Raw genomic sequence first — 55,081 nt, 5'->3', positions numbered from 1 at the left:
ACGTCCGCAGTCCGTCGAGCGGCTTGATCGTGCCGACCCGGTAGAGGGTGAAGGCGGTGGGCCCGACGACGGCGCGCCCGGGCTCGACGGAGATGCGGGGGGTCCGCAGCCCGGCGGCCTCGCACTCCCTGCCCACGATCTCGTTCAGGGCCTTGGCGATCTCGTGCGGCTCGCGCGGGTCGTCGTCGGAGGTGTACGCGATGCCGAGGCCGCCGCCGAGGTCGATCTCGGGCAGTTCGACGCCGTGCTCGTCGCGCACCTCGGCGAGGAGCTGGACGACGCGGCGGGCGGAGACCTCGAAGCCGGCCATGTCGAAGATCTGCGAGCCGATGTGCGAGTGGATGCCGACGAGTTCGAGCCCGTCGAGCTTGAGCGCCCGGCGTACGGCCTCGGCGGCCTGCCCGCCGGCGAGCGCGATGCCGAACTTCTGGTCCTCGTGGGCGGTGGCGATGAACTCGTGCGTGTGGGCCTCGACGCCGACGGTCACGCGGATCTGCACGCGCTGGCGCCTGCCGAGGGACTGGGCGACGTGGGCGACGCGGACGATCTCCTGGAAGGAGTCGAGCACGATCCGCCCGACGCCGGCGCCGACGGCCTTCTCGATCTCCTCCTCGCTCTTGTTGTTGCCGTGGAAGGCGATGCGCTCGGCGGGCATGCCGGCGGAGAGGGCGGTGGTGAGCTCGCCGCCGGAGCACACGTCGAGGTGGAGCCCCTCCTCCCGGAGCCAGCGCACGACGGCCCGGGAGAGGAAGGCCTTCCCGGCGTAGAAGACGTCGGCGTCCGGCCCGAAGGCCTCGGCCCAGGCTCGGCAGCGGGCGCGGAAGTCGTCCTCGTCGAGGAAGTAGGCGGGGGTGCCGAACTCCTCGGCGAGGTCGGTCACGGCGATCCCGCCGACGGTGGCGACCCCGCGCTCGTCCCGCGCGACGGTCCGGGACCACACCTTGGGGTCGAGGGCGTTGAGGTCGCTGGGCGGGGCGGAGTAGTGGCCCTCGGGGAGGACGTCGGCGTGGCGGGGCCCTGCGGGGTGGGCGGAACGGCTCATGTCTGCGTCTGCTCTTTCAGATCCGATCGGGTGCGCTGATGCCGAGCACGGAGAGGCCACCGGCGAGCACCGTCCCGGCGGCTTCGGCGAGCGCGAGCCGGGAGCGGTGGGCGGCCGAGGGTTTCTCGTCGCCGAGGGGCAGGACGGTGTGCTGGAACGCGAGCAAGGCGTCGGCGACGGCTTCGAGGTGCCGGGCGACCCGGTCGGGGGCGCGGTGGCGGGCGGCGGAGAGGAGCGCGAGGGGGTGGTCGCGGAGGAGTCCGGGGAGTACGGGGTCGTCGCACTCCCCCTGTTCGGGGGAGAACCCGAGCTGCCGGGCGTTGACGAGCAGCCGGCGGGTGCGGGAGTACGCGTACTGGACGCGGAAGAGCGGGTTGCGCTCGTGGGGGACGAGGAGGGGGGCGGGGTCGAGGGGCCGGTCGTGGGGGGCGGCCCGCAGGAGGGCCCACCGGACGACGTCGCTCCCGAGGTCGTACGTCCCGGGATGCACGTGGACCCGCTCGCCACCGTCCACTCCGACCTCGACATCGGCGCCCTGGGAACGCAACAGCCGGCCGAGGGTCTCGACCACGAGGACGGCACGGGCCTCACCGACCCCGGCGAAGCGGACGACGTTCCCGGCGAGGGCGGCGCCGTGCCCGTACGACGTCCCGGCGGCCAGGACCTCCCGTACGAGATCGGCGTCGGCGTCACTCCGCAGGGTGAAGTTCAGGAACCCGGGCCCGGTGATCTCGACGGCCCGGAGCCCGGGAACGCCGCGGAGCCGCTCTTCGAGGATCCCGGCGACGTCGAGGGGGCTGCGCCCGGCGGGCCGGGCGAGGGCGAGCGCGATGTTGCTGGCGTACTCCCCCGCTCCCCCGGGCCGGGCCCGCTCGATCTTCGCCCGGGAGGGCACGTCGACCCGCAGAGCACCGTCGTCGACCGCGCGGCGCACGGCGTGCAGCACGGTGAGGGAGAGGTCCGCGGGGGTCACGGGACAAGCGTAGGGGAGGAGGGGGGTACCGACGCGAACCGGTTTCGCCATACGGGCAACGGGGTGGGGACGCGGGCCGCGCCCCGGGGAGGGGATCAGTCGGAGCGGGACTCGCCGAACCCTTCGACGGCGCCGTCGAGAAGACCGTCACGGACGCCGTCGCGGGCACCGTCATGGCCTCCGTCCCGGCCCCCTTCCCGAAGCCCGTCGTGGACGCCGTCGTGGCCGCCGTCCCGGAGGCCGTCCTGGGGCGCATCGCCCGCGGCGGCCGACCTGGCTCCGCGGACCACGGCCGGTTCCTCTCCGGCGTCCGGCCCGGCCGCGTCGGGACGCTCCCGCCGCTCGCGGCGCATCAGCTGCCGCACGAGACGGACGAGCTCGGCGGGCTCGAAGGGCTTGGCGAGGAAGGCGTCGACACCGGGGGCGGCCCCGTCGGCGACCTCGCCGCAGGCGCTGATGATGGCGACCGGCAGGTCCCGGGTCCGGGGATCGGCCCGCAGCCGCTCGGCCGTCCTGATCCCGTCGAGACGGGGCATGACGACGTCGAGGGTGACGACATCGGGCCGAACCCGATGCACGACATCCAGACACTCGGCACCATCGGCCGCGGTCACGACCTCGAACCCCTCGAGTTCGAGATTGACCCTGATCAACTGCCGGATCACCTTGTTGTCGTCGACAACGAGCACCCGGCCGGACGCGCCTGACACACGAACGAGAGTAGGCCGCCCCCGACGACCGCGTCCGGCTTTTTCCCACTTCTGACCCGTGCGGGGGACACGGCCCCCGGTGACACCCCGGAAATACCTGTTCACAGGCACGCCCCGGGAGCTGGTAGGGTTCTACCCGTCGCCGCCGAACGCGGCGGACGCCCCCGTAGCTCAGGGGATAGAGCAACGGCCTCCGGAGCCGTGTGCGCAGGTTCGAATCCTGCCGGGGGCACTTCGTAGGAAGTGCCGAAAGACCCCGTGACCAGCGGAAACGCTGAGCGCGGGGTCTTGTTGCATGTGCAGGCGTGTGCCGCACTGAGCCGCCGTATGTCGGGGCCCGTGGACTATTCGTGGACAGATTCTTGGGGCATCGGCGCAGGTCAACCCCGGGAGCGACGAGGGCTCATGGGGACGAGCGTCAGCGCCGGCAGATAGCGTCTCTCGCGAACCTCGGGTGGGGAGTGCCATGAGCTGGGATGTTCTACTGCTGCCGCTACCTGCGGGCCTCGCATCGATCGAGGATCTCCCCGCCGATCACGAGCCACCTCCCATCGGCAGCCGGTCCAGCGTTCACAAGGCATTCAGGTCAGCCGCTGGCGACGTCGATCTCACCGATCCCACCTGGGGCGAGTTGCTCGGCCCTACCTGGGTGATCGAAATCGGCATCGGCGAAGGCGACCCCGTCGAGTCGGTCATGCTCCATGTCCGGGGCGGGGAGAACGACGTGCTCCCCGTGATCTTCCACATCTCCCGAACCCTCGGCTGTCGCCCCTTCGACTGCTCGACCGGCGAACTGCTCAAGGACGACGCCTCCGCCAGCTGGGCAGACTTCCAGGCCTTTCGAGACAGGGCGATCGCGTCTGACCCACTGGACAGACCCCAGCCAGGTATCGACCTCAGCAACACGGTCTTCAGGCAACCGCATTGAACGACGAAGGCCCCTGGACAGGTCCAGGGGCCACAAAGCCTAGCGATCAGGGACTCTCACTCGTACTCGCGCAGCAGGTCCTCGATGCGCCGGTTCGCCACTTCCTGACGGCCGTCGAGGCACTTCGCGTACCGGCTCAACAGCACCTCCACACTGTTGCCCGCTCGCTCGGCGACCTCAGTGGCATCCACGCCCGCGTTCAGCCATGTCGAGAGTGCAGAGTGCCGCAGGTCGTAAGGACGCCGGGCAAGCGGTGAGGCGACCACAGCCGGCGGGAGCGCAAGCTCTCGGGCCTCCTGCCATGCCCGGTAGTACGTCGAGGAGGAGACCACTCCTCCGTTCTCGCTGAAGAACAGGCGCCCGTCCTCGGCCGTCCCGAACGTCTCGATGTGCTCCCGGAAGACAGCCACGAGCTGAGGCGGGATCGGCACCCGGCGGACGTCCTCGGTCGGGCGATTCTTCAAGCCGCGGTCGTCATGGCTCTCCCCTGTGTCGGTCCACTGCTTCCCGACGCTCGGGCGAGTCCGGTGTAGCAGTGCGGAGCCCCACCCGGAGTCGGGCAGTGAGAGATCCGGCTCCGCCAGGCCCACAGCTTCGGCAGGCCGGAACCCTCCGAAGTACATGCCGGCGAACAGGCCGACCAGGCGTCGGCCCCGGGCACGTCGGTATCCGCCGATGTACGAGACCGCGTGGAGGAGGGACCGAGCCTGCTCAGGGTTGGCGACGACCCTCGGGTCCACCTCGCTGGACACCTTGGGCTTCTGCCAGCGAACCGCGGCGAGCGGGTTCTCGGGGAACTCCCCCAGGTCAACGGCGTAGTGCACAGCGTTGACGAGGGTCCGGCGCTTTCGGCGTACCGTCTCAGCAGCGGCCGCCGTGCCGTCCAACTTGAGCTTGATCGAGTCGAGGACCGCGCGCCCGATCACCGGGTCGGCAAGGTCGGAGAGCGGGCGAGAAGCCTTCGCCACCCAGTGGAGCGCATTGCCAATCTCGGTCGGCAGTTCGCGGTCGTCGGGCCCCGGGAGGACGAATGCCCAGTTCCTCAGCGCCCTACGGAGCAGCTCATCAGACGGGCGCCCTGGACGATCATCGAGAAGAGCCGTCGTAACCGAGGTCAGCGATTCGTTGATCCCGTCGCGCGTGTTCGGCGCTGCATGCGGCCACTTCATCGCCAGATACTTCAGTGCGAAGGCATACCAGCTCAGAGCAGATTTCTTCTCCTCCATGGAGCCCGGAAGGCCGGACTCGGTGTCGAATTCCTCTCCATCGCGAGCTGCCCGCATCAGCTTGGAGCGGTAGTTGTCCGCGAGGGCTTTCGTCCGAAAGGACTGAGGGAAGACCTTGCCGGCCACCGCCCAGCGCACGTCATAGGACGGCTTCTTGGTGTTCCGCTTACGAACACTCCAGATCTTGACGTCAAGCGACTTCACGCGGCAGCCCCTTCCAGCGCCCGGAGCCAGGCAGAGAAGTCCGAGCGCCACACCCGCAGCTCGCCATTCGGCAGCTTGAATGCCGCCGGTCCCTGCCCCAGCTCACGCCAGCGGTAGAAGGTCCGGCGCGACACTCCGCCCAGCTCGGTAAGGATCTGCGGCACGGTCATCAACTCGTCCTTCACAGCAGCTCATCCCCCTGGGCTTCGAGTTCGGTGCGGATCTCGCGGGCGTGTTCGCGGTTGTGCTGGAGGTCGCGGCGGATGTTGGCGGCGAGCCAGGATTCGCCGGGGGTGTGGCCGTGTCCGGCGTAGGTCCAGTGGGCGACGGTGAGGACGGTCGCTTCCGGGTGTTCGTCGGGGTCGGGGAGGCCGAGGGTGGTGCGTTGCTGTTGGGCGCGGTAGTCGGCGCGGACCTGTCGGAGGGCGCCGAGGGTGGTGGAGTAGCGGCGGGATTTGGTGGAGAAGTGGCCGCGGAAGCCGAGCATGTGGGCCCAGTTGCGTAAGCGGCGGTCGGGGTAGGCGGCGTGGAGGTCGAGGCAGGCCTCCATCAGCCGCCGGGGGTGCTCAGGGACGTCGAGGAGCAGCAGGGCTTCTTTGTTGCCGACGGGGTGGTCGGTGGTGCCGGTGGTCTCGGCGGCTTTGGTGGCGTACTTGGCGACGTAGGCGGCGACGGCCTGTTCGGTGAGGTCCTCGCCCTGGCCGAAGGCGGCGATGGGCTGGATGTCGAGCTGGGTGCCCCAGGTGAGGGTGAGGTCCTGGCCGACGCCATGGGCGGGTGCGGCGGGGACGACGACGCGGACGCGGGTGGCGGCGGCGCGGATGGCGTCCTCGAGGAGGCTGAGGGTGGCCCAGGCCGGGGGCGGGGTGTCGGGTCCTTTGGGGCCGTCGAAGCGGATGACGGCGTGGAAGTGCACGGCGCCGCGTTTCTGGTACTCGGCGACCTTGCCGAAGGAGACGCGGGACTGTTCGCGGGCGGCTTTCTGCGTGAGGCCGGCGCGGGCGGCGATCTCGCGTCGGAGGTAGATCGTGAAGTAGCGCCACAGGTCGGAGGCGTGGTTGTTCCACAACACCGCCCCCGCGTAGTCGTAGCTGTCAGGGTCGAGCGGGGTGCCCAGCTCCGGGGCGTCCTCCGGGTGGCGGGTGCCGCAGCGGCAGGGCCGGTTACCGGGCCGGTTGTGCACCGGGCCGAAGGACGGCGCGGTCAGGGTGGCGAAGACCCGGGGGTGGTCCCGGATCGTCTCCGGGGTGCCCTTGTCGGGGGCGCCGGTGAGTCCGGCGCGGATGAGGTGGTAGGTGTCCCCCGCATAGGTCCAGGCGCAGGCCGGGCAGCGGGAGGCCCGCCGGTTGCCGCACGCGACCCGCAGCACCCCGCCAGGTTCGGCGTCGGTGGTGTAGGCGTGCAGCACGGTGCGGGTGGCGGGGTCGAGGAGTTTGGTGCCGCCGGTCAGACGGATGGGGTTGGTGCAGCCGCCGGTGCGGCGGAGTTGTTCGGTGAGGCGGTCGAAGCCGGGAGACCCGGCCACCTTGAGCAGGTCGCTCAGGGTGGCCGGGTCCAGGCCCGCCGCAAGGGCGGAATCGTTCACCAGCGCCGCCCCTTCTTCGGGGTGCTGGCGGAGGCGGCGACGGGCCCCGTGAGGTCCTTGGAGGGTCGGCCCCATGAGCCCTTGCGGGGCTGCTTGTCCTCGGGGCGATGGGCGTCGTGTTCGTTGTGCGCGGCGGTCAGCTGTCCGACCGGGTCCCAGTCATCGAGGGGAGTGCGCCGAAAGGGAATCCTCATGCCGACACCTCCGCCGGGGAGACGCGGAACGTGACGCGGGTGCTGGTGCCCTTGCAGGTGGGGCAGGTGGCGGCCAGGGTGCGGCGCTGCCCGTCGGGGGTGCGGGTGCCGGTGGTGATGTGGACGACGGGGAAGCCGTCGCAGTGGGAGCAGACGCGCGGGGGCAGGCTGGTCTGGGACATGATGGGTTTTCCCTTTCGGGTCTGGTGGATCTGGAGGGGGTTGAAGGCGCCCGGGGCGGCGGTTCTTTGGCGAGAGAGCCGTCCCGGGGGCCGCTCAGTGTGTGTTGCGCCTGCCGTGGCCCTTGGCCGCGTACATCGCCTTGTCGGCGGCGGACAGGGCGTCGGTGAGGGTGGGGACCGGCAGTTGTCCGGGGTAGGCGCAGCCGACCGAGGCGGAGACCGGCAGGACGTGCCCGTGGTGGGTGACCGGGCTATCCAGCGCGGACCAGAGGGCGAGAAGGCCGGCGGTGCGGTCGGGGTGGGCGACGATGGCGGCGAACTCATCCCCACCGAGCCGGGCCGCGATCCCGGACCGCCCGCACCAGTCGCTCAGCCGCTGGGCCGTGGCGGTGAGAACGGTGTCTCCGGCGGCGTGGCCGTGGGTGTCGTTGACGGCCTTGAAGTCGTCCAGGTCGACCAGGAGCACCAGCGCGCCGGGGTGCTGGGCGATGAGGCGTTCGGCGCGGGCGGTCCATCCGGCCCGGGTGTGCAGCCCGGTCAGCGGGTCGCGGCGAGCGGTGGCCAGACGGCGCGCAAGCAGCCCGCCGTGCAGGGCCCAGCCCAGGGCCGGTAAGCCCGCAGCCGCCATGGTGTAGGTATCCATGGGAGTGTCACCGGCCCTTCTGCATGTCGCGGACCAGCAGCCGCAGCACGACCGCGATCAGTGCGACGGAGACGCCGGTGATGGCGACCGCCAGGAGCATCGAGACCAGGACCGTGCCGACGACCAGGACGACCGCGCCGCCGCCGGCCGCGAGGGCGAGCGCACTGCCCGGGGTGAGCTGAACCGTCGTACGAGCCGGAACAAGCGGGGCGGGGGCGGCCGGGGCGGGTGCCGGGTGGTTGAGGGAGTTGGGGGTGCCGGTCGGGAGCGGGTTGACCGGGATGCGGGGCTGGAGCATGGCGGGTCTCCCTACTTGATGGTGGTGTCGATGACGGGGGCGAGGAGGCTGTCGGCCAGGAGGTAGCCGCCGAGGAGGATTACGGCGACGAGCCACCAGGGCGGGCGGATGAGCTTGATGCCGAGTCCGCCGACGACGAGCAGGGCGAGCCAGAGCGGAACAGTCATGGCACGGGTCTCCTTGTCAGCGGGCGGTACAGCGGTGGGTGCGGGCGGCGAGTTCGGCGGCGGCGCGGGTGTTGTAGTCGGCGGAGAAGTCGCAGCGCGGGGCGGTGCACACGGCCGTGTGCTTGGTGCGGCCCCGGCCGTCGCGGTGGGTGCCGACCTGGACCGGGCCGATGCGGGTGACGTCGTAGAAGCGATTCGGACGCACGGGAGGAATTTCCTTTCTGTTCAGGCGAGTTGGAGGGCGATGGAGTCCGCGAAGGCGGGCGGGAGGCCGTGGCGGGTGCGGAGGGTTTCCGCGTCGATCGGCTCACCGGTCTGGGCCCGGTGGGCGTCCGCGATCTTCTGCGCGTGCGCGAGGAGCGCGGGCGGCACCGGGACGGCGGGTGCCGAGGGGACAGGCTCCGGCTGGGCTTCGACGGGGGCGGGTTCGGCCGACGGGAGCTCCGGTACCGGTTGCTGAGCAGGTTCCGGAGCGCGTTCTACGACCAGCTCGGTCACGGGCTCTTCCGGCGCGGCGGGTTCGGGCTCCGGGACGGGAGCGGGTTCGGGTTCTGGTTCGGGGTGGGGTGCGTGGGCGAGGAGGGTGCCGCCGAGGAAGGCCAGGGCGGGCCATCCGGCGACGAGGATGCGCAGCCAGGCCGGGACGTCGGTCATATCGAGCAGTCCGGCAGTGGCGACGTTGGCGCCCAGCGAGGCGACCAGGGCGATGGCGAACCACAGCCAGGCGTCACGGTTGCCGCCGTCCTTGCGCATCCGGCGCCACGCGGCGACCAGCAGCAGGTCGACGGAGACCGGGTAGGCCCAGGCCTTCCAACCGTCCTGTCCGGCAGCGGCCGCCAGGTCGTGCAGGTGGGCGAAGGACAGGGCCCCGGCGATGACGGCCTGGACCAGCACGGCGTCGAAGCGGAGAGTGCGGAACATGAGGGGGTCCACCTCCTTTCGGGCATGGATCGGGTAGGGACCTGGCGTGAGACGGTCACGCCACCGAGGTAGAGAGAGGAGCCGCTAGGGGGTTGCCGGGGACGGCTTGATCAGCGGGACAGACACCGGGGCGCCAACGTGGACCGGGACGGCGGGCCGGTAGGGGGTGAGGGCGGGCAAGTCCGGGGTGAGGTGGGCGTGCGTGGCGCAGATCGCGGCCGCTTCGGCGGCGGTGAGCTGGGGGGTGCGGATGCGGGACCAGCCGCCGGAGGTGTCCCCGGCGACCGCGATGCCGGGCCGGTCCGGGGGGGATCGTGAGCACGGTGACGACGGCGTCGGGGGCGATGTCGCCGACGCCCATTTCGGCGGTCTGCTTGTCGTTGACCCGGTGCACGGTCCGGCCGGTGAGCTGGGCCCGCAGGGCGGTGGCGCCCTTGCCGAGGTCGGAGCCGAAGCGCTGCCCGCACACCTCCAGGAAGATGCCGGCCGCACGGGCCATCTGGCCCAGGCGGATGAGCTGGGTGACCATGCGGTCCCGACGTTCCTCGTCCTTCTTCGTGGCGACGAGGAACAGTTCCGCGACCTCGTCGACCAGGACCACCACCGGGGCGGGGCGGACGTCTTTGGGCAGGGCCCAGATGTCACCGGCCCCGTAGGCGCTGAGGAGGTCGAAGCGCTCTTCCATCTCCCCCACCAGCACCTCCAGGAGGCGGTCGGCCTCTTCGGGGATGGTGGCCAAGGCGGACAGCCGGGCTGCATAGCCGCGGTGCTCGACGCCGCGCTTGCAGTCGATCCCGACCAGGGCGACCGGCAGGCGGGCGAGACCGGCGATGAGGTTGCGCTGATACATCGACTTGCCCGACTGATTCGCCCCCAGCGTCAGCGCGTGGGGAACCTTGAGGTAGTCGCGGACGAAGGCGGTGCCGTCCTCCCGTAGCGCGACCGGAACCGACATCGGTCCGGGAAGACTCTGGCGCGGCATCCGCACCCGGCGAAGGACGTCGTAGCCAGTCATCCGCAGCTCCACGAAGCCGGGCTTGACCGTCACCACGGTGACCGCGTGGACACCCCAGGCGTGCCGCAGCCGCTCGGAGGCCGCCATCACATCGGCGGGCTCCAGACCGGCCGGAAGGCGCAGCGTGACCCGCAGGCCGGTCAGGCTGCCCCGGATCCGGCGGACCTTCGGCGGAACCGGCTGGACATCGGCACGGCGGGCGACGTTGCGAACGAGGAAGGCGCGGAAGCGGGACGGCTGCACCGTCAGCCCGCACACGTCCATCGTGGACCGGTAGGTGACCGCGAACCGCGTGGTCGCCACCGGCAGACCCACCAGCGACCAGAACACCCGCGGCGCCCGGGCCTTGGCGTATCCGAGAGCGCCGGCGGTTCCGGCGAGCGGGAGACCGACCTCCCATAACGTCGACAGGTCCGTCATGGTCAGGCGCCCATCGGGGTGACCGCGACGGCGCGGAACGAGATGCCGTGGCGGGCCTGGCCGTTGATCGTGTTCTCCCAGTCCCGGGCCTTGAGCCCGATCACCGACACCGGCATACCCGGCATCAGGCCGTCGGGGAGACCGGTCTCCGGGACCGCCACCTGGTAGAGGTTGCCCTCTCCCTCGTCCGAGATCAGCAGGCCCACGACCGAGAGCCCGGCACCGGTCTCGTGGTCCATGGCACGCTCACCGGTCTGCTTGTTCTTGAGCTTCGGCGTGGGAGCCGTGGCCACGAACACCACGGCGGTCGACGTGTCCACCTTGAACGACGGCATGGTCTCTCCTTCAGAGAAGACAGCAGGAAGCTGGATGACCAACTTGGCTAACCCGGTTGGTCACATCTCGAAGGTAGAAGAGATGGCTAGCCATGTCAACGACATGACTGCCATGACTGTCCTGACCTAGGCCGCTCGCCTACCATCAGCTCATGACCTTTGTCCCCGAGCCCCTTGACCCAGACGACGACCGAGCGCCCTACGAGCAGGTCGCCAGCAGCCTCGGAGCCGCCATCCGCACACGTCGATTGGGCCCCGGCGAGAAGCTCCCGTCCCACAAGGAACTGACGGAGCTGTACGGGTTCGCGCGGGCGACGATCCAGCGCGCGTTGCGTGACCTCGAGGACGAAGGGCTCGTCGTCTCCCGCAAGGGCAGCGGCGTCTACGTGCGCAACCGAACAGAAAGGCCGGCGGGGCTACGGCCGTACGTTGAGCAGGCCTTCGCCAAGGACCACGTCACCATCGACTTCGCGGGGTTCTCTAGCGAGACCCTGCACGGTGCCCTTCAGGAGCCGCTCGACAAGATCCGGATCGGCAGGCTCACGCCGTCGAGCATCACCATGCGGATACTCGTCCCAGACATGTCGGTGCCGCAGGCCGCACCCGTACGCATGGAAGACGGAGCCGACGACAAGCGGCTTCGCGACCGCATGCACGACATCATGGTTGGCTACACCCGCAGCATCCGGGACGCCATCACCGAGCTCGGGCACCTCGGCCTGGTCGCCGAGACCAGGATCAGCGTCCGCGTCCACAGCGGCACGCAGTTCTTCAAGCTCTACGTGATCAACAACGAAGACGCGTTCTTCGGGTACTACCCGATCCGCCCGAATAAGGTCGTCGCCCAAGGCGAGACGATCGAGATCTACGACCTCGTGGGCAAGGACACCGTCCTCTTCCACCACTCGATCAACGACGGTGAAACGTCCGGCGGAGCCCAGCAGGTCCAGCAAGCCCAGATGTGGTTCGACAGCGTCTGGGAGACCATCGGAAGGGACTTCGACCTTGACGCACGCTGACCTGCTTATCGAGACCCTGGCGAATGCTCGTGTTGTCCTCTTCGACTTCGACGGCCCCGTGTGCGACGTGTTCGCGGGACTGCCGGCACCCGGGGTTGCACGAGATCTGACCGCGCTCCTCTCCGCCCGGGATGAAGCCGCGGGCGCGAAGGCCGCCCAGACCGACGATCCGATCGAGGTCCTCCGCATCGCGCACGAAGCCGACACCGAACTGGGCCAGCGGATCGAGCAGGCTCTGACGGCCGCCGAGGTACGAGCCGTCGCGGTGGCCGGACAGCCGATTCCTGGAGCGACGGAAGCCCTCCAGGCAGCACGCGTGGCCGGTCGAGGAGTGGCGGTGGTGAGCAACAACTCCGCCGAGTGCGTACAGGCCTTCCTCGAGCTCCACGGTCTGGAGGAGTACGTCACGGAGATCGTGGGCCGTCCCTCTGAACAGCCCCACCTCATGAAGCCGAACCCGTTCCCGCTCATCACAGCGGCCGAGCGGATGCACATCGACGTCACAAGCTGCACCCTGATTGGCGACTCACTCACCGATATCCAGGCGGCTCATGCGGCTGGCGCAACGGTCATCGGCTACGCCAACAAGCCCCACAAGGCAGACCTCTTCAATGAGGCCCAAGCCGACGTCGTCACCGAGCGCATGCAGGACATTGCCGAGGCCCTCACAGCGGAGTAGCCAGGGAGCGGCAGGGAGCTGTTACAAGTTTCTCTACCTCATCAAGGCACCCGGCTGCGCTCCGCTCCGCCGGGCGCGCTTCCCGGCTCTGGCTGCGCCCGCGCTCCTGCCTTCGGCCCGCTCGTCGCTGCCGCCGCCGACGCGCGCCCGCAGTGGATAGGCCCGAGGGCATGAGACGAGAACCAAGCCCACGGCTTCAAGATGATGCCTCCGGCGGGGGCGCTCAGACTCCGGGATGGGAGGAGCGCCGTTCGCGAGTGCCGGCCGGAGCGTGGCGAGCGTCGTGGGGTTCCCATCCCGACCACCTTCGACCCAGGCAAAGCCGAGCAGCCGCGGCCCAGGGCGTCAAGGTCGTTCGTACAGTGGCGCGCTCCACCTTGACGCCCTGAACCACGCCCGCTCCACGGTGTGTGGGTCGAAGGCGGACGGGATGGGAACCGGGGTGAGTGGCGGGTGCAGATTGCGGTGTCTATGAAGGCTTAGGCTTGGCTGCCACTGGCAACAGCCCAACCTCTTCAAGATCGAGAACAGAGAGAAGTGGGGCTGCGATGCCCACCTTCACAGCAGACTGGTGGATCGCTTCCCGCAGGTAGGGGCGCGCTACCGGAGTCGCGATGACTGAGGCGAACCGCTTAGCAACGGTTGCTGGAATGCTGACGGGCTCCGGCGTCCTGAAGACCGCGGCCACGTCTGCGACCATCCGGCCCTCCGAGGTCACGACCACGGCCCGCATGCGGACAGCAAGCTGATTCCCCTCCACCCGCTGCATGAGCTGGATCTCTGCCTTGTCGTCGCTTCGTTCCTCATCGGAGTCGTCACGAAGCCCGTCGAACCCATCGATCCTGCGTGCACTCACCTCGTAGTAGACGATGTCAACAAGCTTGGCGAGTTGCTGCAGTTCCTCTAGCGATGACACCTCTCGCAACGACGACTCAGCGCTCACGCAGCACCACGTCGGCCACCAGCCACCGGGACTGTCTCAGCGCTCTGTGCCAGCGGCTCCCAGCTGTCTGTGCTTACTGCCGGTTCGTCGACAACGTGTGGCCTGATAGCCACAGCCATCCCTACCGCTCGGGCGTACCGCAACAGAGTGGACAGCCGAGGGTCTCCCCCAAGCCGCTCCAGATCGGAGACAGCAGACTGAGTCGTCTCCATGGTCTGCGCTACCTGCTTCTGGGTGATGCGGCACGCTTTACGATGCTTCACCAGGGTCTCCACGAGCATCATGACCGCGTCAACGTCACTGGCGGCAGCGCTCGTCTGCGCGTCGTCGAGGTCAAGACCAAGCAGCCCTGCAAGGTGCTCGTCCATAGCACTCCTTCCCTGACTGCCGAGTATCGCTCAGGACCGATATCACTTCAACGGCTACGTCGCGCCTCCGTCACTGCTTGGCCTGTTTTGCCACTCGGATAGCCGTTTGCGTGCCGTGTCGATATCGACCGGGTCCGTCTTCGCCCCCTGCGTGGACTTTTTGTTTACGAACCTGAGCGCGAGGAGCACCGGGCTCTCGCCGTCGACCAAGCTGTAGAAGAGCCTGAAGATCCGCTCCCCGCAGTTCAGCCTCAGCTCCCACAACCCCTCCCCGAGGAACTTGCGATCTTTAGGTAGCAGCTCCTCGTTGGCTGCGCGCTCCATGATCTTGCCCAGGCGTAGGCGTTCATGCTGTTTGAGCTGGCACTTAGCCATCTCCTTCTGGACGACATCGGCGTCCAGCGCTGACCGGTAGAACTGCCATATCTTGGCCATCCACCCCCGCCTCCCGCACCTCACGCGGCGTTGACCTTACCGCGCGAACCTCGGTCGTAACAGAGGGTAAACCGACGCCTTGTGTTCGCCGCTGACTGTTGCTTGGAGTGGACAGGCACAACGTGAACACTCGCGTGCGTTGCTTGGGGCGGAAGGATCGTCCGCCACTCCGGTGCGTCCTTGGAGCCGAAGGCGGTGTCAGAGCTGGGTTCTACGATCCCTCCTATGCGAAGAGGAGCGATCACGCGAGAGTCTGTGCTCAAGGCCCTGGCGGAGCACGATGAGTTGGGGCGTGACGCCTTCCTGGCGAAGTACGGTTTCGGGGAGGCGCGGTCCTACGTCTTGGTTCACGGCGGTCAGGAGTATGACTCCAAGGCCGTCGCCGGGGTGGCCCACAAGTGGGATCAGGGGCGGACCCTCACTCGGGACGAGTTCAGCGGCGGCAAGGATCACGCCGCGGCATGGCTCAAGCGGGTGGGCTTCCAGGTCAAGGCGATCAAGAATCCGGATTGGGCTCGCGACGAGATCATCCTTGCCTGTCAGCTGGTGATGGAGAACGGCTGGAAGGGTCTGGACGCCGGAGACAGCCGGGTAGTGGAGCTGTCCGCCCTGCTTCAGCTGCTTCCCATCCACGCTGAGGCGGACCGCAACGAGAAGTTCCGCAATCCCAACGGCGTCGCTCGTAAGACGTTCGACATTGCTACTCGGCACCCGGAGTACCAGGGGAAGCCCACCAACGGCGGCGCACTGGATGTTGCAGTGTTGCGCGAGTTCCTTGCCCGGCCGCAGGAGATGACCGAGGCCGCGGGGCTGATCCGGCAGGGCATCGCGACCGGTGACTTGCAGTCCTTCGTGCCGGCCGAGGAAGAGGAGTTCGGCGACGACTTCAGCGCGCCCGAGGGGCGGCTGCTCATGCGCTGGCACAGGGCGCGCGAACGAGACAGGGGCCTGCGCAAGAAGAAGATCGCTTCTGTTCTTCAGCGTGGCGGGCAGCTCGCTTGCGAGGCTTGCGGCTTCGACTTCGAGAAGGTCTACGGGGACCGCGGAGCCGGGTACATCGAGTGCCATCACGTCCTGCCCCTGCACGTAGCTGGGGAGAGCCGCACCAAGCTCAGCGATCTCGCCCTCATCTGCGCCAACTGTCACCGCATGATCCACCGGCAGGCACCATGGCCGACTCCTGAGGAGCTGCGTGCCTCGATTGAGCAGAAGCATGCAAACGACAGGCGTGCTGCCGCGGCTTTGTCGCGACCGCGCAGGGCGGCCGACGAGCAGATGCCGAACCCGTGAGCTGACATCCACTCCTGACATCAACGTCGTTGCACAACGGCAGACCTGGAGAGCCCTGGACGGCAACCGCGGACGAGCCCGCCAGGGCGCGTAGGCGGCTCCGGCCGAACTCCTAAAGCGGGAGTCAGGCCTGAGCTAAGAGATGTGGTGGCCCGCCGTCAGCTCTGGGTCAGCCGAGCAGCGCGAGCCAAGGCCTCTACGAACCGGAGATCTCTTGCGGTGGAGAAGGTAGTGAGCCCCAGACAGTAGGTCGTTCCCTCTGACGTCTTCAGCGTGATCTCCTTCCCATCCAGCTCTGCGGAGACGAGGTGCACCAGGGGGATGCGGACGTCGTCGAGCCCGCTCCGATGTACGACAACACCACGCTCGTCAGCTGCTAGCCAACCTTCTGCAATCTTCCGACGCGGTGCGATTAGTGGGCCGAGTGGGGCTCTCTCAGTAAGAGTTGCGGGTGTGCCGGCGGCAGCGCGGCTCAGCTTCGGACGTGTCCCCGTGGAAGAGGAGTAGGAGACGCCGCGGGCGAGGCGCACCGTCGTGGTACGGCGGCCGCGACTGTTAAGGGTGACTCGTCCGGCCCTGCCTCCGACACTCAGGCTGCTCGACTTATTGCCGAGACGGATTCGGACGCCAGGTGCGATCTTGAACGACTTGTTGATGCGTAGTCCCATACAACCCCCCCAGACCGTGGGGTATCAGGCTAGCCTGGCTGCCGACGATTCGGGCCTCTTGGTTGAGATCGGCAAGGACCAGGGCCGGCGCTGGGCCGTGTAAGGGTGCCCCGGCCGACCGATGGCGACCGACAGTGACAGACGGCCTTCAGCCCACAGCGGTGAAACCCCAGGTCAAAGGCCGTCGACCTAATGAGTTTCTGCCCGGGGCTGGCGGTGCGGCAAGATGGGGTATTTGTTGCCGATCTTTACGGCATGCTCGGGCCATGGATCTGGAAGGGATTGGCGCCATCTCGGCTGCAGCTGTAGCGGCCCTAGGAGTGTCAGCTGCTGTACTCGTGGGGCGCTGGCAGATGCGAGGTGCATTGCGAGCGGCCGAGGAGACTGGCCGTGCCGGCGTAGCTCAAGCGCAGTCGACCTACAGAGCCGCACTCGATGCGGTTCATACCGAGGCCGACGCGGCACATCTGCAGTGGCGGCGCAGCATTCGGCGCGACGCGTACGCAGGGTTCCTTCTGGCGATGACGCGCTGTGTACAGGCCGCCGAGGCGCTGCCCCGAGGGCGGCTAGCAGACACTTCAGAGGATCTCAGTGCCGCTAAGGGTGAGCTTGCCCGGGCGAGAAATGATCTCAACTCGGCACTTTGGGTCGTGAAGCTCGAAGGTCCACCTGCTGTTGCCAACGGTGCTGAGGGTGTCTCCTTGCTGACCTTCGAACTCGCTGACGCGCTGGCGCGGAAGGCCGAGTTCCACCGCGCTGCAAGCAGTCTCCATCATCTCAGCTCATCCAATCCCGTAGCCGCAGAGCTGGATGCTGCGTTGATGGGCCTCGCGGTGACAGTGGACGAGATGGGATATAACGCACAGCCCGGTTCTGGGGAAACACCGCCTCGCGAAGTCACCGATGGGGTTGAGCGGGTAAGGGTGCTCTACGGTCGGCTGTCGGATGATATAGACACAGCTGAATGGGTTGCGCTACTCAATGAAGCACTCAACTACCTCACGAACCCACAAGAGTTGCAGAATCAGTTGTCTTCGACAGTGGAACAGCTGCTCCCCGTTTGTAGGCAGGCCCTTGACGACCAATCCAGATCAGGCCACGACTCCCCACCGAGCGAGTAGGTCAGCGGCTGGTGAGAATCTGCGGCCTATTTGTGGACGGGGCGGGGCTCGCCCGGTGCTCTTAGGGTGCTGACCAGCTGAAACGCCCACGGTACACAGGGCCTCCGGAGCCGTGTGCGCAGGTTCGAATCCTGCCGGGGGCACTTCGCAGGAAGTGCCGCAAAGACCCCGTGATCAGCGGAAACGCTGGACGCGGGGTCTTGTTGCGTGCCGGGGGGAGGCAGGCGTGCAACAAGGGGCGCGGCTCATAGGCGGTCTGGGCCGCCGGGTATCGCCCCAGGGTCTCAACGGTGCTTCGCGCCTGCAGGGGGGCGCGCAGCTCTTCGTGCTGTACGTGATCGTCGACGAGGTCGTGTTCTTCGGGTGCTGCCCGATTCGCTCGCATAAGGTCGTCGCCCGGGGCGAGACGATCGAGGACTACGACCTCGTGGGCAAGGGCGGTGAGACGTCCGGCGGAGCCCGGCAGGTTCAGTAAGCCCGGATGTGGTTCGACGGCGTCCGGGAGGCCACCGGAAGGGACTTCGACCGTGACGCACACCGACCCGCTCACCGAAACCCTGGCGAACGCCCGCGTCGTCCTCTTCGACTTCGACGGGCCCGTGTGCGACGTGTTCGCGGGACTGCCGGCACCCGAAGTCGCACGGGAGCTGACCGCACTCCTCGCCGCCCAGGACGAAGCCGCGGGTGCGAAGGCCGCCCGGGCGGACGATCCGATCGAGGTCCTGCGCATCGCGCACGAGGCCGGCTCCGGGCTCGGCCAGAGGGTCGAGCAGGCTCTGACGGCCGCCGAGGTGCGAGCCGTCGCGTTGGCCGGACAGCCGACGCCTGGAGCGGCGGAAGCTCTTCGGGCGACACGCGCGGCCGGTCGGGGGGTGGCGGTGGTGAGCGACAACTCCGCCGAGTGCGTGCAGGCCTTTCTGGAACTCCACGGCCTGCGGGAGTACGTCACGGAGATCGTGGGGCGCCCCTCCGAGCAACCTCACCTGATGAGGCCGAACCCGTTTCCCCTCATCACGGCAGCCGAACAGATGCACATCGACGTCACGAGCTGCACCCTGATCGGCGACTCCCTCACCGACGTCCAGGCCGCCCACGCGGCCGGCGCCACCGTCATCGGCTACGCCGACGAGCCCCACAAGGCAGATCTCTTCGGTGAGGCACAAGCCGACGCCGTCACCGAGCACATGCAGGACATCGCCGATGTCCTCACGGCGGCATAGCCGAGAGGCGGCTGCCGCCTTCCGGGACCAGACCAACTGGTCCAACGGTTACTACGAGCCGGCCATCGAGGTCGGGTCGAATGATGACGCCCGGATTCAGGCCGTCCTGAGTGCTCTGTGGTCCGCCGCAGACGTCCGTGGGTGCTTCGGGTCGAGGGACAGGGAGCCCGAGGAGCAGGATCCCGTGCCGTGCACGGTGGGATCACTGACCGGGTTCGGGCACCTGCACGGTCAGGTCAGGTCAGCTCGTCCGGCCTCGGGTCCGTTTCAGTTCGCGGTCGACTGCCCAGGCGTCGGCGACCGGGCCGAGGTGGGTGAGTTTGTCGGGGTTGATGATGGAGCGGATGGTCTGGATCCGGCCGGCGTGTGTCTCCAGGGCCAGGGTGTGGAGCACCCTGCCCTCGCGGTCGTGGAAGACCGCGCCGGGCTGGCCGTTGATCTCGTGGGGCTCGAAGGTCACGTCGATGCGGGCCATCAGGGGGTAGACGGAGGCGAGCAGGCGGGACACGTTCTCGGGGCCGTGGACGGTCCTGGCGAGTCGGGGGGCCTTGCCGCCGCTGTCACCGACCAGGTGGACGTCGGCGGCCAGCAGGTTCCGCAGGCCGTCCACGTCGCCGTCCTTCAGCGCGTCGAAGAACCGCGTCGCCAGTTCCTGCCGCTCCCGGCGGTCCGCTTCGAACCGCGGGCGGCCAGCCCGCATGTGCCGCCGGGCCCGTACCAGCAGCTGCCGGCACGCCGCCTCCGACCGTCCCACCGACGCGGCGACCTCGTCGAACCCGAAGCCGAACACCTCGCGCAGGACGAACACCGACCGTTCCAGCGGGCTGAGCCGCTCCAGGAGCAGCAGCGCCGCCATCGACACCGAGTCGGCCAGCTCCGCCGAACGTGCCGGGTCCTGGTACGGGTCGCCGAGCAGCGGTTCGGGGAGCCACGGGCCCACGTACTCCTCCCGCCGCACCCGCGCGGAACGCAGTACGTCGATCGAGATCCGCGTCACCGTGGCCGACAGGAACGCCTTGGCCGACGCGACCCGGGTCTCCGAGCCGTCGAAGCGCAGCCACGCCTCCTGCACCGCGTCCTCGGCCTCGCCCACGCTGCCCAGGATCCGGTAGGCGATCGAGAACAGCAGCGGCCGCAGCTCCTCGAACTCCTCGATCTTTTTCACGGGGAGACCCCTTCCCGTTCCCGTTCAGTGGAACCGGCCCGGCTCGTAGTCGCCGGCCGGCTGCCGGGTGAGGACGTTCAGCCGGTTCACCGCGTTCATGAAGGAGACCAGGATCACCAGGGCGGTGAGCTGTTCCTCGTCGTAGTGCTCGGCGGCGTACGCCCACACCGCGTCGCTGACGCCCCTGCCCGCGTCCGCGACCCGGGTCCCCTCCTCCGCCAGTTCCAGCGCGGCGCGCTCGGCCTCGGTGAAGACCGTGGCCTCCCGCCAGGCCGCGACCAGGTTCAGCCGCACCGGGGTCTCGCCTGCGGCGGTGGCCTCCTTGGTGTGCATGTCGATGCAGGCGGCGCAGCCGTTGATCTGACTCACGCGCAGCGCCACCAGCTCCTGCGTCGCGGCCGGCAACGGCGAGTCCTTGAGCGCCTTGCCCGCCGACATGAAGTGCTTCAGGGCCTTGGCGGCGGTCGGGGTCGCGGAGTAGTTCAGTCGCGCGTCCATGGGGTGCTCCTCCGTGGTCGTCAGTGGCTACAACCCCTGGGACGAGATGGACCGGCACCCTGTGACACGGACCGGTGCGACACGGACCGATGCGACCCGCGTCCCGCCGCTCGCCGGGCCGGCGCGGGCAGCCGTACGTCAGGGGTGGGCGCTCACGGCCACAGGTCCAGTACGGCGTACAGGGTGAGCCGCCACATCGGTTCGGCGCCCGTGCCGAAGGCGGCGGCCAGGGCGTGGCCCAGGGACGCGTCGTGCGGTTCCGGAGCGTGGGCGGAGGCGCCCGGCGTCTCCCAGTCGGCCGTCACGTGCCCGTCGCCGGACGACGTGAAGACGCCGAGCTGTCGCCCGTCCCGCAGGAACCTGCTGGTGTCGAGGGAGTCCGGTACCAGGAGATACGTGTGCCCCCGCGTCGTGGAAGCGGCCTCCACGCGGTACGACCTCCGGGTCAGGAACCCCTTGGCGGGGCGCAGGGTCTCCTCGGTGCCGTCGACGGTCAGGGTGAGCCGCTCGGGGTCGCGGGTGCCGATCGGCACGTGGCTCTCCGGGGGCGTTCCGGAAGCGCGGCGCACCTCGACCGTCGGCAGTCCGGCGCCGCTCACCGCCAACGTCCCGGCGGAGTGGTCGAGTTCTATGACGACCGCACCGAAGTGCGGGTCGTCGGCGGGCACGTACGCGAGCGGTTCCATCGGAACGCCCTCCCCCTGTTCAGCCGGACGGTCGTCCTCGACCCTCGCACACGGGGGCCTCGTCCCCGTCGTCGAGTTCCAGCTCGTGGGGGATCCCGAACCGGTCGAGGAGCCGTCCCAACGCGTCGACGCGGCCGGGGTCGACGACGCCGTTGAGCAGGACTTCCGGCCCGTCGGCCGGCTCCACCTCGATCCGGCACCAGTCGGTCTCCAGCTCGTAGCCGTGCCAGGACGAGGAGCGGGAACTCCACCCCGCGCCGACGAAGCGGGCGGCCACGGCGGAGGCGTCGCGGCAGCCGTGGAGCACGCCGCACACGTTGTTGCCGAGGTCGGCCCACCGTCGATCGAGCTCCGGGCCCCCGTCCGATGTGTCCATGCCCGGAGTATGCGGCTCCGGTCGGTTCGGCGGGCGCCCCGGGGCGGGGTGCTCTTACGATGCCTTGCAGTGCCCGGGGTGGCCGGGAGTTCTCGGAGTTCGGTGAGGCGGGGCGGGGCGGAATGAGTCGATCGCGCGATGTCTGGTTGCGGCGGTTCCAGGCGGTGGGGACGGAGGCCGGAGGCGGTGCGGGACGCGAGTTGGTGTGCTTTCCGCACGCCGGTGGTTCCGCCTCCTACTGGCGGCCCCTCGCCCTGGCGCTCTCCCCCGCCGTCGACGTGGCGGCCGTGCAGTACCCGGGACGCCTCGACCGGCTGCGCGAGGCGCCGGTGGAGGACCTCCACCGCCTCGCCGATCTGATCGCGGAGGCGCTGGGTCCGTCGGACGGCCGGCCCCGGGCGCTGCTCGGGCACAGCATGGGGGCCTCGCTGGCGTACGAGGTCGCCGTGCGGCTCGCCCGGCTGCCCGGCGGCGGGCCGGACCTCCTGGTCGTGTCGGGGCGCCGCGCTCCCGCCGCCGCCCGGCGACGGGAGCGGTACGTGCCGCTCGGCGACGCCGAACTCGTGGAGCGGGTCAAGGGGTTGGGCGGGACGGACAGCGCGGTGCTCGACGACCCCGAACTGCTGGAGCTGGTCCTGCCCGCGCTGCGCGGGGACTACCGCGCCCTCGCCTCGTACGAGGACACCCCGGGCCGGCCGCTGACCTGCCCCGTCGTCGCCCTGGCCGGCGACCGGGACCCCCAGGCGACCGTCGAGGAGGTCGGGTTCTGGGGCGAGCACACCTCCGGGGACTTCCGGACGCGCGTCTTCGCGGGCGGCCACTTCTTCCTCAACGACCACACCGGGGAAGTCGCCGGGCTGGTCCGCGACCTGCTGTCCACTCGCGCCGGCTGAGCACGGACGCGCCCGGCGCCAGCCCCGGACGGACAGCCGGGCGGACGGACGGACGGCCGGGCAGACGGACGGCCGGCATCCGGGCGGCCGGGCATCCGGGCATCCGGGCATCCGGGCATCCGGGCATCCGGGCATCCGGGCATCCGGGCATCCGGGGCTCACGAGAGCCCGTTCCCCTCAGGGGCGACATCGCGCCACGTATGGAGCGGTACGGGGGGTGCCCGGCGCCGTCCCGCGGGCCGGAGGGGGCGCGGGGCGCGTCGCGGGTCATGGATACCGGCCGCTCGCAGGGGTGACGGCGGTCCGGCCGGGGAGGTGGGAGGGAGCCGCGGACGAGCGGGGGGCGACGGGGCCGCGGGGGCGGGTACGCAGGGCAACTGCCTTGCTCCGCAGCGTACATGGCGCAAAGAGAGCGGAAGGCGGTGCTCCCGCGGGGTGGGTATCGGCGGTACGGCCTTGTTGTCCGTCCTGTGGTGCACACTTGCTGCCTGGTACAGCGCTCACGGGGAAGGCGGCGGCGATGCTGACGGGGATCGAGGAGGTCGACTGGGCCTCGCTGGGGCATGCGTACGGCCCCGCGGACGACGTGCCGGAGCTGCTCCGCGGACTCGCCTCCGCCGACCCCGCCGAGCGGGAGACGGCGCTCGACGGCATGTACGGGGCGGTGCACCACCAGGGCGACGTCTACGACTCGACGCTCGCCTGCATCCCCTTCCTCCTCGAACTCGTCGCCGACCCCGGGGTCGAGGACCGGGGCTGCATCGTCGAACTCCTCACCAGCATCGGCGGGATCGAGCTCGACGACGAGGAGGAGCTGGGGGAACACCCCGGTGACGACGGGGAGTTCATCCCCGCCGCCAACTACGCCATGGCCGCCGCCGCCATCGCCGCCGGGGCCGACGTCTTCCTCGGGCTCGTCTCGGACCCCGACCCCGAGGTGCGGCTCGCCGCGCCGTGCGCGCTCGCCTCGCTGCACCCCGAGCCCGCCCGGGTGCTGACCCTGCTGCGGGAGCGGCTCACCGTCGAGCGGGACACCGAGGTGCGGCTCGCCCTCGTGGCGGCCGTCGGGCAGCTCGCCCTGCGGCACGCGTCGCTGCGCGCCGAGACCGTCGAGTGGCTCGGCTGGCTGGCCCGGGCCGCCCAGGACCCGGGGCTCCGGCTCGCGGCCCTCGCCCAGCGGGCGCGCTGCGCGCCGGGCGAGATCCCCGACGACGTCGTGCCGTGGGTGGCGGGGCTGTTGGAGGAGATCAGGACCGCGTCCGCCGCCGGGGCGGGGTCCGGCACCCCCCGGCTCGCGGCTCCGACGCTCATCGGGCAGGTGCGCGAACTCCTGGAGGAGCACGCGGCCGGACGGCCCGCCCCCTGGACCGAGGAGCTGCTGCGGACGCTGCACGCCGCGCTCGACGACCGCGTCGACGACCGGATCGCGCTGGTCCTCGCCCAGCTCCGCAGCCCCGACCGGTGGCAGCGCTCGGACGCGATCTGGCTGTGCGGAAGCCTGATACGGGTCTGGCGCGGGCGGTACGAGGAGGTCGTCCGGCTCGTCGGAGAGCAGCTCGACGATCCCGAGCCCCGGCTCCGGGAGGCCGCCACCTCCTTCCTGGAGCGGCTCTTCGAGCTGGGCGCGCCCGCCGCCGACGCGCTCGCGGCGCGCCTGGCCTCCGCTCCCCCGGGGCCGGCCGGCGGGTACGGCGCCGCCGGGCGGGCCGGCCGCGAGGGGGCGCTGATCGCCCTCGCCCGCGCCGGGGACATCCGCGCGGTGCCGCTGCTCGCCCGTGCCCTGGAGGAGGACGAGGTGCGGCGGGAGCTGCTGTACGCCACGGACGACCTCGGTCCCTCGGCGGCGATGCTCGCCCCCGCGCTCCGGCGCCGGCTCGCCCGGGTCGAGCTGGACGAGCGGCTGTACGACCGGGCGGCCCCGCTGCTGCACGCCCTGGCCGCCGTGCGGGGTGCCCAGGCCCTTCCCGAGGTGCTGCGGGTGCTGCGCGGCGCGCCCGCCAACCGGCGCGACCGGGTGCGGGAGGCCGCCCTGCGGACCCTCGCGGCCTTCGGGCCCGCCGCCCGGGAGGCCGTACCGGAGCTGCGGGAGCTCCTGGCCGACGGGTCGGCCGCCGTCTCCACGGCGGCGGCGCGCGCCCTGTGGGCGGCCGAGGAGGACACGGCGGAGGTGCTGCCGGTCCTGGAGCGGTGGCTGCGGCCGGGCCTGCCGGACGCGGACCGGTGCGCCGCCGCCCGGGTCCTCGGCGGGATCGGCCCCGCGGCGGCCCCCGCGGCCCCGGCCCTGCGGCCCGTCCTCGCCTCGCGGGACCCGTGGGCGCGGGTCCGCGCCGCCGCGGCCCTGTGGCGGGTGACCGGCGAGACGGAGGAGGCCCTTCCGGTGCTGCTCGCCGTCTGGGAGGAGAACCGGCACGCGCGCGTGGACATCGCGGAGTGCCTGGCGGAGATGGGCCCCGCCGCCTCGGCGGCCCGGCTCGTCGTCCTCACCGAGCTGACCCGCAGACGCCGCCACAACGCCCGCGAGGGCGGTTCGGGCACGCACGACGTCCACCTCGACGAGAAGCTCCTCACCCTGTGCCGGGCCGCCCTCGCCCGGATGGAGCGGGGCGCGTACTGAGCGGTGCGGGGCGCGTACCGAGGTGCGCCCGCGAGGCCCTGCCCGCCGCGGGGGCGCGTCCGCCGAAGGCGGCGCGTCCACCGCAGGGTCGCGTCCGCCATGGAGGCGCATCCACCACGGGGACGCATCCGCCGCGGGCGCAAAAGGGACTCCGGCCCCCATAAGGTCTTCCGCATAAGGTCTACGGGGAGAAGAGCAGCCCGTCGACGACCGGGGAGCAGGTGGCCACGTGGGACCGCGCGGAGTGCACGTCGCCGTCGGCGCCCTGTGCGCCCTGGGCGTCCTCGCGCTCGCCGGGTGCGGCAGCGCCGGTACGGGCGGCCTGGAGAGCGCCGGGCCCACGAGCCCCGCCGTGGGACCCGTACGGCTCTGGCCCGATCTGCCGCCCGCCACGAATCCGCCGATCGACTACGGCGAGTCCGACATCCAGCGCGTCCCCGGGATCACGGTCACCGGCGGCGACGTCCGCTCCGTCGACGCGGTGGCGGTCGTCCGCGCCGAGGTGCGTGCCCACCCCGACGCGCGCAGCGGTGCGGACGGGCTGTACGAGGAGACCGCCCGCGCGGTCGAGGCCTGCGTGAGCGAGCCCGCCGGCTGTCCGGTCATGCGGCCGTACCACCGCGACCTCACCGGCGACGGCCGGGACGAGTTGATCGTCGGGATCCGGATGCCCGAGCAGCAGGTCGCCGTGCGGGTCTACCGCGCCGAGAAGGGCGGGCTCACCCGGATCATGTCCACCGTCGACCAGGTCATCACCGTGGAGCTGGCCGGCCGGGACCTGATCATGCGGGTCGGGTCGGCCGGCATCCCGGGGTACGAGTACCGCACCGCCTGGTCCTGGGACGAGCAGCAGGGCAGCATGCTGCCCACCCGGGACGAGATCGTCCGGGCGAGGCCGCCCGGGGGGCCGCCGGCGGGCGGGCGGCCTGGTGGCGGACGGGCTCCCGGCGACCGGCCTTCCGGGGGGCCGTCCTCCGGTGACCGGCCTTCCGGGGGGCCGTCCTCCGGCGACCGGTCGTCCGGTGCCCGACCCTCCGGCGACCGCCCTTCCGGCGCAGGACCCGCCCCCTCCCCCGTGCCCCCTCCGGAGGAGACCCCGTGAGGGCGTTCCGGCGACCCGCCTGGACCGCGACGCTCACCTGGAAGGCCGCCCTGTTCATCGCGGTGATGTGCTGCGCCCTCGCCGCGCTGCTCGGCGCCCTCGTCCACGTGTCCGTGACCCGGCAGACCGTGGACGACGCCCGGGAGAAGGCGCTGGTCCGGCTCGGCGAGGTCACCGACCTGTACGAGGCGGGCGAGCCGCTCCCCCGGTTCGCGGGCGTCGACCCGCCCGACCTCCCGGCCCCGCTGCGGGCGCTCGCCCTGCGCGGCGAGCGCGGCACGGTGGTCGCCGACCGCGGGGGCCGGCCGGCGATGTGGGCGGCGGGCCCCGCCGACGGCCGGGCCCTCGCCGTGCGCCTCGACCACTCGCAGAGCGCCGAGACGATCGACGCGCTCGGCCGTTCGCTGCTCGGCTCCTCCCTCCTGGCGATCGGGGCGACCCTGGTCGTGGGCGTCTTCGCCGTCACCCGGGTGACGCGCCGGCTGCACCTCACCGCGCGCGTGGCCCGCCGGATCAGCGCCGGCGACCTCGACGCGCGCGTGGACGACCCGAGGACGAAGGACCCCACCCGCCCCCAGGACGAGGTGGCGACCGTCTCCGGCGCGCTCGACACCATGGCCTCCTCCCTCCAGCGGAAGCTGCAGAGCGAGCAGCGGTTCACCGCCGACGTGGCGCACGAGCTGCGCACCCCCCTGACCGGGCTGACGGCCGCGGCCGAACTGCTGCCGGAGGGGCGCCCCTCGGAGCTCGTACGGGACCGGGTGCGGGCGATGCGCGGGCTCACCGAAGACCTCCTGGAGATCTCGCGGCTCGACGCCCGCAACGAGACCGTGGACCTGGCGGTGCACGAACTGGGCCCGCTGGCCGCACGGGTGGTCCGCGCCTCGGGCACGGAGACGGAGGTGCGGATCGTGCGGGACGCCCCCGTCGAGACGGACCGGCGGCGCCTGGAGCGGGTCCTGGGCAACCTGGTGGCCAACGCGCACAAGCACGGGGCGCCCCCGGTGGTGGTCACGGTGGACGGGCCCGTGGTGACCGTGCGGGACCACGGGCCGGGGTATCCGGCGTACCTGCTGGAGTCCGGGCCCCAGCGGTTCCGCACCGAGAGCGGGAGCAAGGGGCACGGCCTGGGGCTGACGATCGCGGCGGGACAGGCGGAGGTGATCGGCGCCGAGCTGGTCTTCGCCGCGGCGCCCGGCGGGGGCGCCGAGGCCCGGCTGCGGCTCCCCGCGTACGTGCCCCCGCCCGATCCCCCGCCCGGCCCCTCGCCCGGCGGAAACGAGTGAGGGTGGCGGGAGACCGCGAGAGGACCACGACGGCACACCGCCGCACGGCACACCGTCACACAAAAGGGACATAGCGCATACCGCTTGCTACGTTGCGCCCATGACCGCACCGCGAACGGACGCGCCCCCGCCCGGCGTACGCGTCCCGAAGCGCCGCGGCGTGGAACTCTCCCTCCTCGTCTGCGCCGTCCTCATCTCCGTCTACGGCTACGCCGCGGTCGGTCTCGCCCGCGGCGGCGCCGTGCCGCCGGACGCCGCCCGCTACGGGGCCGGGCTCGGCCTTCTCGCGCTCGTCGCCCACCTCGCGGTCCGCTTCGGCGCCCCGTACGCCGATCCGCTGCTGCTCCCGATCGCGGTCCTGCTCAACGGCCTGGGCCTGGCCCTGATCCACCGGCTCGACCTGGAGACGCCGTACGACCGGGCCGCGACCACCCAGCTCGTCTGGTCGGCGCTCGGGGTGACGCTCTTCATCCTGGTGGTGCTGCTGCTGCGCGACCACCGCACCCTCCAGGGGTACGCGTACGTCTGCGTCGCCGCCGCCCTCGGCCTGATGCTGCTTCCGATCTTCTTCCCCGCCGTGAACGGCGCCAGGATCTGGATCAGGATCGGCGGGCTCTCCTTCCAGCCGGGCGAGTTCGCCAAGATCCTGCTCGCGGTCTTCTTCGCCGCGTACCTCGCCGCCAACCGCAACGCGCTCGCGTACACCGGCCGCCGGATCTGGCGGATCCAGTTCCCCTCGGGGCGGGTCCTCGGGCCCGTCGTGGCGATCTGGCTGCTGAGCGTCGGCGTCCTCGTCCTGGAGCGGGACCTCGGCACCTCGCTGCTCTTCTTCGGCCTCTTCGTGATCATGCTGTACGTGGCGACCGGCCGGACCGGCTGGGTCGCGGTCGGCCTGGTGCTCGCCTCCGCCGGCGCCTTCCTGGTCGGCTCGCTCGAACCGCACGTCCACGGCCGGGTGCAGGACTGGCTCGACCCCTTCGCCTCGATCCGGGCGGGCGAGGGACCGGGGCAGCTCGCCCAGTCCCTGTTCGCCTTCGCGGCCGGCGGGATGCTCGGCACGGGCCTCGGCCTCGGCCACTCCGTGCTCATCGGCTTCGCCGCCAAGTCCGACTTCATCCTGGCGACGGCCGGCGAGGAGCTGGGGCTCGTCGGCCTGACCGCGCTCTTCCTGCTGTACGCGCTGTTCGTCGGCCGCGGCTGCCACGCCGGGCTCCTGCTGCGCGACCCGTTCGGACGGCTCCTCGCGATCGGGCTCGCCTCGATCGTGGCGCTCCAGGTCTTCGTGATCGCGGGCGGGGTGATGGGGCTCATCCCGCTGACCGGCATGGCGATGCCGTTCCTGGCGCAGGGAGGCTCGTCCGTGGTGACCAACTGGGTGATCGTCGCCCTCCTCGTCCGGGTCAGCGACTCGGCGCGCGCACCGCGGCCGGAACCGGCCGACACGGGGGAGCTCGCGCGGGTCAAGGAGGGCGCCGCGTGATCGCGTGCATGCCGGGGAGCACGGCCCCGTACGTCCCCGAGGGGGTCCGGTGACCCGCTACATCCGGCGCGCCGCCGCGCTCTGTCTCCTGCTCCTGGCCGCGCTGCTCGTGAACGCGGGCCGCGTGATGATCGTCGAGGCCGGGTCGCTGAACGACGACCCGGCCAACCGGCGGATCGCGATCGGCCGGTACGCGCAGCCGCGCGGCGAGATCGTCGTCGACGGGAGGCCGGTGACGGGCTCCCGGGACAGCGGACAGCAGTTGCGCTGGGAACGGACCTACCGCCAGGGTCCGTTGTACGCGCCGCTGACCGGCTACGCCTCCCAGACGTACGGCACGACGCTCGTCGAGGACGCCGAGGACGCGGTCCTGGCGGGGACGGAGCCGATGCTGGCGCCGCTGCCGCTCCTGAACGGCCTGACCCGGGGCCGGGAGCCCGGCGGCGACGTGCTCACCACGATCCGGGCGCCGATGCAGGAGCTCGCCTTCCGGGGGCTGGCCGGCAAGCGGGGCGCAGTGGTGGCGGTCGAGCCGGCCACCGGCCGGATCCTGGCGCTCGTCAGCTCGCCCTCGTACGACCCGGGGGTGCTCTCGGGGACGGGCCCGGGGGTCGCGGAGGCCTGGCGGCGGCTGAACTCCTCGCCGAGCCGGCCGATGCTGAACCGGGCGCTGCGGCAGACGTACCCGCCGGGTTCGACGTTCAAGATCGTGACGGCCGCGGCGGCCCTGGACGCGGGCGTGGTGCGGGACGTGGACGCGCCGACGGACACCCCGGACCCGTTCGTGCTGCCGGGCACCCGGCAGGTGCTGCCGAACGAGGCGAAGGGCTGCGGCGACGCCTCCCTCGCGTACGCCCTCCAGTGGTCGTGCAACACGGTGATGGCCGGGCTCGGGGTGGAGGTGGGCCTGACGGGGATGGTCGACGCGGTGGAGCGGTTCGGCTTCAACGACACGGCCCTCCGGGTGCCGTCGTGGGTGGCGAAGTCCACCTTCGACCGGGAGATGAGCACGGACCAGCTCGCGCTGTCGTCGATCGGGCAGTTCGACACGACGGCGACCCCGCTCCAGATGGCGATGGTGGCGGCAGCGGTTGCCAACAACGGCGAGATCGTCCGTCCGCACCTCGTCGACCGCACGACGACCTCCGGCGGCGCGACCGTGGAGCGGACCGCCCGCCGGAGCTACCGGCAGGCGATGAACCCCTCGACGGCGCTCCGGCTCCAGGAGCTGATGGTGCGGGCGGTGGAGGAGGGGACGGGGACGAACGCGGCGATCCCGGGGGCCCGGGTCGGCGGCAAGACCGGCACGGCCCAGCACGGCTTCGGCAACACCGGCACTCCCTATGCCTGGTTCATCGCCTGGGCGCAGGGCGAGGACGCCGCCCGGCCGGCGGTGGCGGTGGCGGTGGTCGTCGAGGACGCGGAGGCCTCCCGTACGGACATCAGCGGGGGCGGCAGCGCGGCGCCGATCGCGCGGGCGGTGATGGAGGAGGCGCTGCGGCTGGAGACGGAGGGGAGGGGGTAGGCGGCCGGGGCCTTACGCGATCGTCCCCCGCCCCGCATTCAAAGGCCCCCGCCCCACCTTCAAAGGCCCCTGCTCCGCCCCCGGAGGCCCCTGCCCCGCCCCCGCCTCGATCGCCTCCGAGACCTCGGCCCCCGCCTCGATCGCCTCCGAGACCTCCGCCACCCGGTCCCGCTCCTCCCGTGCGAAGCGCTCCGCGTCGAGCCGTTCCGCGACCTCCTCGTCCTGGGTCATCAGCAGGTCCAGGTCGGAGTCGCCGAGGTCGAAAACGCCCATGTCCAGGTAGGCCTTCTGGAGGCGCGGCCCCCACAGGCCGATGTCCTTGACGCAGGGGACGATCCGGCTGAAGAGGAGCTTGCGGAAGAGCCGGAGGAACTCACTGCGCTCGGTCAGCTCCGCGGCCTCCTTGCGCGGGACGCCGAAGTTCACCAGGACGTCGGTGGCGCGCAGCCGGTCGCGCATGAGGTGGCAGCCCTCGATGACGAACTCCTCGCGCTCGCGGAGCTCGGCGTCCGAGAGCTGCCGGTAGTGGTCGCGCAGGGCCATCCGGCCGAAGGCCACGTGCCGGGCCTCGTCCTGCATGACGTACGCGAGGATCTGCTTCGGCAGCGGCTTGTCGGTGGTGTCGCGGATCATGCCGAAGGCGGCGAGGGCGAGGCCCTCGATGAGGACCTGCATGCCGAGGTAGGGCATGTCCCAGCGGGAGTCGCGCAGGGTGTCGTCGAGGAGGCCCTTGAGGTTGTCGTCGATCGGGTAGAGCATCCCGACCTTCTCGTGGAGGAAGCGGCCGTAGATCTCGGCGTGCCGGGCCTCGTCCATGGTCTGGGTGGCCGAGTAGAACTTGGCGTCGAGGTCGGGGACGGACTCGACGATCCGGGCGGCGCAGATCATGGCGCCCTGCTCGCCGTGGAGGAACTGGCTGAACTGCCAGGAGGAGTAGTGGCGGCGCAGCTCGCCCCGGTCCTTCTCGTCCATCCGGTCCCAGTACCGGGTGCCGTGCAGGTCCAGGGCCTCGTCCGGGGTGCCGAGCGGGTCGTACGGGTCGACCTCCAGGTCCCAGTCGATGCGGGTGGCGCCGTCCCACTGCTTGTCCTTGCCCTTCCGGTAGAGGGCGAGGAGGCGGTCGCGGCCGTCGTCGTAGTCCCAGGAGAAGCGGGCGGCGCCGGCGGCCGGCACGTCCCAGGCGGCTCCGTCGGGGGCGTTCGCGTAGAGGTCGTGCGTCGACATGGACGACTCCTTCTTCCGGCCGGCTTCGGTCCGCCTCAAGCAGGCTCACACGCTGTTGACGAACCGTCAACAAGTCGCACGGGCTCACGCGCGAAGGATTGACGGTTCTGCTGACGAGCAGTCCAATAACCCGTGTCCCCGGCAACGCGCCGGCGAGCACTGCGAGGTGTCTCCGCATGAGCCCTTTCCACGAGCCCGACCTCACCCTCGCCCGGGACGCGCTGGGGCCCCTGCGCGACCGCGAGCAGGTCGCCGAACGCCTCCTGGAGTCCTCGCGCAGGCACTCCTACGACCCCGACACCGAGCTGGACTGGGACGCGCCCTTCGAGGAGGGGAAGTGGTTCTGGCCGCCGGAGCTGGTCTCCCTCCACGGCACCCCGCTGTGGCGGCGGATGTCCGAGGAGCAGCGGCTCGACCTCTCGCGCCACGAGGCGGCCTCGCTGGCCTCCCTCGGCATCTGGTTCGAGGTCATCCTCATGCAGCTCCTGACCCGGCACATCTACGACAAGCCGCTGACCAGCCACCACGTGCGGTACGCGCTGACCGAGATCGCCGACGAGTGCCGGCACTCGATGATGTTCGCCCGGCTGATCCGGCGCGGCGGGACGCCCGAGTACCCGGTGCCGCGGGTCCACCACAACCTCGCGCGGGTCCTGAAGACCGTCTCCACCACCCCGGGCTCCTTCGCCGCCACGCTGCTCGGCGAGGAGGTCCTGGACTGGATGCAGCGCCTGACGTTCCCGGACGAGCGGGTGCAGCCCCTCGTGCGCGGGGTGACGCGGATCCACGTGGTGGAGGAGGCCCGCCACGTGCGGTACGCCCGCGAGGAGCTGCGCCGCCAGATGGTGACCGCCCCGCGCTGGGAGCGGGAGCTCACCCGGCTGAGCTGCGGCGAGGCCGCCCGGGTCTTCTCGGTCTGCTTCGTCAACCCGGGGGTGTACGAGGCCGTGGGCCTGGACCGGCACGAGGCCGTCGCCCAGGTGCGGGCGAGCGGGCACCGGCGGGAGGTCATGCAGGCGGGCGCCAAGCGGCTGACGGACTTCCTCGACGACGTGGGCCTCCTGCGGGGGCCGGGGCGGCGACTGTGGAAGGCGTCGGGACTGCTGGCGTGAGGGGGGCCCGTCGGCGCGGGGCCGGATCCATCGCCCCGGGAACCGGACCGCGCGCCCGGCCGGAAGGGCGCGCGGTTACGCTGCGGAGCATGACGAGTCCCGCCACGCCCGCCTACCGCAGGCTCAGCGTCGAGGAACGGCGCGGCCAGCTCCTCGAAGCGGCCCTGGGGCTCTTCGCCCACCGGACGCCGGAGGACGTCTCGCTCGACGACGTCGCCGAGGCGGCCGGCGTCTCGCGGCCCCTCGTCTACCGCTACTTCCCCGGCGGCAAGCAGCAGCTGTACGAGGCCGCCCTGCGCTCCTCCGCCGACACCCTGCACCGCTGCTTCGCCGAGCCGCTCGACGGACCGCCCACGGAACGGCTCGGCCGGGTGCTCGACCGCTACCTGACCTTCGTCGACGAGTACGACGCGGGATTCAGCGCCCTGCTGCGCGGCGGCAGCGTCGTCGAGACCCCGCAGACCACCGCGATCGTGGACGAGGTGCGGCGGGCCGCCGCCGAGCAGATCCTCCTCCACCTGGGGGTGGAGCGGCCGGGCCTGCGCCTCGGGATGCTGGTGCGGACGTGGATCGCCGCCGTGGAGGCCGCCTCGCTCATCTGGCTGGGCGAGGAGAAGCAGCCCCCGGCGGCGGAGCTGCGCGACTGGATGGTGGACCACCTGGTCGCCCTGCTCACCGCGACGGCGGCGGGCGACGCGGAGACGAGGGAGGTCGTCCGGCGGCTGCTCGCCCAGGAGACGCCCGAGGGGCCGGTGGCGGACCTGGCCCGCCGGGCGATCCCGGTGGTGAGCGAGGCCGCACACCTGCTGTGAGCCGTACGCGGGGACGGTGACCCGTCGCGGGCGCGGCGGGAGAGACTGGAGGGGTGAGAAGCGAGAACACCCCCTTCCGCGGCGGGCCCCTGGACGGCCGGGTCCTGCCGATCCTGCTCGGCCCGACCGGCCACCCGCCGAAGTGGTACGAGGTCCCGGTCCCGGCGCACGACGGGAAGCCGCCGACGGTGTACGCCTACCGGCGCGAGCCCGCCGGGTACACGAAGCGGCTCGGCCTCCAGCGCGGCTGGGTGTACGAGTACGCGCCTGGGGGCCGGGAGCGGCGCGAGCCGAGGTGGCCGTGGTCGAAGCCGGGCGGGAGGTCCGGGAACCCTGGTCCGACCGGGTGAGGACACCGGACGCGCCCCCATTCATACGGTAATCGGATGAAGTGAACCGTCATCATCCCCGTGGAGGTGGTGACGTGTCACGAGGACTGCTGCGCACGGTCTGCACGGCAGCGCTCGCCGCGCTGACGGCGCTCACGGGCCCGGCCACGGCGGGCGCCGACCCGGCGGACCCGCCGACGGAATCTCCGGCGGAGGCCCCGATCGCCCGGCCGGACCCGGAACGGGAACCGGTGGGCCCGGTGGACCCCACACCGACCACCCCGACCACCCCGACCGCCCCCGGGGACACGGAATCCGACGACGACGCGGCCGCACTCGCACCCCCCGGCGGAACCTCGGTCACCGGCCTGCTCACCCGCCTGCGCACGCTCTACCGGCAGGCCGAGGAGGCCACCGAGCGCTACAACGCCGCCGAGGAGGCCCTGAAGCTCCGGACCGCCGACGCGAAGGGGCTCGCGGCCCGGCTCACGACCGCGCGGGCGGCCCTCGACCGGGAGCGCGCCGAGGCCGGGCGGATCGCCCGGGAGCAGTACCAGGGGAGGTCGGAGCTCTCCTCGTACCTGGACGTGCTCTTCGCCCCGGACCCGCGGGCGGCGATGGACCGGGAGCGGCTGGCGGCCCGGGAGGGACGGGACCGGGCCGGCGCCGTCGCCCGGCTCGAAACGGCCGCCCGCAAGGCCGACGCCCTGGCGGGCGCCTCCCGCAAGGCCCTGGACCGGCAGCGAAGCCTGGCGGCCGAACAGCGCACCCGACGCGACGAGGTCCGGACGAAACTGAAAGAGGTCGAGAAACTCCTCGCCGGCCTCTCCCCGACCCAGCTGACCCGGCTCACGGAACTGGAACGGACACAGACCGCGGGCGCACAGCGCGAACTGCTGGGCTCCGGGGTCCTGGACGGCCCGCGCACCCCGTCCCGGGCGGGCGCGGAGGCCCTGCGGTTCGCGGTGGAACAGCTCGGCAAGCCGTACGAGTGGGGGGCGGAGGGCCCGGAGGCGTACGACTGCTCGGGGCTTACGCAGCGGGCGTGGGCGGCGGCGGGCCGGGAGATCCCCCGCACCAGCCAGGAACAGTGGGCGACCCTCCCCCGGGTGTCCCTCTCCGAACTACGCCCCGGAGACCTGGTGGTCTACTTCCCGGGCGCCACGCACGTGGCGGTCTACCTCGGCGAGGGCTTGGTGGTCCAGGCCCCGCGCCCCGGCGCGAAGGTCAAGGTCTCCCCCGTCGCGGCGAACCCGCTGCTCGGAGCCGTACGCCCGGACCCGGACGGCACGGCCCTGGCCTCGTACACGCCACCGGACCTCCCGGAGGGCGCGGGGGACGGCGGGGACGAGGGCTTCGACCACGCCTGAACGCCCGGTCGGACGCTCAGTCCACGAGCGTGAGGAGCCCGATCACCCAGATCGCGACGTTGAGAAGAACCCCCACCGCACAGCCACCACCCACGAGCACACCCATGAACGTCCAGCCCCGTTCGTCCGGCCGAGGCCCTTCGTCCCAGCGCTCCTCGTACGAGGCGGGATCGTCCCAGTCGACCGGCCGCCCCAACTCCCCGGCCCGGGCGCCCCGCACCGCCGCCAACCGCCCCTCGGCGAACGCGGTGGCGGCCAGCGCCTCGGGCCCACGCCAGGCGAGGGCCTTCATCCGCCGCGCGGCAGACCCGTACCGCGCCTCGAACGCGGCCGTCTCGTCCTCCCGCCGGTCCTCTTCGAGGTACATCCAGCGCCCGGCCTCCGCCGCGTCCCCGTACAGCCGGTACACCTCGGCGAGCCGCCGCCGCAGCGTCAGGTCCCACGGAAAGGACGAGACGAGCCCACGCAGCCGCTGCCGCGCCACGGGCACACGCCCGGCGGCCAGGTCCGCGTCCACGCGGGCGAGGGTGTTCGAAAGGGACATGCCCACATGATCGAACACCCTGCCCCCGGATCTCGACCCTATTTCGACCGGACTCGGCGACCTCCCCGGCCGAACAACGCGATCGAGCATGTCGCCCGCATTTCAGCGCCGTCGACATGGTCGGCCTCCTCAGCTTCGGAGGGGATCACCTTCCGGGTTTCTTCGGGCTTGCGGCTCCCCTCGCCTCCCTCTCGAAAACTACCCAACTCCATTCGCGCCCTTTGATGCGGTTGGTCATCTCTGCGGCGATGCGCCATCCGGCCATCCAGCGCCCTCCGCCGTGATTGCGGGCCAGGCACGAGCAGGTACATTTGTGCAATCGCGCAGTGACACAACGATGGTTGCACTTCTCGGAACTGTTGTATTCACGCCCAAGCAGTATTCGGCCGTGCGCGCCGACGAGAGATCTGGAAAGTTCGATGAAGTGATCCGAGGAAACTCCCCACGACTCACTCTCGGAATTCCAGTCGGGAAGCACTCTTCCGCTGACATACCGGTGCACAAACCGTTCGTGCCCGCTCGGGCCGTGCTCAGGGATCCAGTAACCAACTCTGCCACGTGCGGGAAGAGTGATCGCAGGTGCATCGACGTCACCCCAGGACGGAACCCAGGACGGTCGGGGCACAGGCACTTCACGAACGATGGTACGAGGCGCGCGCTTTTTCCCTTTGGCGGCGACAGGGGCGACAGGAGGCTTCGCCGGACCGACGCGATGACCTTTCGTCCCGGATCCTGGACACGACTGGGAAATATTTACGGCGTCGGGATGAGTCCGGGCCCGTCCACTGCCCTCATCTATTCGAATGCGAAAACCGCAGATCCGGCAGTCCCCCCATGCCGTGTCATGAAAGTAAGGCACGAACCCCCTTCAACCGACTCGACTGCTCAGGAGCCGGATTTCAGCTGTCAGAGCGAGTGCTCACCAAGCCGGTCCCCCGTGCGGACACGTGCAGCACGGTACTGCAACAGCGGCAGCCGCCGCAGGCTCTCTGCTGCACCAAAGCAATGGCTACGGCTACCTATGGCACCTATGACCAGAGCTTCGAATCAGACTGACAGGCGCAGGCGAACCCGACGAAGGGGTGTCGCCGGCGGTCGGCGACCACCAAGCGACACCCCTTCAGCAGCAGGTCAGAGGCCCGTCAGTCCTCCGTCAGCGACGCCAGGTACGCGCCCGTCTTCTCCGGTTCGTAGAAGAAGTTCTCGAAGTCGGACGGGTCGTTGAAGCCGTTGGCGAAGCGGTCGGCGGCGGGCTGGAGTCGGCCGGCGGCGCCGAGGAGGCCGAGGACGTGCTCCGGGGGCGGGGCCAGCATCGCGTTCGTCCACTTGGTGATGTGCCGGGCCGTCTGCCAGTAGCGGTCGAAGGTGGCGCGCATCCAGGCCTCGTCGAAGGGCGCCTCGCCGTGTTCGACGATCGAGGAGAGGTACGCCGCCGCGCACTTGGAGGCCGAGTTGGAGCCCTGGCCCGTGATCGGGTCGTTGGCGACGACGACGTCCGCGACGCCGAGGACCAGGCCGCCGCCGGGGAGCCGGCCGATCGGGTTGCGGACGGTCGGGGCGTAACGGCCGGCGAGGGTGCCGCCCGCGTCGGTCAGTTCGACCTTGGTGGCCCGCGCGTACTCCCACGGCGTGAACCGCTCCATCAGCTCCAGCGTAAGAGCCAGGTGCTCGGAGGGGTCCTTGACGCCCTTGAAGACGTCGAGCGGGCCGCCGGGGATCCCCTCCCAGAAGAGGATGTCGGCGCGGCCGCCGGTGGTGAGGGTCGGCATGACGAAGAGCTCGCCGACGCCCGGGACGACGTTGCAGCGGACCGCGTCGAAGTCCGGGTGCTCGGGACGCGGGCCGAGGCCGTGGACGTACGCGACGGCGAGCGCCCGCTGCGGCTCGGCGTACGGGGAGCGGGAGGCGTCCCGCTCGAACATGGAGACCAGCTCGCCCTTGCCGGCCGCGACGAGCACCAGGTCGTAGTTGCGGGAGAAGTAGTCGAGGTCCCCGACGGCCGCGCCGTGGATGACGAGCTGGCCGCCGCGCTGGGCGAAGGTCTCCATCCAGCCGGCCATCTTCACCCGCTGGTCGACGGACTGGGCGTACCCGTCGAGCCTGCCGACCCAGTCGATGAGGCGGGAGGAGTCGGGGCCCGCGACCGAGACGCCGAGGCCCTCGATCCGGGGGGCCTGGGACTCCCAGAAGTTGAGCCCGAGGTCCCGCTCGTGCTGGAGGGCGGTGTCGAACATGCACTGGGTGGACATGACCCGGCCGGCACGGATCTCGTCCGCCGTCCGGTTCGACATGAGGGTGACCTCGTACCCCCGCGACTGCAGTCCGAGGGCGAGCTGGAGGCCGGACTGTCCGGCCCCGACTATGAGTATCTTCCGCATGGGTGGTGCTCCTGGCGTGACGTGCGTGAGGGGGAGGCGGGCTATTCGGGGGTGGCGTCCAGGGCGTGCGCGACCATGGCCAGCAGGGTCTCGACGACGCTGTAGCGCTTGCGCGCGTCCATGATCACCACGGGGACGTGCGGGGGCACGGTCAGCGCCTCCCTGACGTCCTCCGCCTCGAACGACTCGCTGCCCTCGAAGTGGTTGACCGCCACGATGTACGGGAGTCCGCAGCTCTCGAAGTAGTCGAGGGCCGGGAAGCAGTCGGTGAGGCGCCGGGTGTCGGCGAGCACGATCGCCCCGATCGCGCCGCGCACCAGGTCGTCCCACATGAACCAGAAGCGCTGCTGCCCCGGCGTGCCGAAGACGTAGAGCACCAGGTCGTTGTCGAGCGTGATCCGGCCGAAGTCCATCGCCACCGTGGTGGTGAGCTTGTCCGGCGTGGCGGTGAGGTCGTCGGTCTCCTCGCTCGCCCGGGTCATCAGCGCCTCGGTCTGGAGCGGGGTGATCTCCGAGACCGCGCGGACGAAGGTGGTCTTGCCGACGCCGAACCCGCCCGCGACGACGATCTTCGTCGCCGTCGGGGCGCGGGTGTGGTCGAGCTGCCAGTCCTGGGCGCCCTCCTCGGCATCCGGTTCGAGCGGATCGGGGTGGGGCTGGGCGGGGATGCCGACGGCCACCGGGGTGGCGGGGTCGGCTTCGGCGACGCTTCCGGGGACGGGAACGGTCCCGGAGACGGCGGAGGCGTCAGAGACGACGGAGTCCACTCAGCACCCTTTCGAGGAGCGCGCGGTCGGGCTGGCCGGTGCCGTGACCGGTCCCGTACACACGGATCTTTCCCTGGTCGGCCAGGTCGCTGAGCAGCACCCGGACGACCCCCAACGGCATCTTCAGGAGCGCCGAGATCTCCGCCACCGTCCGCATCCGGCGGCAGATCTCGACGATGGCCCGCATCTCCGGCATCAGGCCGCGGGCGCCGGACCCGCCGTCCGTCAGGACCTTGCGCGCGGCGGGCGCTTCGAGCGCCGCCACGAAGGTCTCGACGAGCAGGACGTGGCCGAAGCGGGTCCGGCCGCCGGTGAGCGAGTAGGGGCGCACGCGCGCGGGGCGGCGCCCCTCCCCGCGTACCGGCAGCTTGAAGGCGTGCGGAACCGGGGCCGCGGAGGACATCGCCGTCACCGGGGGCCCTCCAGCGATTTGCGCAGCTCGCTGCGGACCTCGGGGGTGAGGACGTGACCGGCGCGGCCCACGAAGAGGGCCATGTGGTACGCCACGACGCTCATGTCGCAGTCGGGCGTGGCGTGCACGCCGAGCAGCGAGCCGTCGCTGATCGACATGACGAAGACGCTGCCCTCGTCCATCGCGACCATGGTCTGCTTGACCCCGCCGCCGTCCATCAGGCGCGCGGCGCCGACGGTCAGGCTGCCGATGCCGGAGACGATGGTGGCCAGGTCGGCGCTGGAGCCGCGCGGCCCCCTGGCCCGAGCGGCCCCGTCGGCCTCACCGGCGGCCGGGGCGTCCTGCTGCGTCTCCGGGTCGGAGGACAGCAGCATCAGGCCGTCCGAGGACACGACGGCCACCGAGCGGACCCCCGGCACCTCCTCGACCAGATTCCCCAGCAGCCATTGCAGGTTGCGGGCTTCCGTACTCAGTCCGAACGTTCCCGTCGCGGTCAACTGCGTGCCTCCTCGACTGTGTCCCCCGTCTTCTCCTCTGTACGTGCAGTCCTTGCGTTCGCTATCCCCGCCGCGCCCGTCCCCGTCGCGTTCGTTCCCGGCGCGTTCGTCCCCGTCGTGCCGATCTCCGCCTCCACGTCCCGGCGGCCGGCCTCGGCGCCCCGGTGGAAGCCGCCGAGACGGCGGCGCAGGGCCTCGGCGTCCACGCCGCCCGTGCGGGGCGCGGCGGCGGGTCCGGCCTGGCGCACCACCTGGGGGGTGCGCTTGGGCAGGCCCTTGTCGGTGACCCGCTCCCACTGCGCGGGGCGCGGCCCGGGAACCGGCGGCTGGTCGACGGCCGGTTCGGGGGCGGCGGACTCGGCCGGGGCGGGATGGACGGCGTCGGGACCGGTGGTGACGCCGGTGCCGGCCTCCTCGTCGGCGGCGCGCTCGTGGACGTCCGGCTCGGGCGGCGGGGCGGGCAGCCGGACCTGGAGCGTGGTCTCGGAGACGGACTCCGGGGCGCGGTCCCCTTCGCTTCCGTACGACTCCGGGGCGTGGGCCCCCTCGCTCTCGTACGACTCCGAGGGCGCGGGCTCCGGCTCGGGGGCGTGCGTCTCCTCCACCGTCCGGCGGGGTTCCTGGGCGTACGCCTCCCCGGAGACGGCCTCCGGCCCGTACGGCTCCTCCGGCCGCCCCCCGGAGGGCTCCGCCTCCGCGAGCGCGCGTTCCGCCGCCTCCACCAGGGGGTCGCGGGTGCGGGACGGCAGGGTGTTGGAGTTGGCCTCCGCGACCGAGCCGGGGAGCTGGATCACGGGGGCCGTGCCCGCGACCCGTACGGGCTCCGTCACGGCCGCCGGCGGGGCGGCGGGCAGCAGGGGCAGCGGCAGGACCACGACGGCCGCCGTGCCGCCCGGCTGCTGCTCGCGCAGCTCGACGCGGACGCCGTGGCGGGCGGCGAGCAGGGCGACGACCCGCATGCCGAGCCCCTCGCCCTCGAAGGCGTCGGGGTCGGCCTCGGCCAGGCGGGCGTTCAGCTCGGCGAAGCGGGCGGGGGTCATGCCGATGCCCGTGTCCTGCACGGAGAGCATCACCTCGCCGCTCTCCAGGAGCCAGCCGGAGAGCTGGACCCCGGCGTCGGGCGGCGAGAAGGAGGTGGCGTTCTCCAGGAGCTCCGCGACCAGGTGGCTCAGGTCGTCCGCGGCGAAGCCGGCGACCTGGGCGTGCGGCGGCAGGGACTGGATGGTGACCCGCTCGTACCGCTCGATCTCGCTGACGGCGGCCCGCAGCACGTCGACGAGCGGGACGGCCCCGGCGTGGCCGTGGACGTGCTCGTGGCCGGCGAGGACGAGGAGGTTCTCGCTGTGGCGGCGCATGACGGTCGCCATGTGGTCGAGCTTGAAGAGGGTGCCGAGGCGGTCCGGGTCCTGCTCGCGCTCCTCCAGCTTCTCGATGACGCCGAGCTGGCGCTCGACGAGCCCGAGGTTGCGCAGGGAGAGGTTGACGAAGGTGTGCCGGACGGTGCCGCGGAGCTTCTCGAGCTCGGCGGTGAGGAGGGCGACCTGACCCTGGAGCTCGGCGCGCTGGGCGGCCAGTTCGGCGGCGAGGGCCTCCTTGTCGGCGGCCAGGTCGGTCCGCTCGGCGGTGAGGTGCCCGGTGCGCGCGGCGAGCCCGGCGAGCTTGCCGTGCAGGGTGTTGAGGGAGCGGACGGCCTGCGCGAACTCGTCGTTGCGGCCGGTGAAGCGGACCGGCTCCTCGGCGGCCGGGTCGGGGGCGGCGGCGAGCCGGGCGGCGCCGATGCGGAGCGCGGCGAGCGGCCGGGTGAGGCTGCGGGCGACGTAGGTGGAGACGCCGACGGCGAGGAGGAGGCAGCCGCCGAGGTAGGCGAGGCGCAGTTCGAGCGCGGTGACGTCGTCGTCGCGGAGCGCGGAGAGGCGGTCGACGCGCTGGGCGGCGAGGGTGGACTCGACGCCGCGCATCTGCTCGACGCGGGCGGAGAGGGCGGCCTCCAGGGCGGCCGGGTCGGTCGCGCGCTCGGCCTCGGTCAGCCGGGGCTGGTCGGTGAGGGAGGCGAGGGAGCGCTCGGCGCTCTTGACGTCGGGTCCGGTGACGGTGCCGGCGAGGGAGTCGCGGGCGGTGGAGCCGGCGGCCTGGTCGAAGTCGCCGAGGGCGGCGAGTTCGCGGACGCGGGCCTGCTGGGCGGCGGCGGTGAGGCGGTCGCGGGTCCGGTCGGCCTCCGCCGCGCCCTTCGGCTCCTCGGGGACGTAGGTGCCGGTCGTGGCGTCGTAGCGGAACTCGCCGGTGGGCTCGGGCTGCGGCACGGCGAGCGCGGCGAGGAGCAGGCCGCGGGTGGCGGAGGCCTGTTCGACGGCGCGGCCGAGGGCGGCGGGGGCGCGGGTGGCCTCGGTGAGCGAGGTGTCGGCGGCGCGGGCCGGGGTCCGGTCGGCGAGCTCGTCGGCGAGGGCCTGGAGCTTGTCGATGACGTCGGAGTACGCCTTGTGGGCCTCCAGGGCCGTGCCCTTGCCGGTGAGGGCGGCGCGGCGGACGGAGGGGACGCCGGCGAGGTCGCGGCGGAGCTCGGGGGAGGCGGCGGGGCGGATCTCGTCGATCTGCCGGTCGACGCGGGTGGAGCGCACGGTGGTGACCCGGCGCTTCTTCTCGGCGTCGCCGGTCTGGGCGTCGCGGCCCGCGGCGATGTACGCGACGACCTCGTCGCGCTCGTCGGCGAGGGAGTGCGCGAGGGTGACGGCCTGCCGGTCGAGTTCGGCGAGGGTGACCAGGCGCTGGGAGTCGGTCAGCTCGGCGGAGGCCGCGAGGATCGCGGGGGCTCCGGCGGCGAGGACGGTGACGCCCACGAGGGCGACGCCGACGACGAGGCGGTTGCGGACGCGCTTGGCACGGCCGGCCGGGGCGGTGGGTTGCGTCGGCGCGGTGGGTTGCGCGGGAGCGGTGGGTTGCGCGGGGACGGTCGGCTGCGTCGGGGCGGACGACGGGGTCCGGGCGGACGAGGGCGCTTGGGCGGACGACTGGCCCCGGGCCGGGTCGGCGGCCTTGCCTCCGGCGGGAGCCGCGGCGGTGCCGTCCTGGGCCGGCGGGACACCGGGGCCCTGGCTCCGCGTGCCGTTCTTGCTCCGAGGCCGCTTCATCTGCACCGGTGCTCGCATTCTTGACTCGTCCAGCCACAAAGCAGAGGTGACGGCCGATCACATGGAGCGCCCCCACCCCCGATACGGCTTCCGACCATTCCAGCGCTTCCGGGAAGGGGACGGGCATCGGCCGCTCCGCCACCCGAACGAGTGAACAACACTCCGGAGTTGGCGAACAACTTCCCCGGGCGGGGTCCCGGGGCCCCGGAGCGGCCCCGGTTGGATCTTCCGCGCGGGCTTTGGCAGGATGCCCGCCCGCAGCTCCGCGGCGGCGGCCGTTCCGCCCCTCCCGCCACGTCCGCCGCGTTGGTACAGGCCTTTTCGCGTCATTCGCGGGTCCGGTGAAGGGTCCGGTGGGGGCGGGTGCGGGGCCGGGCACACTGGGCTCCATGCGCAGCGACGTCGTCTCCCTTCCCGGCAGCCCCGAACGCCCCAATGAGGACTGGGTGACGACCGTCCTGTCCGCGACGGAGGACAGGGGGACGCTGGTCCTCCTCGACGGGGTCACGCCGCCCGTGGGTGACGACGGCTGTGTGCACGGGGTGCCGTGGTTCACCGCCCGCCTCGGCGGGACTTTGACCGAACTGTCCGCTTCCCGTCCGGACGTGCCCCTGGCCGAGATCCTCTCCGCGGCAATCCGGCGCACCGCGGAAGCCCATCGGGGGACCTGTGACCTTTCTCACGTCAGGACGCCTCAGGCAACCGTGGTGCTCGCCCGCTGGGACGGGGCGGTGGTCGAGCACCTCGTGCTCTCCGACTCGGTCCTCCTCCTGGAGGGGCCGGACGGGGCGGTGCGGGCGGTCCTCGACGACCGGCTCGACCGGGTGCCGGTCGAGGTGCTGCGGTCCGTGGCGGCGACGGACCGGCTGCGGAACCGGGAGGGCGGCTTCTTCACGACGGCGGCCGATCCGGCGGTCGCGGGGCTCGCGGTGACCGGGACGGTCCCGCGCGCGGAGGTCCGGTCCCTGGCGGCGCTCACGGACGGGGCGAGCCGCTGGGTGGACCTGTTCGGCGCGGGCGACTGGGCGGACTGCCTCGGCGTCCTGCGCGCGGAGGGCGCGCTCGGCCTGCTCCGGCGGGTGCGGGAGCGGGAGCTCGCGGACGCGGCGGCGGGGGGCGTACGGCGCTGGAAGCTGCACGACGACGCGACGGCGGCGTACGTGGAGCCGGGGCCGTAGGGGGTACGGGGGTCCCGGACCGCCGGGCCTCGGGGCCTCCCCTGTGCGGAACCCTCAGCCCTCCGACCGTACGTTGAAGTGGTTCAGGAGCCGGGCCAGCTCGGCGACCTCGGCGCGGTCCCAGTCGGCGAGCTTGCGGACGTAGCGCTCGCGCCGGGCGTCGCGGACGCGGCGGAAGCGGTTCCGGCCCTCCTCGGTGAGGCGGACGAGGGAGGCGCGGCCGTCGGCGGGGTCGGGGTCGCGGGCGACGAGCCCGAGGTCTTCGAGGGCCCGGAGCTGGCGGCTCATGGTCGCCTTGCCGACGCCGAAGTACCCGGCGAGTTCGGTGGCCCGCTGGGGCCCGGCGTCGTCGAGGCGCACGAAGAGGCCGTAGGCGGCGGGCTCCAGCTCGGGATGGACCTCGCGGGCCATCTCGCCGGACTGGGCGCGGGCACGACGCAGGAAGACCGCCAGCTCGCGTTCGAGGGCGAGGAACTCCCGGTCGACGGGGACGACCGGAACGCCTCCGGCTCCGCAGGGGGCCGACGGGGCCAGCCCGTCCTCACTTCCCGTACCGCTTCCGTGCACGTCAGCGCCTCCCACGCGTTCCCGGTGGCGCACCTCCGCCACACCGGCGGCCTTTCGGCCGCTGAAAGTTTCTTCCCGTCGCGGCCGTTTCCGCAGCTCTTCCAGTATTTCGCAGGCATAGACCAACGGCGGCGGCCGGGCCCCCTTCCACGGGCGGGTCTACGTGCGTAGCGTCGTTCCCCTCACCCCCTGATGACATGTCCACACCAGGATCTGTCGTCCCCTCTCCCCACGAGCCTTTCGGAGGCACGCGATGCGTGTGCACAGATCCGGAACGACCCTCGCCGGCGCCGCCCTGGCGGCCCTGGCCCTCCTCCTGCCCCTCGCCGGATCCGCCGGCGCCCGGCAGGTGCCCGCCCGTGGCACCGCCAGCATGGGCATGGGCGTCCTCGCGCACGACGGGCGCGGCGACGCGTCCGGCGGCACGTCGGTCCAGGCCGTCCAGACGGAGGGCGTGGACGTCTCCAGCCACCAGGGGAACGTCGCCTGGTCCACGCTGTGGAACAGCGGCGTCCGGTGGGCCTACGTCAAGGCCACGGAGGGCACCTACTACAAGAACACCTCGTTCACGCAGCAGTACACCGGCTCGTACAACGTCGGCATGATCCGGGGCTCGTACCACTTCGCCACCCCGGACACGACGACCGGCGCGGCCCAGGCGGACTACTTCGTCGACAACGGGGGCGGCTGGTCGAGGGACGGCAGGACCCTGCCGGGCGTGCTCGACATCGAGTGGAACCCGTACGGCGCGACCTGCTACGGCAAGACCCAGGCCGGGATGGTGTCCTGGATCCGCGACTTCCTGAACCGGTACAAGGCCCGGACCGGGCGGGACGCCGTCGTCTACACGGCGACGAGCTGGTGGACCCAGTGCACCGGCAATTACTCCGGCTTCGGCGCCACCAACCCGCTGTGGGTCGCGCGGTACGCCTCCGCGGTGGGCGAACTCCCGGCCGGCTGGGCGTACCACACGATGTGGCAGTACACCTCCTCCGGCCCGACGGTCGGCGACCACAACCACTTCAACGGGGACCTCTCGCGCGTGCAGGCGCTCGCGAACGGCTGACGCCTCCCCGTCACCCCCCTTCCCGGCGGCTCCCGGCAGCGCACCGCGCGCTCCCGGGGGCCGCTCCGGCTTTTTCCCTCCACCCCCTTGCTCATTGGTATGGACCAATGCGAGGCTCTACGGCGGTCGCCCGGGTTTCAACTTCCGTGCGTCCCGCGCGCGTTGCTCGTTCCGTACTCCCCCACGCACGAGAGAGAGCCCCCGCATGCCCTCCCTGCCCTCCGTCCGGCCCTCCGCCCGCCGCACCGCCGCCGCCGCGGCCCTGTCCGCCGCCGCGCTCGTCGGTCTCACCCCCACGGCGGCCAGTGCCCACGGAGCCGTCTTCAACCCCGTGAGCAGGCTGGCCGCCTGTTACGCCGAGGGCCCCGAGACGCCCAGGTCGCAGGTGTGCAAGGACCTCGTCGCCGACTCCGGCACCCAGCCGCTCTACGACTGGAACGAGGTCAACATCGCCAACGCGGACGGACGGCACCGGGCCCTCATCCCGGACGGCAAGCTCTGCTCGGCGAACCGCGAGAAGTACCGGGCCCTGGACTGGGCGCGCACCGACTGGCCGGCGACGGCGGTCGCCGCCGGGTCGTTCGACTTCAAGGTCCGGGCGACGGCGGCCCACTCGGGCACCATGACGGTCTACATCACCAAGGCCGGCTTCGACCCGACCAAGCCCCTGAAGTGGTCGGACCTGGACGAGACCCCGGTCGCGGTGTACAACACCACCCGCACCGCCACCGACGGCTACTACACCTTCACGGGCACCCTGCCGGCCCGCACCGGCCGCCACGTCGTCTACAAGGTGTGGCAGCGCAGCGACAGCCCCGAGGCCTTCTACAGCTGCTCGGACGTCACCTTCGGCGGTACGGCCCGGGCCGGTGCCGCCCGGGCGACCGGCGCGAAGGCGCAGGCCCCCACCGAGGCGGAGATCGCGGCGGGCGCCGCCCTGTCCACCGTGAGCCACGCGGGCCACGGCGGCGACGAGCGGCCCCCGGCGCTCTCCGCCGAGGCCGCGGGGACCTCCTCCCCCCTGACGCCGGCCCTCGCGGGCGCGGGCGCCCTCGCCGCCTTCGCGGCGGGCAGCCTGCTCCTGGGCCGCCGCCGGAACACGTCCGGCTCCTGACGCGCCCCCACGCGTCACCGGCGGCGCGGCCCGGCCCGACGGGGCCGGGCGGCGCCCAAGGGCTGTTCGGCCCTGATCCGCCGGACAGCCCCTAAGAGCCGGACGGCCCGGGCGGGAAGAGGGCGGCGAGCCGGGGCAGGGCCCACCCCTCCGGCCCGGACGCCCCGCGCTCCTCGTCCTCTTCCCCCTCCTCGTCCGCTTCCTCGGCCTCCTCCGCCTCCTCGACCGCGTCGAGGAACTCCTCCCCGTCGTCGTCCTCCTGGCCGGTCAGCTCGTCGTACGCGTCCTGGGCGACGTAGTCGAGCTCCTCCCACTCGGGCCACTCGTCGTCGTCCCAGTCGTCGTGGTGCCGTCCCACGAGCGCCCGCACCTCGGGCAGGTCGGCCAGCTCGTCCGGGTCGGCGAGCACCGCCTCGTACGCCTTCCGCCCCTGGCCCACCAGCCAGAGCGTGAAGCAGTGGAAGCCGTCGTCCGTGCAGCGGCCGCCCTCGATCCGGTCCGCCGCCCTCCACAGCGCGTGCGTGTCGGCCTTGCCGCACGCCTTCTCCAGGCGCACCTGGAACGCCACGCTCTCCTCGGCCGGGCGCCGCAGCAGCTCCCCCTCCAGCCACTCCAGCCGCTCGTCCCGGGTGCCGGGACGGCTGCTCAACTCGTCGATGAGAGCCCAGAAGGCGTCTTCGTTCATGCGTACGATCATGACAGCCGGGACTGACATCGCGGACCCGGCCCCGGACCGGCCCCGGACCCGCTCCTCACCCCGTCCCCGGACGCGCCGGAGCGGGGCGTCCCCGAGGGAACGCCCCGCTCCTGACCGGGGGTTACGCCGCCGCGCCCACCGGCACCTCCGCCGGGGCGAGGGCGATCTCCAGGACCTGCCGGACGTCCGTCACCGGGTGGACCTCCAGCTTCTCCAGGATCTCGGCCGGGACGTCGTCCAGGTCGGCCTCGTTCCGCTTGGGGATCACGACCGTCGTGATGCCCGCCCGGTGCGCGGCGAGCAGCTTCTGCTTCACGCCGCCGATCGGCAGGACCCGGCCGGTGAGGGAGACCTCGCCGGTCATGGCCACGTCCGTGCGGACGAGCCGGCCGCTCAGCAGGGAGGCGAGGGCGGTCGTCATGGTGATGCCCGCGCTCGGCCCGTCCTTGGGGACCGCGCCCGCCGGGAAGTGGATGTGCACGCCCCGGTCCTTGAGGCCGGTGACGGGCAGCTCCAGCTCCGCGCCGTGCGAGCGGAGGAAGGAGAGCGCGATCTGCGCCGACTCCTTCATCACGTCGCCCAGCTGTCCGGTGAGGGTCAGGCCCGCGGCGCCGGTCTCCGGGTCGGCCAGGGAGGCCTCCACGAAGAGGACGTCGCCGCCCGCGCCGGTCACGGCGAGGCCGGTGGCGACGCCCGGCACGGACGTCCGGCGCTCGGCCGGGTCCTGCGCCGACTCGGGCACGTGGTGCGGACGCCCGATCAGCTCCCGCAGGTCCTCCGGGCGGACCGCGAACGGCAGCTCGCGGTCACCCAGTTCGTGCTGGGCCGCGACCTTCCGCAGCAGCCGGGAGATCGACCGCTCCAGGGTGCGGACGCCCGCCTCGCGGGTGTACTCGCCGGCCAGCTTCCGCAGCGACGCCTCCTCCAGGACGACCTCGCCGGGCTCCAGGCCCGCCCGCTCCAGCTGCCGGGGCAGCAGGTGGTCGCGGGCGATGACGACCTTCTCGTCCTCGGTGTAGCCGTCGAGCCGCACCAGTTCCATGCGGTCGAGGAGGGCCTCCGGGATGGACTCCAGGACGTTCGCGGTGGCCAGGAAGACCACGTCGGAGAGGTCGAGCTCGACCTCCAGGTAGTGGTCGCGGAAGGTGTGGTTCTGCGCCGGGTCGAGGACTTCGAGGAGGGCCGCCGCGGGGTCGCCGCGGAAGTCGGAGCCGACCTTGTCGATCTCGTCGAGCAGGACCACCGGGTTCATGGACCCGGCCTCCTTGATCGCGCGGACGATCCGGCCGGGCAGGGCGCCGACGTAGGTGCGGCGGTGGCCGCGGATCTCCGCCTCGTCCCGGACGCCGCCGAGGGCGACCCGGACGAACGCGCGGCCCATCGCGTGGGCGACGGACTCGCCGAGGGAGGTCTTGCCGACGCCGGGCGGGCCGACGAGGGCGAGGACGGCTCCGCCCCGGCGCCCGCCGACCACGCCGAGGCCGCGGTCGGCGCGCCGCTTGCGCACCGCCAGGTACTCGGTGATCCGCTCCTTCACGTCGTCCAGGCCCGCGTGCTCGGCGTCGAGCACGGCGCGGGCGCCCCGGATGTCGTACCGGTCCTCGGTCCGCTCGTTCCAGGGCAGTTCGAGGACGGTGTCGAGCCAGGTGCGGATCCAGGAGCCCTCGGGGGACTGGTCGCTGGACCGCTCCAGCTTCTCGACCTCCTTGAGGGCGGCCTCGCGCACCTTCCCGGGCAGGTCGGCGGCCTCCACGCGGGCGCGGTAGTCGTCGGACTCGTCGCCCTCGGCCTCGCCGTTGAGGTCGCGCAGCTCCTTGCGGACGGCTTCGAGCTGGCGGCGGAGCAGGAACTCGCGCTGCTGCTTGTCGACGCCCTCCTGGACGTCCTTGGCGATGGTCTCGGCGACCTCCTGCTCGGCGAGGTGCTCGCGGAGCTGGGCGGTGGCCAGGCGCAGCCGGGCGACCGGGTCGGCGGTCTCCAGGAGTTCGACGCGCTGGGCGACGGTCAGGAAGGGCGAGTAGCCGGAGTTGTCGGCGAGGGCGCCGACGCCGTCGATCTGCTGGACGCGGTCGACGACCTGCCAGGCTCCGCGCTTCTTGAGCCAGGTGGTGGCCAGCGCCTTGTACTCCTTGACCAGCTCGGTCACGGAACCGGGCAGCGGGTCGGGCAGGGTCTCCTCGACGGCGGCGCCCTCGACCCACAGGGCGGCGCCGGGGCCGGTCGTACCGGCGCCGATGCGGACGCGGCCGCGGCCGCGCACGAGGGCGCCCGGGTCGCCGTCGGACAGGCGTCCCACCTGCTCGACGGTCCCGAGGACGCCGGTCCCGGCGTAGGTGCCGTCGACGCGGGGCACGAGCAGCACCCGCGGCTTTCCCCCTCCCGGCCGCGCGGCCGCCTGGGCGGCCTCGACGGCGGCCCGTACGTCGTTGTCGGACAGGTCCAGCGGCACCACCATTCCGGGCAGCACGACCTCGTCGTCGAGCGGCAGCACAGGCAGAGTGAGCGGCGCGGACGCCATGGACTCAGAAGCCATGATCTCCCCTTCGGCAGTCAAGTTGAGCTGTATGCACTCAATGCTTGTGAGCCCATGAATGTTCCCGGACGCCTGTTCGCTGTGAGCGATCACTCTCGCGCTGTCCTTTGACGTGGATCTCTTCGTTTTGCAGCTTCACCCTTCGTCTGGCCTTTCGTCTTGCAGAGTGACCTTTCGTCGCGGGCTCGGGTTAGTGAGTCGTGGCAGGTTCGTTAGGGGTGGTGCCGGGTGGTGTCTCTGGGCCACCGGCGAAGGGGTTCGAGGTCGCGTACACCGACCAGGGCGGATCTGAGTTCCGTCGCTCGCTGGTGGATGCCTGGGCAGTGCGGTTCGAGGACGTCGCGCCGGTACGCGCGTTCAAGTCGTACAAGGGTCAGCGGCATCTGCCGGGTCTGTGGTGGTCGTCCACGGTGGGCGGGCACATCGGGTACGAGTCCTGGCTGGAGCGCGATCACGTGATGCTGCTGGACTTCGACCCGTCGGTGGTGGGGATCTCGTCTCAGCCGTTCTGGCTGTTCTGGCGATCGGACGCGGGCAAGAGCATCTCCCACGCGCCGGACTACTTCGCGCGCCGCGACGACGGCACGGCGGTGGTGGTCGACTGCCGTCCGGCGGATCGGCGCAAGCCCCGGGATGTGGCGAAGTTCGAAGCGACGCAGACAGCCTGCACTCAGGTGGGGTGGGAGTTCCGGCTGGTGGGGGCGCCGGACGCGATCGTGGTGCGCAATGTGCGCTGGCTGGCGGGCTACCGCCACCCCCGGCACCGGCCGGAACTGGTGGCCTCCGAGCTGCTGACAACGTATGCCGAGCCACAGCCACTGATGGAGGGAGCCTCGGCGGTTGGGGATCCGATCCGGGTTCTCCCCGTGCTGTTCCACCTGCTGTGGTCGCACGAACTGACAGCAGATGTGTCGGTGCCTCTGCATGCCCATTCGCTGGTGTCAGCGGGGGTGCGATGGTGACGGCTGGACCGGGCAAGCCGGTGTTGCGGCCTGGGGACTGGGTCGCCTACGACGACGGGGATCACCAGGTGGTGGCGCTCGCCGGCACGTCGGTGCGGCTGCGCTCGGCGACGGGGGCGGAATCGGTGGTGCTGGCGTCGCATCTGATGGCGGCGCCGGACTTCGCCGTCACCGGCACGGAGCCGCTGCCCGCGGTGGAGCCGTCCGGGTTGCTGGCGACGTTGCCGGAGCCGGTGCTGGAGGCGGCGCGCGAGTGGGAACGGCACATGGTGGAGGTCGAGACCGGGCTGCTGCGCGGCACCGTGCCGGGCACGCCGCCGCGCCCCGGCTATGACCCGGCTGCCTTCTCGCTGATGGAGCGGATGGCCGCGAAGGCGCGAGAGCTGGGGGTGACCGTTCGGACCGTGCAGAGCCGACGGTCGCGCTATGTCCGGCAGGGGGTCTGGGGGCTGGTAGACCAGCGGGCGACGCAGGCCTGGAAGGCGACGGGGCGGGCGGACGCCCGGCTGGTCGCGGCCGTGCAGGAGGCCCTGGAAGCGGAGACGCACACCTCGACAGGAACCCGGTCGCGGCTGATCCGCCGGGTGGTCAAGCTGGTGGAGGCCACGCACGGCGAGGGGGTGGTGCCGCTGCCGAGTCAGCGGACCTTCTACAAGCTGATCGACGCTCTGTCCACGGGGAGGCACACCTTCGGTTCAGCGGTCACGCGGCGGCAGACGGCGAACCGACCCGAAGGCCCGTTTACCCCGACGTTCGCCGACCGCCCCGGGGAACAAGTACAGATCGACTCCACCCCCCTGGATGTGATGGTGGTGCTCGATTCCGGGCTGACCGCCCGCGCGGATCTGACGATCGCGGTCGACGTCGCGACGCGGACGATCTGCGCCGCGGTACTGCGGCCGGTGGGCACCAAGGCGGTGGACGCCTCGCTGTTGCTAGCCCGGATGCTGGTGCCCGAGCCCGTGCGGCCCGGCTGGCCCGCCTCGCTGCGGATGGCGGCGTCGCGAATGCCGCACCTGCGGTTGCTGGACGTGGACGCGCGGATGGAACAGGCTGCGGCGAAACCGGTGATCGTGCCGGACACCGTCGTCATCGACGGCGGCAAGGTGTTCATCTCCGACACCTTCGTACGGACCTGCGACCGGCTCGGCATCTCGGTGCAGAGAGCACGTCCGCGCACGCCCACCGACAAGGCCATCGTGGAGGCGACGTTCTCCGCGATCAACACGCTGTTCGTCCAGCACCTTCCCGCCTACACCGGGCGGGAGGTTGCCCGCCGCGGCGAACGGATCGAGGTCCGGGCCGTATGGACGGTCCCCGAACTCCAGGACCTGCTGGACGAGTGGCTGCTGGCCGGGTGGCAAGCCAGAGCGCATGATGCTCTGCGCGACCCGTTCCGCCCGAAGAAGGCGATGTCGCCGAACGACAAGTACACCTCCCTGGTCGCGGCCTGCGGCTACCTGCCGCTGGTCCTACGCGGTGAGGACTATCTGGAACTGCTGCCGGTGACCTGGCGGGCCATCAACGGCTACGGCATCCGGATCAACTACCGCACCTACGACAGCCCTGAGTTGGGGCCTCTGCGGCGCCAGCACTCCGGGTATGCAGCCAAGCGCGGTCTCTGGGAGATCCACTACGACCCCTACGACCTGTCCCAGGTGTTCGTACGCACCCAGCGGGGCTGGGTCACCGTCCCCTGGGTGCATCTTCCGCTGGTGAACGCGCCGTTCGCGGACTTCACCTGGCAGCACGCCCGCCGACTGGCCGCCGAGGCCGGGCTGGACGACACCAACGAAGCGGCGGTCGCCCGGGTCTTGGACGAGTTGCTGACCCGCGCCGAACACGGCCCGAACACCCACACTGCGAAGGTCGTCGGCCGCACACGCGTCGCAGCCGCCTCCCACCGGCCGCCCGCACCACGCGCCGCCGCAGAACCACCACCGCCCGACTCTAGTACCGAACCGGCCGAGGTGATCCCGTTCGGTGTCTTCGACGCCCACGCAGAAGCCGAAAGGTGGCTATGACCAGGCCCTCCCGTACTTCGTTAGTCCCGCAGCAGGCCACGGGGCAGGAGCCGCCGCCGGACAGTCCGCTGACCACGAAGGAGGGATGGCGTCGCTTCGTCGAGCACGAACCGTCCCCGCCCCCGCTGCTGACCGCAGCCCAGCAGGCCGTCCTGTCCCAGAAAGAGAAGCTGCACCACGACGACGTGCGCCGGAACTACCACGCCGACCTGCCGCTGGTGAACACCCCGACCATCCAGAAGGTCATCGCCACCTCACGGCTCTTGGTCCAGCTCAACCGGCAGCAGATCTCCGCCCGTCGGGGCGTCATCATCAGCGGCGCCTCCGGCACAGGGAAGACCACCGCCCTCTCCCAACTCGGGCGGGCCCACGAGATCGCGGTCCGCAAGCGCCACCCACGCGACCGCGCCCGGCTCCCGGTCGTCTATGTCACCGTCCCGCCGGCCGCCACACCGAAGATGCTCGCCATGGAGTTCGCCCGGTTCTTCGGCCTGGACTTCCCCACCCGCTTCAACATCACCGACGTCGTCAACGCGGTCTGCGCGACAGGCGCTCACGTCCATGTCGACCTGGTCCTGGTCGACGAGCTGCACAACCTGAACCTCGCCACGCGCAGCGGCGCCGAAGCCTCCGACCAGCTGAAGTACTTCGCCGAACGGCTGCCCGCCACCTTCGCCTACGCGGGCATCGACGTCGAGGACCAGGGCCTGTTCGCCGGCACCCGCGGTCGCCAGATCGCCGGACGGTTCACCGTCATCCCCGCCGCCCCGTTCTCCTACGCCTCCGGGACGGACCGAGAAGCCTGGCAGTCCCTGGTCGGCACCCTGGAGTCCATGCTCCGGCTGCACCACCACCAGCCCGGAACGCTGACCGGCCTGAGCGAGTATCTCTACCACCGCTCCGGCGGCATGATCGGCAGCCTGTCGCAGCTCGTCCGGGGCGCTGCCGTCCTCGCTATCGAGGACGGCAGCGAACGCATCACAGAAGACCTTCTGGAGACGGTCCCGGTGGACTACGCCGCCGAACGCTCCCAAGCCCTCACAGCCCCGGAAAGACCCCGCTCCCGCCGGAAGCGCATCGCCTGATGCTCCTTCCCCGCCTGCCTGACCCCGTCCCGCCCGCACAGCACGAGATCGCCGCCTCCTACATCGGCCGCCTGGCCCGCCTCCACGGTCTCGACATCAACGCCCTCTGGCGGTGCGTGACCGAACGCGAAGCCTCCGGCGGCATGCGTCGCGTCGTCGTCCCGGAACGCCTTGCTGCCATCACCGGCCGGACCGTCCATTCCCTCGCCGGAGCTCTGCCCGAACTACGCACTCCACAGCCCGAGTGGGCCATGTTCCGTCACCAGCCACAACGCGGCTGCCAGCACTGCAATGCCAAGCACCCCGGCGGCGAGGTCACGAGGGTCCTGCCGCACCACCGCTATGTCTGCACCCGACACCGGCTATGGCTCTGCCCGTCCGACGCCGACGGGCACACCACACCCCTCGACGCTCTCCCAGAAATCGTCCAGGCACAACGCCGACACCTGCGTATCCTCCAGCGCTACGGCTGGGCCATCACCTACGACGCCGTCCTCAGCGCCATACTCATCTGCGGCCAGCTCTGGTCACTCCCAGAGAACGAGAACGGCGAAGCGCGGCGCGACTGGATCCGCAGGGCCAACATCCTCATCCCTCCCGGCACAGCCGAAACGACCTTCTCCGTCGCCCGCCTCTGCGCCGCGGTCTATCCCGAAGCCGTCGCTCTGGCCACACTCTTAGCATCGCCCTACTGGAGACAACAGGCACAGAGAACGGCCTGGGACCGCCGTCTCTTCAACGCCGAAATCGCCCGACGACTGCGGCACCCTCGCTATGGCCAGCATGAAAACGACCCCGTCAGCCACTGGGCCAACATGACGGCCAAGCGCCCGCCGCTTGCTCCGATCCGTGTCCATGACCCGAAACATCACCTCCGGAAACCAGCCCAGCGCACCGCCACCCAGCGCGCACAGCAACGCCATGCCCACGCCTTCAACCCATCCCACCGAGCTGGCGATGCACTCGTCGCGCACCGCCACCTAAGGGGTGTCCCGTAAAAGATCTTCGAGGTCGGCGATGCGCTACCCCATGGCCGTGCGGGCCGCGTCTAGAAACGCCAGCCGGTTGTCCTCC

At 71.6% G+C, this 55,081-nt stretch carries 56 protein-coding genes, 1 tRNA gene and 1 pseudogene (1 of these 58 cut by a window edge); 25 read left to right on the top strand and 33 right to left on the bottom strand.

Going from position 1 to position 55,081, the window contains the following annotated elements; translation table 11 throughout:
• The 3 genes from lysA to ACIP5O_RS06890 form a co-directional block, all read right to left on the bottom strand.
• Positions 1 to 1,042, bottom strand: the 5' portion of a protein-coding gene (lysA, locus tag ACIP5O_RS06900) for a diaminopimelate decarboxylase (RefSeq protein WP_401289494.1). 350 nt of this gene lie to the left of the window's left edge; the window shows 1,042 of its 1,392 coding nt (coding positions 1-1,042); the start codon lies at positions 1,040 to 1,042; the stop codon falls past the left edge of the window.
• 16 nt (positions 1,043 to 1,058) lie between these two features.
• The gene (gene nrtL, locus ACIP5O_RS06895) at positions 1,059 to 2,015 is read right to left on the bottom strand and encodes an ArgS-related anticodon-binding protein NrtL (protein ID WP_401289492.1); all 957 of its coding nucleotides are present in this window, start codon (positions 2,013 to 2,015) and stop codon (positions 1,059 to 1,061) included.
• Positions 2,016 to 2,110: 95 nt separating this feature from the next.
• Entirely contained in the window at positions 2,111 to 2,725 is a 615-nt protein-coding gene (locus ACIP5O_RS06890; protein ID WP_401289489.1) for a response regulator, read from the bottom strand.
• A gap of 160 nt (positions 2,726 to 2,885) precedes the next feature.
• On the opposite strand from ACIP5O_RS06890, the gene ACIP5O_RS06885 reads away from it, so the two are divergent.
• Positions 2,886 to 2,957, top strand: a tRNA-Arg gene (locus ACIP5O_RS06885).
• Positions 2,958 to 3,191: 234 nt separating this feature from the next.
• On the top strand, positions 3,192 to 3,653 hold the full coding sequence (locus ACIP5O_RS06880) for a hypothetical protein (RefSeq protein ID WP_401289486.1): 462 nt from the start codon (positions 3,192 to 3,194) through the stop codon (positions 3,651 to 3,653).
• A 56-nt stretch (positions 3,654 to 3,709) separates the two neighbouring features.
• On the opposite strand, the gene ACIP5O_RS06875 is transcribed toward ACIP5O_RS06880, so the two are convergent.
• From ACIP5O_RS06875 to ACIP5O_RS06820, 12 genes and pseudogenes are all read right to left on the bottom strand, one after another.
• A complete protein-coding gene (locus ACIP5O_RS06875; RefSeq protein WP_401289484.1) occupies positions 3,710 to 5,083 on the bottom strand; it encodes a tyrosine-type recombinase/integrase in 1,374 nt (457 codons plus the stop codon).
• Complete coding sequence (locus ACIP5O_RS06870; RefSeq protein WP_401290165.1) at positions 5,080 to 5,253, bottom strand: helix-turn-helix transcriptional regulator; 174 nt, start codon at positions 5,251 to 5,253, stop codon at positions 5,080 to 5,082. The genes ACIP5O_RS06875 and ACIP5O_RS06870 overlap by 4 nt, the downstream gene beginning before the upstream one ends.
• A gap of 11 nt (positions 5,254 to 5,264) precedes the next feature.
• Positions 5,265 to 6,668: a replication initiator protein RepSA gene (repSA, locus tag ACIP5O_RS06865; RefSeq protein WP_401289482.1), complete on the bottom strand. Its 1,404-nt coding sequence runs from the start codon at positions 6,666 to 6,668 to the stop codon at positions 5,265 to 5,267.
• Entirely contained in the window at positions 6,665 to 6,862 is a 198-nt protein-coding gene (locus ACIP5O_RS06860) for a hypothetical protein (RefSeq protein WP_401289479.1), read from the bottom strand. The genes repSA and ACIP5O_RS06860 overlap by 4 nt, the downstream gene beginning before the upstream one ends.
• Entirely contained in the window at positions 6,859 to 7,044 is a 186-nt protein-coding gene (locus ACIP5O_RS06855; RefSeq protein ID WP_401289476.1) for a hypothetical protein, read from the bottom strand. Before ACIP5O_RS06855 ends, ACIP5O_RS06860 begins: the two co-directional genes overlap by 4 nt.
• A gap of 94 nt (positions 7,045 to 7,138) precedes the next feature.
• Complete coding sequence (locus tag ACIP5O_RS06850) at positions 7,139 to 7,687, bottom strand: GGDEF domain-containing protein (RefSeq protein WP_401289474.1); 549 nt, start codon at positions 7,685 to 7,687, stop codon at positions 7,139 to 7,141.
• Positions 7,688 to 7,694: 7 nt separating this feature from the next.
• Entirely contained in the window at positions 7,695 to 7,985 is a 291-nt protein-coding gene (locus ACIP5O_RS06845; RefSeq protein WP_401289471.1) for a SpdD-like protein, read from the bottom strand.
• Positions 7,986 to 7,996: 11 nt separating this feature from the next.
• The gene (locus ACIP5O_RS06840) at positions 7,997 to 8,152 is read right to left on the bottom strand and encodes a hypothetical protein (RefSeq protein ID WP_389664482.1); all 156 of its coding nucleotides are present in this window, start codon (positions 8,150 to 8,152) and stop codon (positions 7,997 to 7,999) included.
• Positions 8,153 to 8,168: 16 nt separating this feature from the next.
• Positions 8,169 to 8,357: a mobile element transfer protein gene (locus tag ACIP5O_RS06835; RefSeq protein WP_381423349.1), complete on the bottom strand. Its 189-nt coding sequence runs from the start codon at positions 8,355 to 8,357 to the stop codon at positions 8,169 to 8,171.
• A gap of 20 nt (positions 8,358 to 8,377) precedes the next feature.
• Entirely contained in the window at positions 8,378 to 9,073 is a 696-nt protein-coding gene (locus ACIP5O_RS06830; RefSeq protein WP_401289466.1) for a DUF2637 domain-containing protein, read from the bottom strand.
• Between the two features lie 84 nt (positions 9,074 to 9,157).
• Positions 9,158 to 10,508, bottom strand: a pseudogene (locus ACIP5O_RS06825) (FtsK/SpoIIIE domain-containing protein).
• A 2-nt stretch (positions 10,509 to 10,510) separates the two neighbouring features.
• Positions 10,511 to 10,843 carry a hypothetical protein gene (locus ACIP5O_RS06820; RefSeq protein ID WP_401289464.1) on the bottom strand — a complete coding sequence of 111 codons (333 nt, stop codon included), beginning with the start codon at positions 10,841 to 10,843 and terminating at the stop codon, positions 10,511 to 10,513.
• A 152-nt stretch (positions 10,844 to 10,995) separates the two neighbouring features.
• On the opposite strand from ACIP5O_RS06820, the gene ACIP5O_RS06815 reads away from it, so the two are divergent.
• Together ACIP5O_RS06815 and ACIP5O_RS06810 are read left to right on the top strand one after the other, a co-directional pair.
• Positions 10,996 to 11,862: a GntR family transcriptional regulator gene (locus ACIP5O_RS06815; protein ID WP_109185030.1), complete on the top strand. Its 867-nt coding sequence runs from the start codon at positions 10,996 to 10,998 to the stop codon at positions 11,860 to 11,862.
• Positions 11,849 to 12,541 carry an HAD family hydrolase gene (locus ACIP5O_RS06810; RefSeq protein WP_401289462.1) on the top strand — a complete coding sequence of 231 codons (693 nt, stop codon included), beginning with the start codon at positions 11,849 to 11,851 and terminating at the stop codon, positions 12,539 to 12,541. Before ACIP5O_RS06815 ends, ACIP5O_RS06810 begins: the two co-directional genes overlap by 14 nt.
• A 469-nt stretch (positions 12,542 to 13,010) precedes the next feature.
• Here ACIP5O_RS06810 and ACIP5O_RS06805 read toward each other — a convergent pair whose 3' ends face one another.
• Genes ACIP5O_RS06805 through ACIP5O_RS06795 form a run of 3 tightly spaced genes read right to left on the bottom strand, consistent with a single transcriptional unit; the run spans position 13,011 to position 14,287 of the window.
• Positions 13,011 to 13,484 (bottom strand): hypothetical protein, encoded by a 474-nt coding sequence (locus tag ACIP5O_RS06805; RefSeq protein ID WP_401289459.1) that lies wholly within the window; start codon positions 13,482 to 13,484, stop codon positions 13,011 to 13,013.
• On the bottom strand, positions 13,481 to 13,852 hold the full coding sequence (locus ACIP5O_RS06800) for a helix-turn-helix domain-containing protein (RefSeq protein ID WP_303260980.1): 372 nt from the start codon (positions 13,850 to 13,852) through the stop codon (positions 13,481 to 13,483). Before ACIP5O_RS06800 ends, ACIP5O_RS06805 begins: the two co-directional genes overlap by 4 nt.
• 54 nt (positions 13,853 to 13,906) lie before the next feature.
• Entirely contained in the window at positions 13,907 to 14,287 is a 381-nt protein-coding gene (locus ACIP5O_RS06795; protein ID WP_303260981.1) for a type II toxin-antitoxin system RelE/ParE family toxin, read from the bottom strand.
• Positions 14,288 to 14,512: 225 nt separating this feature from the next.
• On the opposite strand from ACIP5O_RS06795, the gene ACIP5O_RS06790 reads away from it, so the two are divergent.
• Positions 14,513 to 15,577: an HNH endonuclease gene (locus ACIP5O_RS06790; protein WP_401289457.1), complete on the top strand. Its 1,065-nt coding sequence runs from the start codon at positions 14,513 to 14,515 to the stop codon at positions 15,575 to 15,577.
• Positions 15,578 to 15,735: 158 nt separating this feature from the next.
• Here ACIP5O_RS06790 and ACIP5O_RS06785 read toward each other — a convergent pair whose 3' ends face one another.
• Complete coding sequence (locus ACIP5O_RS06785) at positions 15,736 to 16,245, bottom strand: DUF4236 domain-containing protein (RefSeq protein WP_401289455.1); 510 nt, start codon at positions 16,243 to 16,245, stop codon at positions 15,736 to 15,738.
• Positions 16,246 to 16,511: 266 nt separating this feature from the next.
• Between ACIP5O_RS06785 and ACIP5O_RS06780 the strand changes: the two genes are divergently transcribed.
• From ACIP5O_RS06780 to ACIP5O_RS06770, 3 genes are all read left to right on the top strand, one after another.
• Positions 16,512 to 17,366, top strand: a complete 855-nt coding sequence (locus tag ACIP5O_RS06780) for a hypothetical protein (RefSeq protein WP_401289454.1) — start codon at positions 16,512 to 16,514, stop codon at positions 17,364 to 17,366.
• Positions 17,367 to 17,592: 226 nt separating this feature from the next.
• Positions 17,593 to 17,841, top strand: a complete 249-nt coding sequence (locus tag ACIP5O_RS06775) for a hypothetical protein (RefSeq protein ID WP_401289451.1) — start codon at positions 17,593 to 17,595, stop codon at positions 17,839 to 17,841.
• 52 nt (positions 17,842 to 17,893) lie between these two features.
• Positions 17,894 to 18,586 (top strand): HAD family hydrolase, encoded by a 693-nt coding sequence (locus ACIP5O_RS06770; RefSeq protein ID WP_401289449.1) that lies wholly within the window; start codon positions 17,894 to 17,896, stop codon positions 18,584 to 18,586.
• Between the two features lie 241 nt (positions 18,587 to 18,827).
• Here the strand turns inward: ACIP5O_RS06770 and ACIP5O_RS06765 are convergent, their stop codons facing one another.
• The 4 genes from ACIP5O_RS06765 to ACIP5O_RS06750 all read right to left on the bottom strand — a co-directional run bounded on the left by ACIP5O_RS06765 (position 18,828) and on the right by ACIP5O_RS06750 (position 21,311).
• Positions 18,828 to 19,751, bottom strand: a complete 924-nt coding sequence (locus ACIP5O_RS06765) for an RNA polymerase sigma-70 factor (RefSeq protein ID WP_401289447.1) — start codon at positions 19,749 to 19,751, stop codon at positions 18,828 to 18,830.
• Positions 19,752 to 19,775: 24 nt separating this feature from the next.
• Positions 19,776 to 20,249 (bottom strand): carboxymuconolactone decarboxylase family protein, encoded by a 474-nt coding sequence (locus tag ACIP5O_RS06760; RefSeq protein WP_401289445.1) that lies wholly within the window; start codon positions 20,247 to 20,249, stop codon positions 19,776 to 19,778.
• 152 nt (positions 20,250 to 20,401) lie between these two features.
• Positions 20,402 to 20,935, bottom strand: coding sequence for a hypothetical protein (locus tag ACIP5O_RS06755; RefSeq protein ID WP_401289444.1), 534 nt, complete (start codon positions 20,933 to 20,935; stop codon positions 20,402 to 20,404).
• 19 nt (positions 20,936 to 20,954) lie between these two features.
• Positions 20,955 to 21,311, bottom strand: a complete 357-nt coding sequence (locus ACIP5O_RS06750) for a hypothetical protein (protein WP_401289441.1) — start codon at positions 21,309 to 21,311, stop codon at positions 20,955 to 20,957.
• A 122-nt stretch (positions 21,312 to 21,433) separates the two neighbouring features.
• On the opposite strand from ACIP5O_RS06750, the gene ACIP5O_RS06745 reads away from it, so the two are divergent.
• From ACIP5O_RS06745 to ACIP5O_RS06720, 6 genes are all read left to right on the top strand, one after another.
• Positions 21,434 to 22,204: a thioesterase II family protein gene (locus tag ACIP5O_RS06745; RefSeq protein WP_401289439.1), complete on the top strand. Its 771-nt coding sequence runs from the start codon at positions 21,434 to 21,436 to the stop codon at positions 22,202 to 22,204.
• Between the two features lie 520 nt (positions 22,205 to 22,724).
• A complete protein-coding gene (locus ACIP5O_RS06740) occupies positions 22,725 to 24,818 on the top strand; it encodes a PBS lyase (protein ID WP_401289436.1) in 2,094 nt (697 codons plus the stop codon).
• A 229-nt stretch (positions 24,819 to 25,047) separates the two neighbouring features.
• The gene (locus ACIP5O_RS06735) at positions 25,048 to 25,920 is read left to right on the top strand and encodes a hypothetical protein (RefSeq protein WP_401289433.1); all 873 of its coding nucleotides are present in this window, start codon (positions 25,048 to 25,050) and stop codon (positions 25,918 to 25,920) included.
• Positions 25,917 to 27,206 (top strand): ATP-binding protein, encoded by a 1,290-nt coding sequence (locus ACIP5O_RS06730; RefSeq protein ID WP_401289431.1) that lies wholly within the window; start codon positions 25,917 to 25,919, stop codon positions 27,204 to 27,206. The genes ACIP5O_RS06735 and ACIP5O_RS06730 overlap by 4 nt, the downstream gene beginning before the upstream one ends.
• Positions 27,207 to 27,306: 100 nt before the next feature.
• Positions 27,307 to 28,686 carry an FtsW/RodA/SpoVE family cell cycle protein gene (locus ACIP5O_RS06725; RefSeq protein WP_401289429.1) on the top strand — a complete coding sequence of 460 codons (1,380 nt, stop codon included), beginning with the start codon at positions 27,307 to 27,309 and terminating at the stop codon, positions 28,684 to 28,686.
• A gap of 49 nt (positions 28,687 to 28,735) precedes the next feature.
• On the top strand, positions 28,736 to 30,211 hold the full coding sequence (locus ACIP5O_RS06720; RefSeq protein WP_401289426.1) for a penicillin-binding transpeptidase domain-containing protein: 1,476 nt from the start codon (positions 28,736 to 28,738) through the stop codon (positions 30,209 to 30,211).
• A gap of 12 nt (positions 30,212 to 30,223) precedes the next feature.
• On the opposite strand, the gene ACIP5O_RS06715 is transcribed toward ACIP5O_RS06720, so the two are convergent.
• Positions 30,224 to 31,435, bottom strand: coding sequence for a ferritin-like domain-containing protein (locus tag ACIP5O_RS06715; protein ID WP_401289424.1), 1,212 nt, complete (start codon positions 31,433 to 31,435; stop codon positions 30,224 to 30,226).
• Positions 31,436 to 31,611: 176 nt separating this feature from the next.
• On the opposite strand from ACIP5O_RS06715, the gene ACIP5O_RS06710 reads away from it, so the two are divergent.
• The 4 genes from ACIP5O_RS06710 to ACIP5O_RS06695 all read left to right on the top strand — a co-directional run bounded on the left by ACIP5O_RS06710 (position 31,612) and on the right by ACIP5O_RS06695 (position 35,058).
• Positions 31,612 to 32,547: a diiron oxygenase gene (locus tag ACIP5O_RS06710; RefSeq protein ID WP_401289421.1), complete on the top strand. Its 936-nt coding sequence runs from the start codon at positions 31,612 to 31,614 to the stop codon at positions 32,545 to 32,547.
• Between the two features lie 89 nt (positions 32,548 to 32,636).
• Complete coding sequence (locus ACIP5O_RS06705) at positions 32,637 to 33,359, top strand: TetR/AcrR family transcriptional regulator (protein WP_401289419.1); 723 nt, start codon at positions 32,637 to 32,639, stop codon at positions 33,357 to 33,359.
• Positions 33,360 to 33,412: 53 nt separating this feature from the next.
• The gene (locus ACIP5O_RS06700) at positions 33,413 to 33,709 is read left to right on the top strand and encodes a hypothetical protein (RefSeq protein WP_401289416.1); all 297 of its coding nucleotides are present in this window, start codon (positions 33,413 to 33,415) and stop codon (positions 33,707 to 33,709) included.
• Between the two features lie 74 nt (positions 33,710 to 33,783).
• Positions 33,784 to 35,058 (top strand): NlpC/P60 family protein, encoded by a 1,275-nt coding sequence (locus tag ACIP5O_RS06695; RefSeq protein ID WP_401289413.1) that lies wholly within the window; start codon positions 33,784 to 33,786, stop codon positions 35,056 to 35,058.
• A gap of 16 nt (positions 35,059 to 35,074) precedes the next feature.
• Here ACIP5O_RS06695 and ACIP5O_RS06690 read toward each other — a convergent pair whose 3' ends face one another.
• From ACIP5O_RS06690 to ACIP5O_RS06665, 6 genes are all read right to left on the bottom strand, one after another.
• Positions 35,075 to 35,602 carry a DUF6584 family protein gene (locus tag ACIP5O_RS06690; RefSeq protein ID WP_401289411.1) on the bottom strand — a complete coding sequence of 176 codons (528 nt, stop codon included), beginning with the start codon at positions 35,600 to 35,602 and terminating at the stop codon, positions 35,075 to 35,077.
• A 1,142-nt stretch (positions 35,603 to 36,744) separates the two neighbouring features.
• Positions 36,745 to 37,980: a styrene monooxygenase/indole monooxygenase family protein gene (locus ACIP5O_RS06685; protein ID WP_401289409.1), complete on the bottom strand. Its 1,236-nt coding sequence runs from the start codon at positions 37,978 to 37,980 to the stop codon at positions 36,745 to 36,747.
• Between the two features lie 41 nt (positions 37,981 to 38,021).
• Positions 38,022 to 38,747, bottom strand: a complete 726-nt coding sequence (locus ACIP5O_RS06680) for a GTP-binding protein (protein ID WP_401289406.1) — start codon at positions 38,745 to 38,747, stop codon at positions 38,022 to 38,024.
• Positions 38,728 to 39,150, bottom strand: a complete 423-nt coding sequence (locus tag ACIP5O_RS06675) for a DUF742 domain-containing protein (RefSeq protein ID WP_356542642.1) — start codon at positions 39,148 to 39,150, stop codon at positions 38,728 to 38,730. The genes ACIP5O_RS06680 and ACIP5O_RS06675 overlap by 20 nt, the downstream gene beginning before the upstream one ends.
• Before the next feature lie 5 nt (positions 39,151 to 39,155).
• Entirely contained in the window at positions 39,156 to 39,656 is a 501-nt protein-coding gene (locus ACIP5O_RS06670) for a roadblock/LC7 domain-containing protein (RefSeq protein ID WP_401289403.1), read from the bottom strand.
• Positions 39,653 to 42,799, bottom strand: coding sequence for a nitrate- and nitrite sensing domain-containing protein (locus tag ACIP5O_RS06665; RefSeq protein WP_401289401.1), 3,147 nt, complete (start codon positions 42,797 to 42,799; stop codon positions 39,653 to 39,655). Before ACIP5O_RS06665 ends, ACIP5O_RS06670 begins: the two co-directional genes overlap by 4 nt.
• A 371-nt stretch (positions 42,800 to 43,170) precedes the next feature.
• On the opposite strand from ACIP5O_RS06665, the gene ACIP5O_RS06660 reads away from it, so the two are divergent.
• Complete coding sequence (locus ACIP5O_RS06660) at positions 43,171 to 43,959, top strand: hypothetical protein (protein WP_401289398.1); 789 nt, start codon at positions 43,171 to 43,173, stop codon at positions 43,957 to 43,959.
• Between the two features lie 54 nt (positions 43,960 to 44,013).
• Here the strand turns inward: ACIP5O_RS06660 and ACIP5O_RS06655 are convergent, their stop codons facing one another.
• Positions 44,014 to 44,493 (bottom strand): MarR family winged helix-turn-helix transcriptional regulator, encoded by a 480-nt coding sequence (locus tag ACIP5O_RS06655; RefSeq protein ID WP_401290161.1) that lies wholly within the window; start codon positions 44,491 to 44,493, stop codon positions 44,014 to 44,016.
• Positions 44,494 to 44,779: 286 nt separating this feature from the next.
• On the opposite strand from ACIP5O_RS06655, the gene ACIP5O_RS06650 reads away from it, so the two are divergent.
• Positions 44,780 to 45,592, top strand: coding sequence for a lysozyme (locus ACIP5O_RS06650; RefSeq protein WP_401289395.1), 813 nt, complete (start codon positions 44,780 to 44,782; stop codon positions 45,590 to 45,592).
• Positions 45,593 to 45,797: 205 nt separating this feature from the next.
• A complete protein-coding gene (locus ACIP5O_RS06645; protein ID WP_401289393.1) occupies positions 45,798 to 46,706 on the top strand; it encodes a lytic polysaccharide monooxygenase in 909 nt (302 codons plus the stop codon).
• A gap of 91 nt (positions 46,707 to 46,797) precedes the next feature.
• Here ACIP5O_RS06645 and ACIP5O_RS06640 read toward each other — a convergent pair whose 3' ends face one another.
• Together ACIP5O_RS06640 and lon are read right to left on the bottom strand one after the other, a co-directional pair.
• Entirely contained in the window at positions 46,798 to 47,391 is a 594-nt protein-coding gene (locus ACIP5O_RS06640; protein ID WP_401289390.1) for a DUF4240 domain-containing protein, read from the bottom strand.
• 133 nt (positions 47,392 to 47,524) lie between these two features.
• Complete coding sequence (lon, locus tag ACIP5O_RS06635; RefSeq protein WP_356542627.1) at positions 47,525 to 49,936, bottom strand: endopeptidase La; 2,412 nt, start codon at positions 49,934 to 49,936, stop codon at positions 47,525 to 47,527.
• A gap of 308 nt (positions 49,937 to 50,244) precedes the next feature.
• Here lon and ACIP5O_RS06630 point away from each other — a divergent pair, with 308 nt between their 5' ends.
• The 4 genes from ACIP5O_RS06630 to ACIP5O_RS06615 are packed head-to-tail and all read left to right on the top strand — an operon-like array spanning position 50,245 to position 55,005.
• Entirely contained in the window at positions 50,245 to 50,898 is a 654-nt protein-coding gene (locus ACIP5O_RS06630) for a TnsA-like heteromeric transposase endonuclease subunit (RefSeq protein WP_401290158.1), read from the top strand.
• Positions 50,892 to 52,922, top strand: coding sequence for a Mu transposase C-terminal domain-containing protein (locus ACIP5O_RS06625; RefSeq protein ID WP_401289387.1), 2,031 nt, complete (start codon positions 50,892 to 50,894; stop codon positions 52,920 to 52,922). Before ACIP5O_RS06630 ends, ACIP5O_RS06625 begins: the two co-directional genes overlap by 7 nt.
• A complete protein-coding gene (locus ACIP5O_RS06620) occupies positions 52,919 to 54,007 on the top strand; it encodes a TniB family NTP-binding protein (protein ID WP_401289384.1) in 1,089 nt (362 codons plus the stop codon). Before ACIP5O_RS06625 ends, ACIP5O_RS06620 begins: the two co-directional genes overlap by 4 nt.
• Positions 54,007 to 55,005 carry a hypothetical protein gene (locus ACIP5O_RS06615; RefSeq protein ID WP_401289381.1) on the top strand — a complete coding sequence of 333 codons (999 nt, stop codon included), beginning with the start codon at positions 54,007 to 54,009 and terminating at the stop codon, positions 55,003 to 55,005. The genes ACIP5O_RS06620 and ACIP5O_RS06615 overlap by 1 nt, the downstream gene beginning before the upstream one ends.
• Positions 55,006 to 55,081 lie beyond the last annotated feature (76 nt).

The sequence above is a fragment of the Streptomyces sp. NPDC088915 genome (assembly GCF_044749825.1).
Lineage (GTDB): Bacteria > Actinomycetota > Actinomycetes > Streptomycetales > Streptomycetaceae > Streptomyces.
Note: the sequence above shows the minus strand (reverse complement) of the source record. Positions and strands in the feature narration are given on the sequence as shown.

Coding starts and splice junctions, on each gene's coding strand:
- ACIP5O_RS06615 (WP_401289381.1), top strand. CDS start 54,007: ATGCTCCTTCCCCGCCTGCCTGACCCCGTCCCGCCCGCACAGCACGAG.
- ACIP5O_RS06855 (WP_401289476.1), bottom strand. CDS start 7,044: ATGTCCCAGACCAGCCTGCCCCCGCGCGTCTGCTCCCACTGCGACGGC.
- lon (WP_356542627.1), bottom strand. CDS start 49,936: ATGGCTTCTGAGTCCATGGCGTCCGCGCCGCTCACTCTGCCTGTGCTG.
- ACIP5O_RS06850 (WP_401289474.1), bottom strand. CDS start 7,687: ATGGATACCTACACCATGGCGGCTGCGGGCTTACCGGCCCTGGGCTGG.
- ACIP5O_RS06785 (WP_401289455.1), bottom strand. CDS start 16,245: ATGGGACTACGCATCAACAAGTCGTTCAAGATCGCACCTGGCGTCCGA.
- ACIP5O_RS06650 (WP_401289395.1), top strand. CDS start 44,780: ATGCGTGTGCACAGATCCGGAACGACCCTCGCCGGCGCCGCCCTGGCG.
- ACIP5O_RS06710 (WP_401289421.1), top strand. CDS start 31,612: ATGAGCCCTTTCCACGAGCCCGACCTCACCCTCGCCCGGGACGCGCTG.
- ACIP5O_RS06880 (WP_401289486.1), top strand. CDS start 3,192: ATGAGCTGGGATGTTCTACTGCTGCCGCTACCTGCGGGCCTCGCATCG.
- ACIP5O_RS06790 (WP_401289457.1), top strand. CDS start 14,513: ATGCGAAGAGGAGCGATCACGCGAGAGTCTGTGCTCAAGGCCCTGGCG.
- ACIP5O_RS06725 (WP_401289429.1), top strand. CDS start 27,307: ATGACCGCACCGCGAACGGACGCGCCCCCGCCCGGCGTACGCGTCCCG.
- ACIP5O_RS06705 (WP_401289419.1), top strand. CDS start 32,637: ATGACGAGTCCCGCCACGCCCGCCTACCGCAGGCTCAGCGTCGAGGAA.
- ACIP5O_RS06845 (WP_401289471.1), bottom strand. CDS start 7,985: ATGCTCCAGCCCCGCATCCCGGTCAACCCGCTCCCGACCGGCACCCCC.
- ACIP5O_RS06755 (WP_401289444.1), bottom strand. CDS start 20,935: ATGGAACCGCTCGCGTACGTGCCCGCCGACGACCCGCACTTCGGTGCG.
- ACIP5O_RS06815 (WP_109185030.1), top strand. CDS start 10,996: ATGACCTTTGTCCCCGAGCCCCTTGACCCAGACGACGACCGAGCGCCC.
- ACIP5O_RS06780 (WP_401289454.1), top strand. CDS start 16,512: ATGGATCTGGAAGGGATTGGCGCCATCTCGGCTGCAGCTGTAGCGGCC.
- ACIP5O_RS06750 (WP_401289441.1), bottom strand. CDS start 21,311: ATGGACACATCGGACGGGGGCCCGGAGCTCGATCGACGGTGGGCCGAC.
- ACIP5O_RS06685 (WP_401289409.1), bottom strand. CDS start 37,980: ATGCGGAAGATACTCATAGTCGGGGCCGGACAGTCCGGCCTCCAGCTC.
- ACIP5O_RS06690 (WP_401289411.1), bottom strand. CDS start 35,602: ATGTCCCTTTCGAACACCCTCGCCCGCGTGGACGCGGACCTGGCCGCC.
- ACIP5O_RS06665 (WP_401289401.1), bottom strand. CDS start 42,799: ATGCGAGCACCGGTGCAGATGAAGCGGCCTCGGAGCAAGAACGGCACG.
- ACIP5O_RS06760 (WP_401289445.1), bottom strand. CDS start 20,249: ATGGACGCGCGACTGAACTACTCCGCGACCCCGACCGCCGCCAAGGCC.
- ACIP5O_RS06870 (WP_401290165.1), bottom strand. CDS start 5,253: ATGACCGTGCCGCAGATCCTTACCGAGCTGGGCGGAGTGTCGCGCCGG.
- ACIP5O_RS06830 (WP_401289466.1), bottom strand. CDS start 9,073: ATGTTCCGCACTCTCCGCTTCGACGCCGTGCTGGTCCAGGCCGTCATC.
- ACIP5O_RS06620 (WP_401289384.1), top strand. CDS start 52,919: ATGACCAGGCCCTCCCGTACTTCGTTAGTCCCGCAGCAGGCCACGGGG.
- ACIP5O_RS06745 (WP_401289439.1), top strand. CDS start 21,434: ATGAGTCGATCGCGCGATGTCTGGTTGCGGCGGTTCCAGGCGGTGGGG.
- ACIP5O_RS06840 (WP_389664482.1), bottom strand. CDS start 8,152: ATGACTGTTCCGCTCTGGCTCGCCCTGCTCGTCGTCGGCGGACTCGGC.
- ACIP5O_RS06660 (WP_401289398.1), top strand. CDS start 43,171: ATGCGCAGCGACGTCGTCTCCCTTCCCGGCAGCCCCGAACGCCCCAAT.
- ACIP5O_RS06675 (WP_356542642.1), bottom strand. CDS start 39,150: ATGTCCTCCGCGGCCCCGGTTCCGCACGCCTTCAAGCTGCCGGTACGC.
- ACIP5O_RS06820 (WP_401289464.1), bottom strand. CDS start 10,843: ATGCCGTCGTTCAAGGTGGACACGTCGACCGCCGTGGTGTTCGTGGCC.
- ACIP5O_RS06795 (WP_303260981.1), bottom strand. CDS start 14,287: ATGGCCAAGATATGGCAGTTCTACCGGTCAGCGCTGGACGCCGATGTC.
- ACIP5O_RS06860 (WP_401289479.1), bottom strand. CDS start 6,862: ATGAGGATTCCCTTTCGGCGCACTCCCCTCGATGACTGGGACCCGGTC.
- ACIP5O_RS06625 (WP_401289387.1), top strand. CDS start 50,892: ATGGTGACGGCTGGACCGGGCAAGCCGGTGTTGCGGCCTGGGGACTGG.
- ACIP5O_RS06645 (WP_401289393.1), top strand. CDS start 45,798: ATGCCCTCCCTGCCCTCCGTCCGGCCCTCCGCCCGCCGCACCGCCGCC.
- ACIP5O_RS06740 (WP_401289436.1), top strand. CDS start 22,725: ATGCTGACGGGGATCGAGGAGGTCGACTGGGCCTCGCTGGGGCATGCG.
- ACIP5O_RS06640 (WP_401289390.1), bottom strand. CDS start 47,391: ATGAACGAAGACGCCTTCTGGGCTCTCATCGACGAGTTGAGCAGCCGT.
- ACIP5O_RS06800 (WP_303260980.1), bottom strand. CDS start 13,852: ATGGACGAGCACCTTGCAGGGCTGCTTGGTCTTGACCTCGACGACGCG.
- ACIP5O_RS06715 (WP_401289424.1), bottom strand. CDS start 31,435: ATGTCGACGCACGACCTCTACGCGAACGCCCCCGACGGAGCCGCCTGG.